Annotated in this window: 50 protein-coding genes and 2 pseudogenes (1 of these 52 cut by a window edge); 21 read left to right on the top strand and 31 right to left on the bottom strand. The window is 66.5% G+C overall.

What is annotated here, in order from left to right:
• Positions 1 to 162, top strand: a pseudogene (locus tag EC839_RS14395) (IS3 family transposase); the annotation flags it as partial.
• Between the two features lie 29 nt (positions 163 to 191).
• Here the strand turns inward: EC839_RS14395 and EC839_RS14390 are convergent.
• A complete protein-coding gene (locus tag EC839_RS14390; RefSeq protein ID WP_132832716.1) occupies positions 192 to 863 on the bottom strand; it encodes a nucleoside/nucleotide kinase family protein in 672 nt (223 codons plus the stop codon).
• A gap of 273 nt (positions 864 to 1136) precedes the next feature.
• On the opposite strand from EC839_RS14390, the gene EC839_RS14385 reads away from it, so the two are divergent.
• Positions 1137 to 2597 carry a YdgA family protein gene (locus EC839_RS14385; protein ID WP_132832715.1) on the top strand — a complete coding sequence of 487 codons (1461 nt, stop codon included), beginning with the start codon at positions 1137 to 1139 and terminating at the stop codon, positions 2595 to 2597.
• A gap of 212 nt (positions 2598 to 2809) precedes the next feature.
• Here EC839_RS14385 and EC839_RS14380 read toward each other — a convergent pair whose 3' ends face one another.
• The 5 genes from EC839_RS14380 to EC839_RS14360 all read right to left on the bottom strand — a co-directional run bounded on the left by EC839_RS14380 (position 2810) and on the right by EC839_RS14360 (position 6060).
• Entirely contained in the window at positions 2810 to 4771 is a 1962-nt protein-coding gene (locus EC839_RS14380; RefSeq protein ID WP_132832714.1) for a DUF4105 domain-containing protein, read from the bottom strand.
• Positions 4768 to 5088 (bottom strand): DUF2388 domain-containing protein, encoded by a 321-nt coding sequence (locus tag EC839_RS14375; protein WP_007160025.1) that lies wholly within the window; start codon positions 5086 to 5088, stop codon positions 4768 to 4770. The genes EC839_RS14380 and EC839_RS14375 overlap by 4 nt, the downstream gene beginning before the upstream one ends.
• Positions 5089 to 5122: 34 nt before the next feature.
• On the bottom strand, positions 5123 to 5422 hold the full coding sequence (locus EC839_RS14370) for a DUF2388 domain-containing protein (protein ID WP_132832713.1): 300 nt from the start codon (positions 5420 to 5422) through the stop codon (positions 5123 to 5125).
• A 100-nt stretch (positions 5423 to 5522) separates the two neighbouring features.
• A complete protein-coding gene (locus EC839_RS14365) occupies positions 5523 to 5843 on the bottom strand; it encodes a DUF2388 domain-containing protein (RefSeq protein WP_132832712.1) in 321 nt (106 codons plus the stop codon).
• Between the two features lie 73 nt (positions 5844 to 5916).
• Positions 5917 to 6060, bottom strand: coding sequence for a DUF1127 domain-containing protein (locus tag EC839_RS14360; protein WP_132832711.1), 144 nt, complete (start codon positions 6058 to 6060; stop codon positions 5917 to 5919).
• A 327-nt stretch (positions 6061 to 6387) separates the two neighbouring features.
• Between EC839_RS14360 and argC the strand changes: the two genes are divergently transcribed.
• Complete coding sequence (argC, locus tag EC839_RS14355) at positions 6388 to 7341, top strand: N-acetyl-gamma-glutamyl-phosphate reductase (protein WP_132832710.1); 954 nt, start codon at positions 6388 to 6390, stop codon at positions 7339 to 7341.
• Between the two features lie 187 nt (positions 7342 to 7528).
• On the opposite strand, the gene yihA is transcribed toward argC, so the two are convergent.
• Positions 7529 to 8167: a ribosome biogenesis GTP-binding protein YihA/YsxC gene (yihA, locus tag EC839_RS14350; RefSeq protein ID WP_027598614.1), complete on the bottom strand. Its 639-nt coding sequence runs from the start codon at positions 8165 to 8167 to the stop codon at positions 7529 to 7531.
• Between the two features lie 201 nt (positions 8168 to 8368).
• Here yihA and EC839_RS14345 point away from each other — a divergent pair, with 201 nt between their 5' ends.
• The 3 genes from EC839_RS14345 to EC839_RS14335 all read left to right on the top strand — a co-directional run bounded on the left by EC839_RS14345 (position 8369) and on the right by EC839_RS14335 (position 11762).
• Positions 8369 to 8998 carry a thiol:disulfide interchange protein DsbA/DsbL gene (locus tag EC839_RS14345; protein WP_027598615.1) on the top strand — a complete coding sequence of 210 codons (630 nt, stop codon included), beginning with the start codon at positions 8369 to 8371 and terminating at the stop codon, positions 8996 to 8998.
• 177 nt (positions 8999 to 9175) lie between these two features.
• Positions 9176 to 10951, top strand: coding sequence for a GGDEF domain-containing protein (locus tag EC839_RS14340; RefSeq protein WP_132832709.1), 1776 nt, complete (start codon positions 9176 to 9178; stop codon positions 10949 to 10951).
• Positions 10952 to 10976: 25 nt separating this feature from the next.
• A complete protein-coding gene (locus EC839_RS14335) occupies positions 10977 to 11762 on the top strand; it encodes an N-acetylmuramoyl-L-alanine amidase (protein ID WP_132832708.1) in 786 nt (261 codons plus the stop codon).
• 15 nt (positions 11763 to 11777) lie between these two features.
• On the opposite strand, the gene EC839_RS14330 is transcribed toward EC839_RS14335, so the two are convergent.
• Positions 11778 to 12875, bottom strand: coding sequence for a GlxA family transcriptional regulator (locus EC839_RS14330; protein ID WP_037006569.1), 1098 nt, complete (start codon positions 12873 to 12875; stop codon positions 11778 to 11780).
• Between the two features lie 466 nt (positions 12876 to 13341).
• On the opposite strand from EC839_RS14330, the gene choX reads away from it, so the two are divergent.
• The 4 genes from choX to choV all read left to right on the top strand — a co-directional run bounded on the left by choX (position 13342) and on the right by choV (position 17685).
• Positions 13342 to 14283, top strand: coding sequence for a choline ABC transporter substrate-binding protein (gene choX / locus EC839_RS14325; protein WP_132832707.1), 942 nt, complete (start codon positions 13342 to 13344; stop codon positions 14281 to 14283).
• Positions 14284 to 14551: 268 nt separating this feature from the next.
• Complete coding sequence (locus tag EC839_RS14320; protein ID WP_132832706.1) at positions 14552 to 15490, top strand: choline ABC transporter substrate-binding protein; 939 nt, start codon at positions 14552 to 14554, stop codon at positions 15488 to 15490.
• A gap of 116 nt (positions 15491 to 15606) precedes the next feature.
• Entirely contained in the window at positions 15607 to 16449 is an 843-nt protein-coding gene (gene choW, locus EC839_RS14315; protein WP_007160036.1) for a choline ABC transporter permease subunit, read from the top strand.
• A gap of 3 nt (positions 16450 to 16452) precedes the next feature.
• Positions 16453 to 17685 (top strand): choline ABC transporter ATP-binding protein, encoded by a 1233-nt coding sequence (gene choV, locus EC839_RS14310; protein WP_132832705.1) that lies wholly within the window; start codon positions 16453 to 16455, stop codon positions 17683 to 17685.
• A gap of 276 nt (positions 17686 to 17961) precedes the next feature.
• Here the strand turns inward: choV and purU are convergent, their stop codons facing one another.
• The 6 genes from purU to glyA form a co-directional block, all read right to left on the bottom strand.
• Positions 17962 to 18819 carry a formyltetrahydrofolate deformylase gene (gene purU / locus EC839_RS14305; protein WP_042134842.1) on the bottom strand — a complete coding sequence of 286 codons (858 nt, stop codon included), beginning with the start codon at positions 18817 to 18819 and terminating at the stop codon, positions 17962 to 17964.
• A gap of 100 nt (positions 18820 to 18919) precedes the next feature.
• Positions 18920 to 19549, bottom strand: coding sequence for a sarcosine oxidase subunit gamma (locus EC839_RS14300; protein ID WP_132832704.1), 630 nt, complete (start codon positions 19547 to 19549; stop codon positions 18920 to 18922).
• Between the two features lie 15 nt (positions 19550 to 19564).
• On the bottom strand, positions 19565 to 22585 hold the full coding sequence (locus EC839_RS14295) for a sarcosine oxidase subunit alpha (RefSeq protein WP_132832703.1): 3021 nt from the start codon (positions 22583 to 22585) through the stop codon (positions 19565 to 19567).
• A complete protein-coding gene (locus tag EC839_RS14290; protein ID WP_017639232.1) occupies positions 22582 to 22881 on the bottom strand; it encodes a sarcosine oxidase subunit delta in 300 nt (99 codons plus the stop codon). Before EC839_RS14290 ends, EC839_RS14295 begins: the two co-directional genes overlap by 4 nt.
• A gap of 11 nt (positions 22882 to 22892) precedes the next feature.
• The gene (locus EC839_RS14285; RefSeq protein WP_017639231.1) at positions 22893 to 24143 is read right to left on the bottom strand and encodes a sarcosine oxidase subunit beta family protein; all 1251 of its coding nucleotides are present in this window, start codon (positions 24141 to 24143) and stop codon (positions 22893 to 22895) included.
• A gap of 77 nt (positions 24144 to 24220) precedes the next feature.
• Complete coding sequence (gene glyA, locus EC839_RS14280) at positions 24221 to 25474, bottom strand: serine hydroxymethyltransferase (RefSeq protein WP_132832702.1); 1254 nt, start codon at positions 25472 to 25474, stop codon at positions 24221 to 24223.
• A 212-nt stretch (positions 25475 to 25686) separates the two neighbouring features.
• Between glyA and EC839_RS24990 the strand changes: the two are divergent.
• From EC839_RS24990 to EC839_RS14270, 3 genes and pseudogenes are all read left to right on the top strand, one after another.
• Positions 25687 to 26457 (top strand): annotated as a pseudogene (locus EC839_RS24990) (PAS domain-containing protein); the annotation flags it as partial.
• A complete protein-coding gene (locus EC839_RS24985) occupies positions 26458 to 27045 on the top strand; it encodes a methyl-accepting chemotaxis protein (RefSeq protein WP_372237657.1) in 588 nt (195 codons plus the stop codon). It begins immediately after the preceding pseudogene.
• 81 nt (positions 27046 to 27126) lie between these two features.
• A complete protein-coding gene (locus EC839_RS14270) occupies positions 27127 to 27555 on the top strand; it encodes a universal stress protein (RefSeq protein WP_007160045.1) in 429 nt (142 codons plus the stop codon).
• Positions 27556 to 27613: 58 nt separating this feature from the next.
• Here EC839_RS14270 and EC839_RS14265 read toward each other — a convergent pair whose 3' ends face one another.
• A complete protein-coding gene (locus tag EC839_RS14265; protein ID WP_007160046.1) occupies positions 27614 to 28393 on the bottom strand; it encodes an exodeoxyribonuclease III in 780 nt (259 codons plus the stop codon).
• Positions 28394 to 28473: 80 nt separating this feature from the next.
• Here EC839_RS14265 and pyrE point away from each other — a divergent pair, with 80 nt between their 5' ends.
• From pyrE to EC839_RS14245, 4 genes are all read left to right on the top strand, one after another.
• The gene (gene pyrE, locus EC839_RS14260) at positions 28474 to 29115 is read left to right on the top strand and encodes an orotate phosphoribosyltransferase (protein WP_007160047.1); all 642 of its coding nucleotides are present in this window, start codon (positions 28474 to 28476) and stop codon (positions 29113 to 29115) included.
• Between the two features lie 17 nt (positions 29116 to 29132).
• Positions 29133 to 29729: a DUF4124 domain-containing protein gene (locus EC839_RS14255; protein ID WP_132832700.1), complete on the top strand. Its 597-nt coding sequence runs from the start codon at positions 29133 to 29135 to the stop codon at positions 29727 to 29729.
• A 132-nt stretch (positions 29730 to 29861) separates the two neighbouring features.
• Entirely contained in the window at positions 29862 to 30527 is a 666-nt protein-coding gene (locus EC839_RS14250) for a GntR family transcriptional regulator (RefSeq protein ID WP_132832699.1), read from the top strand.
• Between the two features lie 15 nt (positions 30528 to 30542).
• On the top strand, positions 30543 to 31394 hold the full coding sequence (locus tag EC839_RS14245) for a DUF1989 domain-containing protein (protein WP_027598633.1): 852 nt from the start codon (positions 30543 to 30545) through the stop codon (positions 31392 to 31394).
• 61 nt (positions 31395 to 31455) lie between these two features.
• Here the strand turns inward: EC839_RS14245 and argB are convergent, their stop codons facing one another.
• From argB to EC839_RS14220, 5 genes are all read right to left on the bottom strand, one after another.
• A complete protein-coding gene (argB, locus tag EC839_RS14240; protein ID WP_007160051.1) occupies positions 31456 to 32358 on the bottom strand; it encodes an acetylglutamate kinase in 903 nt (300 codons plus the stop codon).
• Between the two features lie 74 nt (positions 32359 to 32432).
• Positions 32433 to 33827, bottom strand: coding sequence for a phosphomannomutase/phosphoglucomutase (algC, locus tag EC839_RS24380; protein ID WP_197027426.1), 1395 nt, complete (start codon positions 33825 to 33827; stop codon positions 32433 to 32435).
• A 1212-nt stretch (positions 33828 to 35039) separates the two neighbouring features.
• A complete protein-coding gene (gene dut, locus EC839_RS14230) occupies positions 35040 to 35495 on the bottom strand; it encodes a dUTP diphosphatase (protein WP_007160053.1) in 456 nt (151 codons plus the stop codon).
• Positions 35488 to 36711: a bifunctional phosphopantothenoylcysteine decarboxylase/phosphopantothenate--cysteine ligase CoaBC gene (gene coaBC, locus EC839_RS14225; RefSeq protein ID WP_132832697.1), complete on the bottom strand. Its 1224-nt coding sequence runs from the start codon at positions 36709 to 36711 to the stop codon at positions 35488 to 35490. Before coaBC ends, dut begins: the two co-directional genes overlap by 8 nt.
• Before the next feature lie 357 nt (positions 36712 to 37068).
• The gene (locus EC839_RS14220) at positions 37069 to 37740 is read right to left on the bottom strand and encodes a uracil-DNA glycosylase family protein (RefSeq protein ID WP_132832696.1); all 672 of its coding nucleotides are present in this window, start codon (positions 37738 to 37740) and stop codon (positions 37069 to 37071) included.
• Between the two features lie 140 nt (positions 37741 to 37880).
• Between EC839_RS14220 and EC839_RS14215 the strand changes: the two genes are divergently transcribed.
• Positions 37881 to 38258 (top strand): glutathione S-transferase N-terminal domain-containing protein, encoded by a 378-nt coding sequence (locus EC839_RS14215; RefSeq protein ID WP_132832695.1) that lies wholly within the window; start codon positions 37881 to 37883, stop codon positions 38256 to 38258.
• A gap of 112 nt (positions 38259 to 38370) precedes the next feature.
• On the opposite strand, the gene EC839_RS14210 is transcribed toward EC839_RS14215, so the two are convergent.
• The 11 genes from EC839_RS14210 to EC839_RS14160 all read right to left on the bottom strand — a co-directional run bounded on the left by EC839_RS14210 (position 38371) and on the right by EC839_RS14160 (position 47671).
• The gene (locus tag EC839_RS14210; protein WP_132832694.1) at positions 38371 to 38919 is read right to left on the bottom strand and encodes a DUF3299 domain-containing protein; all 549 of its coding nucleotides are present in this window, start codon (positions 38917 to 38919) and stop codon (positions 38371 to 38373) included.
• Between the two features lie 167 nt (positions 38920 to 39086).
• Positions 39087 to 39335, bottom strand: coding sequence for a GlsB/YeaQ/YmgE family stress response membrane protein (locus EC839_RS14205; protein ID WP_132832693.1), 249 nt, complete (start codon positions 39333 to 39335; stop codon positions 39087 to 39089).
• A 128-nt stretch (positions 39336 to 39463) separates the two neighbouring features.
• The gene (locus tag EC839_RS14200; RefSeq protein ID WP_007160059.1) at positions 39464 to 40546 is read right to left on the bottom strand and encodes a 5-(carboxyamino)imidazole ribonucleotide synthase; all 1083 of its coding nucleotides are present in this window, start codon (positions 40544 to 40546) and stop codon (positions 39464 to 39466) included.
• Entirely contained in the window at positions 40543 to 41037 is a 495-nt protein-coding gene (gene purE, locus EC839_RS14195; protein WP_132832692.1) for a 5-(carboxyamino)imidazole ribonucleotide mutase, read from the bottom strand. Before purE ends, EC839_RS14200 begins: the two co-directional genes overlap by 4 nt.
• 404 nt (positions 41038 to 41441) lie before the next feature.
• Complete coding sequence (locus EC839_RS14190; protein WP_132832691.1) at positions 41442 to 42362, bottom strand: dihydrodipicolinate synthase family protein; 921 nt, start codon at positions 42360 to 42362, stop codon at positions 41442 to 41444.
• Positions 42359 to 43150, bottom strand: a complete 792-nt coding sequence (locus tag EC839_RS14185; RefSeq protein ID WP_027598660.1) for an AraC family transcriptional regulator — start codon at positions 43148 to 43150, stop codon at positions 42359 to 42361. Before EC839_RS14185 ends, EC839_RS14190 begins: the two co-directional genes overlap by 4 nt.
• A complete protein-coding gene (locus EC839_RS14180; protein ID WP_132832690.1) occupies positions 43147 to 44382 on the bottom strand; it encodes an FAD/NAD(P)-binding oxidoreductase in 1236 nt (411 codons plus the stop codon). Before EC839_RS14180 ends, EC839_RS14185 begins: the two co-directional genes overlap by 4 nt.
• Positions 44379 to 44615 (bottom strand): (2Fe-2S)-binding protein, encoded by a 237-nt coding sequence (locus EC839_RS14175; protein ID WP_132832689.1) that lies wholly within the window; start codon positions 44613 to 44615, stop codon positions 44379 to 44381. The genes EC839_RS14180 and EC839_RS14175 overlap by 4 nt, the downstream gene beginning before the upstream one ends.
• Positions 44609 to 45724, bottom strand: coding sequence for an FAD-binding oxidoreductase (locus tag EC839_RS14170; protein WP_132832688.1), 1116 nt, complete (start codon positions 45722 to 45724; stop codon positions 44609 to 44611). Before EC839_RS14170 ends, EC839_RS14175 begins: the two co-directional genes overlap by 7 nt.
• Positions 45721 to 46659, bottom strand: a complete 939-nt coding sequence (locus EC839_RS14165) for a 4-hydroxyproline epimerase (protein WP_132832687.1) — start codon at positions 46657 to 46659, stop codon at positions 45721 to 45723. The genes EC839_RS14170 and EC839_RS14165 overlap by 4 nt, the downstream gene beginning before the upstream one ends.
• 106 nt (positions 46660 to 46765) lie before the next feature.
• Positions 46766 to 47671 (bottom strand): LysR substrate-binding domain-containing protein, encoded by a 906-nt coding sequence (locus EC839_RS14160; protein ID WP_039975643.1) that lies wholly within the window; start codon positions 47669 to 47671, stop codon positions 46766 to 46768.
• A gap of 154 nt (positions 47672 to 47825) precedes the next feature.
• Here EC839_RS14160 and EC839_RS14155 point away from each other — a divergent pair, with 154 nt between their 5' ends.
• The 3 genes from EC839_RS14155 to EC839_RS14145 all read left to right on the top strand — a co-directional run.
• The gene (locus EC839_RS14155) at positions 47826 to 49259 is read left to right on the top strand and encodes an aspartate ammonia-lyase (RefSeq protein ID WP_132832686.1); all 1434 of its coding nucleotides are present in this window, start codon (positions 47826 to 47828) and stop codon (positions 49257 to 49259) included.
• A gap of 99 nt (positions 49260 to 49358) precedes the next feature.
• Positions 49359 to 50360: an AraC family transcriptional regulator gene (locus tag EC839_RS14150; protein WP_132832685.1), complete on the top strand. Its 1002-nt coding sequence runs from the start codon at positions 49359 to 49361 to the stop codon at positions 50358 to 50360.
• A gap of 45 nt (positions 50361 to 50405) precedes the next feature.
• On the top strand, positions 50406 to 50521 hold the 5' portion of the coding sequence (locus EC839_RS14145; protein WP_132832684.1) for a cupin domain-containing protein. The gene runs 244 nt beyond the window's last position; only the first 116 of its 360 coding nucleotides appear in the window; its start codon is at positions 50406 to 50408; the stop codon falls past the right edge of the window.

The raw sequence follows: 50521 nt of genomic DNA, 5'->3' as shown, positions 1-50521 counted from the left end.
CGGGAGCGCGTTGCCCATCAGTCGTATCGAACTCGTGATGAAGCACGGGCGGATTTATTCGACTACATCGAGCGGTTTCATAACCCACGAATGCGCCGTAGAGTCGCCCGGCAAGCTCTGAAGTTTTCAGCCCTTTTCAAACCGTCCGTGGAAATGGGGTAGAACCCGACCGAATGGCAGCGGGTACAGGCTTAGGCCTTGCCGGCAGCCGCCCCATCCCGCCATTCCACCACCAGATCCGCCCGCGCCCGGTCGCCGTCGATCAGTCGTGCATTAGGCTCATCGGTGCTTTCCACCCAGGCTTCGGCGTCCGCATGGCTGCGGCCAAAGTGCATGTGGCGGGCGACCAGCCGTTCGCGACGCTCTTCAGGATCGACACGCACATACCAGCACTCGTCGAACACCTCGGCGACATCGCTCCAGGGCGCCTGGGTCAAGAGCAGGTAGTTGCCCTCGCTGATCACCAGCTGGGTCTCGGCGTGGACCGGGATGGCATTGGCGATGGGTTCTTCGATCTCGCGATTGAACAGCGGCGCATAGACGGTCTCGCCGGCCACCGGCGCCTTCAGCCGCTGCAGCAGGGCGCGATAGCCACGGGCGTCGAAGGTGTCCGGCGCGCCCTTGCGCTGGGCGCGGCCCAGACGCGCCAGTTCGCGATTGGCGAGGTGATAACCGTCCATGGGCACCACCACGGCGCGCTCGCCGAGCGCCGCCGCCAAGAGCTCGGCCACCGTCGACTTGCCCGCGCCCGGCGTACCGGCGATGCCCAGCAGGCGGCGTCCCCCCTGGGCCAGCAGCGCCTCGGCGCGGGCGAGGAGTTCGGCGGGGAGTTGCAGGCCATCGACCGGACGCTGACTGCTCATGCCGGCACCCCCGGCAGCACAAGGATGGAAACGGCAGGCAGGCACGGGAGAGCGATCATGGCGGAGGTTCCGGCAGTGGGGATCGCGGCACGCTAGCACCCTGCGTAGCGGGTCGTCGACTCGGCGCCGGCATGGCCGGAAAGCCATCACAGTCTGCGGCCCGGCGAGCCGATCCCGGCCGCTCCCCCTCGGCATCCACCCGGCGCTCTCGTACACTCCGCTTCCTATCGGCCGCGCGCCGCCGTGCGCCTCATGCAAAGGGATTTGGTCACCATGAAGAAACCGCTACTTACCACCCTCGCCGGTGTGGCCCTGGTCGCCGTCGGCACCGCCGTGGGCGGCGCCTGGTACACCGGCACCCGGCTGGAAGGCGAATTGCGCCAAGCCGCCAGCCAAGCCCAGCTGGCCCTGCAGGCGCAACTGCCCGAGTACCCCTTGCAACTGCAGCTGGTCGAGTTGCAGCGCGGTGTCTTCAGCAGCACCGCCACCTTCAGCCTGAGCGTGCAGGCCGAGGATCGACCGCCGGTGGAGGTGCTGCGGGTGCTCGACGACATCCAGCACGGCCCCCTCCCCCTGAGCCGCCTCAAATCCCTGCAGCTGGCGCCGGTCATGGCGGTCAACCGCGTCACCCTGGCGCGCACGCCGCTCACCGCCGATCTCTTCACCCTGGCCAAGGGCGCCGAGCCCGTGCGGCTCGACGCCACCCTGGGCTACGACCGCACGGTGGACGGCGGTCTGACCCTGGCCGCCCTGCACCTGGACCAGCCCCAGGGCGCGGTGGCATTCTCCGGCCTGACCGCCACCTTCGCTACCGACATGGAGGCCAACCGGCTGCGCCTGGACAGCACGGTCGGCCAATTCAGCCTCAATGTGCGCACGCCGGATGGCTGGGCCAAGCTGGAGACCGAAGGCTTCGGCCTGACCGGCGACAACCGTCGCAATGCCGATGGCTTCTGGCTCGGCCCGGGGCAGTTGCGCCTCGGCCGCCTGCTGCTGGCCATGCCCGGCAAGCCGGCGGTCGAGCTGCGAGATCTGCAGCTCCAGGGCGACACCCGGCAACAGGGCCAGCAACTGGCGGGCACGCTCAACGCCAGCCTCGGCCGGCTCGACATCGCCGGCCAGACCCTGGGCAAGGCGACCCTGAGCAGCCACTACAGCAATCTCGACAGCCCGGCCCTGGCCCAGCTCAATGCCCTGCTGCAGCACCTGCAGCTGGATACCGAGCAGGGTCTGGATCCCACCACCCAGGCGACCCTGCAGCAGCACCTCGGCGATGTGCTCGCCGCGCGCCCCCAATTGGTGGTGGATGAGCTGCGCTTCGACACCCCTGGCGGCAGCAACCGCCTGCACCTGGACCTGACCCTGGCCAAGCCGGCGACCTACGATCTGCCGCCGGAGCAACTCGCGGCCCAGCTGTTGGCCGGTCTCGATGCGCGCCTGTCGGTGGCGCGGGGCAGCCTGGTGGATGGCGTGCTGTTCCAGGCGGGCGCCCAGCGCAGCCAGCCGGCCATGCAGCAACAGGCCCAGGCCACCGCTGAAGCCCTGGCCGGCATCGGTCTGAACAGCGGCCTGCTCAAGGCCGAAGGCGAGGATCTGGTGGCGACCCTGAATTACAGCGCCGGGCGGCTGCTGCTCAACGGCCAGGAAGTCCCGCCGGAACAGCTGCTGGCCCTGCTGGAACGCCCGCAACCCGCAGCTCCCGCCAAACCCCAGGGCAAGGCGCCTAAGCGCTAGCGGATGCCGGGGCTGTCGGGCTTCGACGATAAAACCGCCTCAACCCAACCTACGCAGGTCCGTAGGTTGGGTTGAGCGCAGCGAAGCCCAACAGCCTGGTACCGCTCCCCTCACCCCAGCCCTCTCCCCAGGGGAGAGGGGGCTATCTGGCCCCTGCTGTACCTTGCGTAGGCTGTGTTGAGCCCAGCGAAGCCCAACAACGCCCCAACGCCCTACTTCAACTCCAGCCCGCCGCTGGCCTTGTTCAGCTCGCGCAGGTGCTTGCCGAGCAGATCCAGGTTGGCTTCGGTCAGGTCCAGGCCATCGCGGGCCTCCGGCGAAAGCAGCTGGCGAACCTCGTTGTTGAGGGTGTCCCTGAGGCTGCGCAGGTGCGCCTGGCGCTTCTGGCTCTCGGCGGTCAGCTGTTCCCACTCGCTCGGTTGCGGCAGGCCGTAGCCGTCGGTGCCGAGCAACTCGGCCGGACGACTCAGGTAGCCGCTGTCCTTGAGGATCTGTTCCAGGGCGCCACCGGCCTTGCCGAAGCGCGCCTTGTCCACCGCGTCCTGGCCCAGGTAGCGATCCTTGAGCTCGGTCTGGGCCTGCAGCAGCGCCCGGCGATAGGCTGCCTGCTCCAGCAGCAGCAGGGCAGCGCTGGCGCGCAGATCGGCACGCTGGAATTGCTCGCGGCGCTGCTGCGGGGTCAGCGCCAGCCAGGCCTCGACATCCGCCTGGGGCAGCTTCAGGCGCTCCCGGGCCACCTTGAACATCGCCTGGAAACGCTCGCGGAAGCTGTCGAAGCGATAGCCCAGCCGCAGCGCTTCGCGCGGATCGTCGAGCACCGAGGTGTCCACCAGGTCCTTGAACCTCAGCGCATCCATCAGACCCGTCGGGGTGATGACATCGAGCTGGGCATCGGCCAGGCGCGGCACCCCGTCGTGCAGCAGCTTGAAGGTCTCCACCGCGCAGTTGTTGGTCACGAAGTAGTACTGGCCGTCATAGCTCCAGTGCACCTGGGCGGTCCGCTCGAGGAAGTCGGCGATCTCCGGGCGGGTCAGCTTGAGCGGCACGGATTGCAGACCGCGCAGCTCCACCTTGGTGTACTCGTCCACCACCTGGGCCAGCGGCAGCACGAACAGCCGCGAGGGATAGGAGCCGGTCAGGCCGCGCCAGCTGGAGAGCTGGACGTCGTTGACGAAGGCGCGGAACGACAGCACCAGGTGGTGTTGCAGATCCAGCCGGCAATCCGGGCCACGCGGCCGACCCGGGGCGCAGACCACCAGGCGCAGCATGCTGTGGCCCCAGCGGCTCATGACCTTCTCGTTGCCCTCGGCCAGCAGGTAATCCACCGCATAGACCCGCTCTGGATCGAGCCAGCCCAGGGGCGCCTCGCCGAAGTCGTTGCCGGCGTTGAGATAGGGATAGCGCCCCGGACAGGCATCGTGCTCGGGCGACCAGCCGAAGTGCTCGGCGAAGTAGCGCTGCAGCGCCGGCCGCCGGCAGGCGTAGCTGGGATCGAGCAGGAAGTACTCCATGTTCACCGCCACGAATTCCTTCGGGTTGGTGACTTCATAGAGATCGGGACTGCGGGCGATGAAGAGATTCTTCGACTCGCGATTACCGTGCTTGCGGGTCTTCACCTGCCAGCCGGCCAGGTCCAGCAGCCGCGGATCGTCGGACAGGGTATAGCTGCGCCCGGCCTGGCCCTGGCATTTCACCGGCAACTGGTCGGAGGTCAGCCCCAGGCCGCCGCAGGAGAGGATCAGCTGGCGCTGCTCGGGTGTCCAGACGCGCTCGCGGTCATAGAAGTGGGTCAGCTCGTGCAGCACCGTGGCCAGCAGTTCGCGGTGCTGGGTGCCATGGGGCCGGCCGGTCTGGATACGGGTGTCGCTGCCGTCGACCAGGCTGGGCAGCAGGCGACGATTGAGCAGCAGATTGCGCCGATCCGCCTCGCCATAGGCTTCTTCCAGCAGCTCGCTGCTCCAGCGCACCGGGATGCGCTCGTCCAGCGCCGCCTTGAATCTGGGTGGCAACAGGCCCTGGGCTTCATCCAGCAGCTGCTGGGTCGCCTGGATCTGCGCGGGCGTCAGGCCCTGGGTATCGAGTTCGAGGTGCAGGGCGGCCTGGGCCCCGCCGAGGGCCAGGCCGGCCGCGAGGCCAGCCAGCCACTGCCGCAGCCGGCCGGCGCGGTTCTTCACAGCGCCAGGATGGCCTGGGCCAGCTGCAGGTCGTTGGCCTGGCGCGCGGCCGGGAACTGGTCGCGCAGGCTGCGGAAGGCTTCTTCCAGCTGGACGCCACGGATGTCGCCGTCGGTGGCGACAAAGCTGGCGGCATCGCCACGCGCGGCCTGGATCATCTTGGCGTCGCGGATGGAGGTGGTGGTATCGGAGGTGAAGTCGATGCTGCGCTGCAGCGCCCGCACCACGATGTTACTGGTGGCCACCAGGGTCTGGGCCTGAGCCAGGCTCGAAACGCCCAGGGTCAGGGCAGCGGCGATAAGCAGGGAACGGCGCATGGATACTCCAGGGATGTCACGGAATTGAAACGGACTACTGACTCAGAATCGCCTGGGCGAGTTCCCGGTCGGAGGCGTGCAGCGCCGGATCGGCTGCGCGCAGGGCGCGGAGGGTTTCCTCCAGCTGAGCACCGCGCAGGGCGCCGTCGGTGGCGATGAAGGCCGCGGCATCGTCACGCGCCGCCAGGACCAGCTTGTTCTGGAAGGGGCCGGTGGTGAGCTGGCTGGTGCCGTAGATGGTCTTCACCAGACCCTCGGTGGTGGAGTCGAACGCCAGGACCGGCGTGGCGAGACAGAGGCCGAGCAACAGCGCGGCAGAACGACGGATATGCATGGATGACGACCCTCCGGTGGCAGATGGTCGCCAAGGCTAACGCAGCCCCCCGCTCCGGGCTAGCAGCCACGGGGTACGGGGGGTATCGCGGTGTTGCGCCTCAGATGGCGAGAATCGCCTGGGCCAGCTGGTCATCGCTGGCCTGACGCAGTGCGGGCGCCTGGCTGCGCAGGTGGTCCAGCGCCGCTTCCAGGCGTACGCCGCGGATGTCGCCGGCGCTGCCGACGTAGGTGGCCGCATCGTCACGGGCTTCCTGGACCAGCTTGTCGTTCTTGAAGGAGCCGGTAATGGACGAGGTGGTGTCCGAGGTCGCATCGATGGCGTTGACGATGATGTCGGTGGTGACATAGAAGCTCGACGCCGAGGCGGCGGTGGACAGGCAGAACAGCGCCGCGGCGGCGCCCAGGTGCAGGGTTTTCATGGGGGACTCCCGTCTGGATAGGCCTGAGTGAGACTACCGTCAGCCCGAGGAAGTCGCATCCCGGCGCAGATTTTCACTCCCGCCAGAAGGGTTTGCCGCCTTCGCGCCGCTGATCCGCGAGATTCAGCCCCAGATCGCCCAGCGCCCGGCCGTCCAGCTGCTGCAATTGCCGTCGGCCCAGGGCGCGCAGGCGCCAGCGGACGAGCAGCGCGAACAAGGCGCGGCATCCGCGCCGAGGGGAGATCAAGGGGGCAATGGCACTGTCTGGCGAGAGGCGATCCATGGCGTTATCCAGCGAAGCGGTGGAGGAACTCCAGATTCGCCGCTGACGCGGAACCAGACCACTTACAGCTGCAAAGCACTGTATCCGTACAAAAACCCAAATTTCGGATCTGTACCTGTCGGTCCTGCCCGAACCGCTCTGGTACGCCTCACTGCGCCGGTCGGGCGGGATACGGCTGTATCGCCTCCCTGCGGCGTATGCCTGATCTGTCCGAGTCGCTACAATCGACCCTTTCAGCGCCCATCCGCGAGAGGCACCGCCATGAGCTTCAAAGTTTTCGTCGACGGCCAGGAAGGCACCACCGGCCTGCGTCTGCTGGACTACCTGACCGGCCGTTCGGACATCGAACTGCTGCGCATCGACGAGAGCAAGCGCAAGGATCCGGCCGAGCGTGCGCGCTTCCTCAATGCCGCCGACGTGGCCTTCCTCTGCCTGCCCGATGCCGCCTCCCGCGAAGCGGTCAGCCTGGTGACCAATCCCAACACCTGCATCATCGACGCCAGCACCGCCTTCCGCACCGACAGCGGCTGGACCTACGGCCTGCCGGAATTGGCGCCCGGTCAGCGCGAGGCGCTGCGCGCCAGCAAGCGCATCGCCAACCCCGGCTGCCACGCCACCGCCTTCATCCTGCTGGCCCGGCCGCTGGTGGACGCGGGCCTGCTGGCCCCGGACACCCCGCTGTCGGCCTTTTCCCTGACCGGCTACAGCGGTGGCGGCAAGCAGATGATCGCCGCCTACGAAGCCGGCGGCGACGCGCGTCTGCTGAGTCCGCGCCCCTATGCCATGGGCCAGGGCCACAAGCACCTGCCGGAAATGCGCGTGCAGAGCGGTCTGACCGCTGCGCCGGTGTTCAGCCCCATCGTCGGCCCCTTCCTCAAGGGTCTGGCGGTAACCATCCCGCTGCACGCCAGCCAGCTGCGCCCGGGCACCACCGCTGCCGATCTGCAGGCGGCGCTGGCCCGTCACTATGACGGCGAAGCCTTCATTCGGGTGGCCCCGGTGGCCGCCGAGGAGGAGCTGGACAATGGCTTCTTCGACGTCCAGGCCAGCAACGACACCAACCGCGCCGATCTCTTCGTCTATGGCAATGCCGAGCGGATGACGCTGGTGGCGCGCCTGGACAATCTGGGCAAGGGCGCGGCGGGCGCTGCGGTCCAGTGCATGAACGTGCACCTGGGCGCCGACGAGGGTCTGGGGCTCACCAGCGGCCGCTAGTCAGGGCGCCGGCTTTCTGCTCGGACGGGGCGAACCTTTTTCCTGGCGCCCCGTCTGAACTGCTGAACGGTTTGGATAGCCGTTCTGCTCCTTTGCTGTTTAGTGTTGGCAGATGCTGGACCCCTGCGTGGCGGTCCAGTCTTGAACTCCGGACTTCTCCCCTCCCCCGATGGAAGTCCGGAGTTTTTTATGCCTCGGCGACGGGCTCGTCGAGGCCCAGCCAGCGGGCCAGCACGCGCTGGGCGTCTTCCACGCCCTGGCGCTTGGGCGCCGAGAACAGCTGGATGCTGGCGGTATCGCCCCAGCCCTGGCGTACGTCGCGCTGCACCTTGAGCAGGGCATTCTTCTGCGCCCCGAAGGCCAGCTTGTCGGCCTTGGTCAGCAGGATGTGCAGCGGCATGGAACTGGCCTGGGCCCAGTCCAGCATCAGGCGGTCGAATTCGGTCAGCGGATGGCGGATGTCCATCATCAGCACCACGCCGCTGAGCGAATTGCGGCTGCTCAGATAGGCCTCCAGGTGCTCCTGCCAGTGCTGCTTGAGCGGGATCGGCACCTTGGCGTAGCCATAGCCGGGCAGGTCCACCAGGCGCCGCTCGTCGTCGAGGCTGAAGAAGTTGAGCAGCTGGGTCCGCCCCGGCGTCTTCGAGGTACGCGCCAGATTGGCGTGGGTCAGAGTGTTGAGCGCACTGGACTTGCCGGCGTTGGAGCGACCGGCGAAGGCCACTTCCAGGCCGCTGTCGAGCGGGCACTGATCGACCTTGGCGGCGCTGATGAGAAAGGACGCCTGCTGGCACAGACCGACGATGGGATTCTTGAAGCTGGACATGGGGGTACTCGCGAGCGCGCGGCAAAGCCAGCAGTATATCGGATGCGCCGGGCGAGAGCCGTGCCCCCGGCAACCTGAACGAAGCCTGAACATGGCCGGCCTCGGGCGCGTCGGCGACTAGGCGCGGCGATGCACCCGGCTACAATGCCCGCAATCCGTCATGCCCGGTTGGTGGGCGTGCCTTCTTCCAGGAGTAGTCCCATGCGCAACCTGCTTTTCTCCGCCGTGTTCGCCGCCGCCAGTCTGTTCGGCGCGGCCGCCCATGCCGACGACATCCAGGCCGGCAAGCAGTACACCGAACTGAGCAGTCCGGTTCCGGTGTCCGAACCCGGCAAGATCGAAGTGGTTGAGCTGTTCTGGTACGGCTGCCCGCACTGCTATGCCTTCGAGCCCACCCTCAACGCCTGGTCCAAGAAGCTGCCCGACGACGTCGCCTTCAAGCGCGTGCCGGCCATGTTCGGCGGCATCTGGAACGTCCACGGTCAGCTGTTCGTGACCCTGGAAGCCATGGGCGTGGAAGCCAAGGTGCATGACGCCGTCTTCGCCGCCATCCACAAGGAGCACAAGAAGCTGGCCACCCCCGAAGAGATGGCCGACTTCCTCGCCACCCAGGGCGTGGATCGCGACAAGTTCCTCAGCACCTACAACTCCTTCGCCGTGAAGGGTCAGGTGGAAAAGGACAAGAAACTGGCCATGGCCTACCAGATCACCGGTGTGCCGACCATGGTGGTCAACGGCAAGTACCGCTTCGACCTGGGCTCCTCGGGTGGTCCGGACGAGACCCTGAAGGTCGCCGACTTCCTGATCCAGAAAGAACGCGCCGCCAAATAAGCGTTACCCGCCGCCGCGTCCCGCGGCGGCGGCTCCTCAGCTCGTCCCTCTCAAGCGGCCTCCGGTCGTCCTGCTCAAACTTTCCCTGAAACCGCCGATACCCTAGCGACTATCAAGTGGGCTGGCCGCCCCGTCGTGCCTGCCTGCTGGCCACCCTCAAGCCTTTGGAGCGGGCGGATGGAGCGCGCGGACGTCGAACGCTGGAAAAGCAAATACCTGGAGAGCCTCGAGAATCTCGAACGCCTGGAAAGCCGGTGGGAAAACCGCCTGGACCTGGTGCGTCGTGGCCTCGTGCGCAGCAGCCTGGCCGCCGAAGGCAACGACGCGGCGGTGGACGCCTGCCTGGTCGAATTGCGCGACATCCTCCGCCGTGACGACAGCGACGCCGATCTCGCCAAGCTGATTCCACGCCTGGAGCGCACCGTGCTCGACTCCGAGCAGCGCCGGGAATTGCGTGCGCGCCAGGTGGCCGAGGCCTTTGCCGAACTGTGCCGGTTGCTGCCGACCCTGGAGTTGCCGCGCGACCAGCGCAAGGCGCTCAAGGGTTTCGCCAAGCGCGCCCAGGCCGCGGCCGACCAACCGGGCGAACTGCCCGCGCTGCTCGGCGAATTCAGCCGTCTGCAGCAACAGGCGCTGAGTCAGCTGCACCCCGAACAGCCCGCCCGCGCCGGTTTCCTGCAGCGCCTGCTGGGCGGCCGGGGCGAGGCGGCGGAAGAGGCGCCGGCGACCACATCGAGTCCGCTAGCTACAGACGCCTCGCCGGCGCCAGCGGCGGAAGCGCTGGCAACGTCCGAACCGCCGCCGCTGCCGGTCGAAGGTATAGCCGCTGCGCCATCTGAATCCCCTGTAGAGCCCCTGGCAGTCCAGGCCGATCCGGCCTATGCCCTGCCCCCGGTGCCCGAACCCGGCTACAGCGCCATTGCCCCGCACCTGGAAGCCACCCTGCTGCGGCTGCTCGACGACCTGGCGCTGCCGGACAGCCACAAGCCCCAGGCCGAGCACCTGCGCCAGCGCATCCAGGGCAGTCTGAACTGGTACGAACTGGTGCCGGTGCTCGACGATCTGTCGGTGCTGGTGCTGGCGCTCAACCATTCCGGACAGAGCGAATTCCAGCTCTACCTGCGCCGCCTCAACGAGCGCCTCGCCGCCTTCCAGACCGGTCTGCAGGACGTCCACGCCGGGCGCCAGGACGGCCAGACCCAGGAGCGCGCCTTTGGCGACGCCCTGCGTGGCCAGGTCAATGAATTGCAGAACGAGGTACAGGAGGCGACCGACCTGGACAGCCTCAAGCTGTCACTCGACAGCCGCCTGGAAGGGCTGCTGACCAGCCTGGCTGACCAGCAGAGCCAGCGCGAGACCCGCGAGCAGGAAGCCAGCGAAAGACTCAGCGCCCTCACCGAGCGCGTCGCCGGCATGGAGCGCGAGGCCCAGCAGTATCGCGGCCATCTGGAAGAACAGCGGCAGAAGGCCCTCTGCGACCCCCTCACCGGGCTGCCCAACCGCGCCGCCTGGAGCGAGCGCCTGGACCTGGAGGTGGCCCGCTGGCAGCGCCACGGCGGCGACCTGCTGCTGGCGGTGCTCGACGTCGATCTGTTCAAGCGCATCAACGATGGCTACGGCCACCTGGCCGGTGACAAGGTACTCAAGATCATCGCCAGCGAATTGCAGCGCCGCCTGCGCAAGACCGACTTCATCGCCCGCTTCGGCGGCGAGGAATTTGTCATGCTACTGGGTGCCACGCCGCTCGCCGGCGGAGTCACCCTGATTGAGCAACTGCGTGCCGCGGTCGCCGCCTGCCCCTTCCATTTCAAGGGCGAACGGGTGGTGATCACCCTGTCCGCTGGTCTCGCGGCCTTTGCGCCGGGCGAGGATGCCGATACCGTATTCGAGCGTGCCGACCAGGCGCTCTACCGCGCCAAGCGCGCCGGACGCGATCGCCTGGACGTGGCCTGACCCCTTCCACGTTCGCGAGGTAATCGTGCGAAAGCCCTTCAAGCTCCTCCCCTGGCTGCTCTGCGGCCTGCTCCTGGCCGGCTGCTCCAGCGGCCCCCGCATCAATGACGACTACACCGCCCGCGATCAGGACAGCCGGGTGCAGTACATCGTGCTGCACTACACCGCGGCCGATTCCAAGCAGTCGCTCAAGCTGCTGACCCAGGCCGGCGTCAGCGCCCACTATCTGATCGATACCGACGGCACCGTCTATCGCCTGGTGGACGAGAATCGCCGCGCCTGGCATGCCGGCGTGAGCGAATGGGAAGGCCGCACCTGGCTCAACTCCACCTCCATCGGCATCGAGATGGTCAACCTGGGCTTTCGCGACACCCCGGCCGGACGCCAGTGGTATCCCTTCAGCGAAGCCCAGATCAAGGCGCTGATTCCGCTGCTCAAGGACATCGAACAACGTCACGGCCTGGATCGCCGCGCCATCGTTGGCCACAGCGACATCGCGCCGGGGCGCAAACAGGATCCGGGTCCGCTGTTTCCCTGGGCGCGCCTGGCCGCGGCGGGCCTGATCAACTGGCCGGATCCGGCGGTGGTTGCCCAGCGCCAGGCCAGCTTGGGCGGCGTGCTGCCGCCGCCGGCCTGGTTCCAGGATCAGCTGGCACGGATCGGTTATGCGGTGCCCCGCACCGGCGTGCTCGATGCGGCCACCCGCGACGTCATCGGCGCCTTCCAGATGAAGTACCGGCCGGGCCGTTTCGACGGCCAGCCGGATCTGCAGACGGCGGCGCTGCTGCTCAGCCTGCCCAGCGGGCGCTAGGCGGCCGCAGGCGGCTTACAACCGCACGCTGGCAAAGGTGGATTCGCCCTGGGCCTGGCTCAGGGCCGCTAGCGCGGACGAGGCCGGCATCAGCGACAATTCCTGGGACAGCGGCATCAGCGCGATGGGCTGCTGGATGGTCGGACCCTGGCGCTCGTCACGCGGCGGGATGCCGAAGTATTCGCGGTAGCACTTGGAAAAGTGCGGGGTAGAGACGAAGCCGCACACCGAGGCCACCTCGATGATCGACAGGGTGGTCTGCTTGAGCAGCTGCCGGGCGCGGATCAGCCGCAGCTTGAGGTAGTAGCGCGACGGCGAGCAGTGCAGGTACTTCTGGAACAGGCGCTCCAGCTGGCGCCGGGACACGTCCACATAGACCGCCAGTTCGTCGAGGTCGATGGGCTCTTCGAGGTTGGCTTCCATCAGCGCCACGATTTCCTGCAGCTTGGGCTGGTTGGTGCCCAGCATGTGCTTGAGGGGTACGCGCTGGTGATCCTGCTCGTTGCGGATGCGCTCGTAGATGAACATTTCCGAGATCGCCGCCGACAACTCGCGGCCATGCTCGCGACCGATCAGGTGCAGCATCATGTCCATCGGCGCGGTGCCGCCCGAGGCGGTGCAGCGATTGCGGTCGATGGTGAACAGGCGGGTGCTGAGCACCACGCGCGGATAGGCTTCCTGCAGGGCCGCCAGGGTTTCCCAGTGCACGCTGCAGTCGTAGCCGTCGAGCAGGCCGGCCCGGGCCAGGGCCCAGCTGCCGGTACAGACCGCGCCCAGCTTGCGGCCCTGGCGCGCCTGGCTCTGCAGCCAGGTGCAATGTTCGCGCGACACGCTGCGCTGGATGCCCACGCCGCCGCAGACGATCACCATGTCCATCACCGGGGCGGCGCTCACGGCGCTGTCCGGGGTGATCTGCAGGCCATCGCTCGCCCGCACCGGTCGGCCGTCCAGGCTCAGGGTGCACCAGCGATAGAGTTCCCGTCCCGACAGCTGGTTGGCCATGCGCAGCGGCTCCACCACCGACGCCAGGGAGATGAGTGTGAAGTTGTCCAGCAGCAGAAAGCCGATGGACTGGATCGCACGGGCCTGTGACGAGGTGGGAATGGGCGACATGGTTTGAATCTCCTTCACGCAGGCTGGGGCCCTTGGCTGGGCTCTAATGAGGTGCGGCGGACGACGTTGGGCGAAAGATGTGTCGCGGACGCATAAGTCATGTCGCAATTCCCATGCCGAAACTAGGTGAACCCCGGCACGACGGGACTGTCAGGGCCGAATAACCCATTCAGCAGCGGCCAATGGCGTTGATTAGATAGCGTTTTCAATTGCGACCCTTCTGATCCGAGACCGACCTCTGGCCAATGGCACTTCGCCAGGTGTATTCCATCGGTAACACCAGGACGTAACCGGCGCGCGCCAAAATGTGGCAGGGCGACTCAACGGGCACGGTTGTAGGTCAGGCCTTTCGACCGTCCGTCGCCCTTCTGGCTACTTGTGGCGAAAAGCCACCAAACCCCGGGCCAGACGGACCGGTACGTGCAGCAGCCAGGCGCCCTTCCCCTCGCGACCCCTGGAGTTCAGGATGAAAATCTCCCCAGCGCTGTGGTTGTCCGGTCTGTTGCTGAGCTCTACCGTGCAGGCTGCTGTCGAGCCTGAGAGTTGTCGGCAGGTGCGCCTGGCCGATGTCGGCTGGTCGGATCTCAATATCACCAACGCCACGACGCGCTATCTCCTCAGCGCCCTCGGCTACGAGACCGAGCTGCTGCGCCTGTCCCTGCCGCAGACCTATGACACCCTGGTCGCGGGCGAGGCCGATGTCTTTCTCGGCAACTGGATGCCGGCGCAGACCAAGCTCAGCCAGCCCCTGGTCGACGCGGGTGCGATCGACCGTCTGCACGCCAACCTGGAAGGCGCCCGCTACACCCTGGCGGTGCCCCAGTACGTCTATGACGCCGGGGTAAAGAACTTCGCCGACATCGCCCGCTTCGCCGAGCGCTTCGATCACACCCTCTACGGCATCGAGCCCGGCAACGATGGCAACGCGCTGGTGAAGAAGATGATCGCCAGCAATGCCTTCGGCCTGGGCGACTTCAAGCTCGACGAATCCAGCGAGCAGGGCATGCTGACCCAGGTGCGGATGAAGGAGCTGCTGGACCGGCAATGGATCGTCTTTCTCGGCTGGGAACCCCATCCGATGAACGTCCGGCACAAGCTGGCCTACCTCGACGGGGGCGACGAGTATTTTGGCCCGAACCAGGGCGGGGCAACGGTCTACACGGTGGTGCGCAAGGGCTATGCCCAGCTGTGTCCCAACGTGGCCCGCCTGCTGGGCAACCTGGTGTTTTCCCTGGACATGGAAAATCAGCTGATGGACCAGGTGCTCAACGAAAAGGACAACCCGCGCCGCGCCGTGCGCAACTGGCTCAAGCGCAATCCCGAACACCTGGATGTCTGGCTCAAGGGTGTCACCACCCGCAGCGGTGCGCCGGGCAACGCCTCGGTGAAAGCCACTCTGGCCAACTGAACACGGGGGCCCAAGGGCTTGCCAGCACCCCTGGCCCGCGTCTTGCCCCAGGGGGCCGTATGATGGCTACAAGCCCAACTTCGGCAACCGCGCCCGGCCGCCAGGGTGCCCTGAGCCTCATGCTGGATGCGACATTTCCGCTTCTGGTTACGACGCCGCGTACACTGGTAGCGACGCAGGCGGTAGGCGAGCCTGGGGGGATGGGTTACAGATAAATACACGTGGGGCGCACCGAAAGGTACCCCGCCAAACGCAAGGAGATGTGTCCATGAAAGGTTGTTCCCGTTGGCTCTTGAGTGCCGCCCTGCTGGCGCCACTCGCTGTTCAGGCAGCCGAACCGGCTTCCTGTGCCAAGGTGCGCTTTGCCGATGTCGGCTGGACCGACATCACCGTGACCACGGCCGTGACCAGCGAGGTGCTGCATGCCCTCGGCTACCAGACCACGACCAACATGATCTCCGTACCGGTTACCTATAAGTCCTTGCAGAACAAGGACATCGACGTCTTCCTCGGCAACTGGATGCCGAGCATGGCGGCGGACATCAAACCCTATGCCGACAACGGCAGCGTCGAGACCGTGCGCGCCAACCTGGAAGGCGCCAAGTACACCCTGGCCGTGCCCCAGTACGTCTACGACGCCGGGGTGAAGAGTTTCGCCGACATCGCCAAGAACGCCGACAAGTTCGACGGCAAGATCTACGGCATCGAGCCGGGCAACGACGGCAATCGCCTGATCCAGGGCATGATCGACAAGAACGCCTTCGACCTGGGCAAATTCAAGCTGGTGGAATCCAGCGAAGCGGGGATGCTGTCGCAGATCCAGCGCGCCGAGCGCCGCCAGCAGTGGGTGGTATTCCTCGGCTGGGAACCCCATCCGATGAATACCCGCTTCAAGATGGCCTATCTCGAAGGCGGCGACGACGTCTTCGGTCCCAACTTCGGCGGCGCCACCATCTACACCAACGTCCGCAAGGGCTACGTCCAGGAATGCCCCAACGTGGGCAAGCTGCTGACCAACCTGTCCTTTACCCTGGACATGGAAAACCAGCTGATGGACAAGGTCCTCAACGAAAAACAATCCGCGAGCGCGGCCGCCAAGGTGTGGCTCAAGGCGCATCCGCAGGTGCTCGACCAGTGGCTGGCCGGCGTGACCACACGCGATGGCAAGCCCGCTGTGGAGGCGGCCAAGGCCGCCCTGGCACCCTGACAGAACAATAACATTCGACTGTCCCGCGCCAGTTCGGGCGGGTACTGCCACAGCCGAAGCACGAATCAGCGTTTCTCGTGCTTCGACCTGTCCACTCCTACCTGACGGGCACCGTTATGTTAATCACCGACCACAAGCTTCCTCTCGGCCAGCAGATCGCCGACTTCATCGACTGGCTGACGCTGCATGGCGCCAGCGTCTTCGACAAGATCTCCGATGTGCTGTCCGGCCTCATCCACGGCCTTACCGCCGGCCTGATGTGGTTCAACCCGCTGGCCTTCATTGCCCTGGTCGCGGTAGGGGTCTATCTGCTGCAACGCAGCATCGGCCTGGTGATCTTCGCCCTCGTCTCCCTGCTGCTGATCCTCAACCTGGGGTACTGGCAGGAAACCATGGAAACCCTGGCCCAGGTGGTCTTCGCCACCCTGGTGTGCATCGCCGTCGGCGTGCCGCTGGGCATCATCGCCGCGCACAAGCCCTGGTTCTACACCGGCCTGCGCCCGGTCCTGGACCTGATGCAGACGGTCCCCACCTTCGTCTATCTGATTCCGACCCTGACCCTGTTCGGCCTGGGCGTGGTGCCCGGACTGATTTCCACGGTGGTGTTCGCCGTGGCCGCACCGATCCGCCTGACCTGCCTGGGCATCCAGGATGTTCCTGCCGAGCTGATGGACGCCGGCAAGGCCTTCGGCTGCTCGCGCTGGCAGCTGCTGACCCGCATCGAACTGCCCCACGCCATGCCCAGCATCGGCGCCGGCATCACCCAGTGCATCATGCTGTCGCTGTCCATGGTGGTGATCGCTGCCCTGGTGGGCGCCGACGGCCTCGGCAAGCCGGTGGTGAACGCCCTCAACACCGCGGACATCGCCCTGGGCTTCGAAGCCGGCCTGTCCATCGTCCTGATCGCCATCCTGCTCGACCGGGTGTGCAAGCAACCCGCTCCTCGCGAGGTTAAATAAGTCATGACCGCCATACGTTTCGAACACGTCGACGTCATCTTCGGCAAGCAGAACAAGCGTGCCCTGGAGCTACTCGACCAGGGCAAGGGTCGCAGCGAGATCCTCCAGGAGACCGGCCAGGTGCTGGGCGTCGAGGACGCCTGCCTGGAGGTCCAGAAGGGCGAGATCTGCGTGCTGATGGGCCTGTCCGGCTCGGGCAAATCCAGCCTGCTGCGCTGCATCAACGGCCTCAACACCGTGAGCCGCGGCAAGCTGCTGATCGAGCACAAAGGCAGCGAAGTGGACATCGCCAACTGCTCGCCCGCGGTGCTCAAGGACATGCGCACTACGCGCATCGCCATGGTGTTCCAGAAATTCGCCCTGATGCCCTGGCTGACCGTGGCCGAGAACGTTGGCTTCGGCCTGGAGATGCAGGGCCGCTCGGCCGCCGAGCGCAAGAAGCTGGTCGACGAGAAGCTGGAGCTGGTAGGCCTGACCCAATGGCGTAACAAGAAGCCCGATTCCCTGTCTGGCGGCATGCAGCAGCGCGTCGGCCTGGCTCGTGCCCTGGCCATGGATGCCGACATCCTGCTGATGGACGAGCCCTTCTCCGCCCTTGACCCGCTGATTCGCCAGCAGCTGCAGGACGAACTGCTGCAACTACAGGCCAAGGTCAACAAGACCATCGTCTTCGTCAGCCATGACCTCGACGAAGCCCTCAAGATCGGTACCAACATCGCCATCATGAAGGATGGCCGCATCATCCAGCATGGCCGTCCCGAGGACATCGTGCTCAATCCGGCGGACGAATACGTGCGCACCTTCGTCGCCCACACCAATCCGCTCAACGTACTTAGCGGCTACAGCCTGATGCGCGGCCTGGACAAGTGCGGTCGCGAGGGCAACGAGATCTGCCTGGAACGCAGCCACGACATCTGGCTGGCCCTGGATGGCCAGACGGTCAAGGCGCTGCGCCGCGGTGGCGAGAGCCTGGCCCTGCAACGCTGGACCCCGGGCATGCCGGTCACCAGCCTGCAGCGCCAGCCGACCCTGGCACCGGCCGACATCCGCATGCGCGACGCCCTGGAGATCCGCTACCACACCGGGCACAAGCTGGTGCTGGAGACCGATGGCCGCGCCGTGGGCATCCTTGGTGACAAGGAGCTCTACCACGCCCTGCTGGGCAAGAATCTGGAAAAGGCCGGCGAAGACGTCGCTCCGCCCGCGGTCCGCTCGACCCTGTCCCAGGCGGGCTGACCCCCCGCTTCGCCACCCGCCTCTCCGCTGCAGAGGCGGGTGCGCATCTCCCTCCTGCTCCACTGCCGACAGACCCAGCAGGCTCGCCTGGCCGGCTTCCGCCTCCCATGATCCTGAGCTACGCCTTTGGCCCTGCCAAAAGACGTGCAGGCGCCTTCCCCGGCAGCGCCTGACGGTGCCGCCGAGCGACTGGGAGATGATCGAGGTGACACAAGACAGGCAGGCTGCGAGCGCCTCGGTGATCTCGCAGCCTGCTTGGAGAGGTAGCGGGAAGACCTAGAGCACCACCGTCCGCCCGGCGTTGAGGAAGACGCGACGCTCCAGGTGATAGCCCACCGCCCGGGCCAGGGTCAGGCACTCGATGTCGCGGCCACGGGCCACCAGGTCCTCGGCGTAGTGGGCGTGGTCCACGGACTCGACGCCCTGGGCGATGATAGGACCTTCGTCCAGGTCGTTGTTGATGTAGTGCGCGGTGGCGCCTACCAGCTTGACGCCCTTGGCATAGGCCTGGTGATAGGGACGCGCGCCCTTAAAACCCGGCAGCAGCGAATGGTGGATGTTGATTGCCCAGCCATCGAGGCGACGGCACAGCTCGGGCGACAGCACCTGCATGTAGCGCGCGAGGATGACCAGCTCCGCGCCGGTCTCCTGCAGCACCTGCCACACCCTGGCCTCCTGAGCCGGTTTGTCCTGGGGATCCAGCGGAAAATGGTGATAGGGAATGCCGTGCCAGGCCGCCAGGGGCTCCAGATCCGGGTGATTGGAGATCACCGCCACCACGTCCATGGGCAACTGGCCGATACGCTGACGATAGAGCAGGTCGTTGAGGCAGTGGTCGGCTTTGGAGACCATGATGGCGACCTTGGCGCGATAGCCGGGCGGGGTCAGCTCGAAGGTCATGTCGAAGGGCGTGAAGCGCAGGTCCAGGCCGACGCGGAACAGGCCCTCGTTGAAATCGCTGGGCACCTGGAATTCCACCCGGATGAAGAAGCGCTGGGCTTCGCGGTCATCGAAGCTGTGGTGCTGGGTGACATAGCAGCCCTGCTCGAACAGATAGCGCGTGACCACGTCCACGGTGCCGAGGCGACTCGGGCTCTGGGCGGTGAGAATCCAGGTATCGGGCGTGCGGCTCATGATGAAGTCCTTTGCATGGAGATGAAGCCAGAATCACAAAACCCGACCTGCGCATCACGCAGGTCGGGTTCGCTGGAACGGGGCTGAACGCGGAGCCGGATCAGGCCTCGATGCGCAGTCCGTACTCGGCGCTCGCGTCCTGCAGCCACAGCCAGACGTAGTCGGCGAAGCTGCGCCGCACCACCAGCTCCCAGGTGTCTTCCGCGGTATGGCGGATCATCAGCTGGGACTTGGCGAACACCGTCCCCACCGCCTTGCCCACCGGGAAGTTGCTCGGATGGACGTCGTAGGAGGTGGACTTCATCAGCACTTCACGCACCTTGGGGCCCTTGAGCTCGACCAGGGTCTGGCCACCGCCGACGTTGACGATGGCGACATGACGCTCGCCTAGCGCCTGGCGCAGGGCCTGCTCGGTGGCGAACTCGCTGCCACCGGGCACAACCAGCAGCCACTCGTCCGGGCCGAGCCACTGCAGCGAGCTCTCGCCCTTCTGGGTGATCGCCAGGGGACCGGGCACTTCCAGGCCGACCACGCTCTGCACCGCGCCGGTGAAGCCTTCGTCATGGGCGTCGCCACGGATGACCAGATGCCCCAGCAGGGCTCGCTCGCGCAGGGTTACCCCGGCGGTGGCCGGGCCGCGGCCGGCGAGCTTGCTTAGCTCGGCGTGGAACAGCGGGGATTCGGCGCGCGCCGTGGCGGAGTATTGGTCGTAGACATTGATGTTGTTCATGGGGCGCTATCCTCGTTAGGCGACGTTCTGCCGCTCACCCTTGGGGTCGTAGAACACCGGCGAGACGATCTCGGCAGCGATGTAGCGGCCATCGGCCAGCGGGGCGTAGACGGTCTGGCCCATGCGGCCCAGCCCACCCTTGACCATGGCCATGGCGAAGCCGTAGCCCAGGGTCGCGCTGTGGTAGCTGGAGGTCACGTGACCGACCATGTCCATGGGGATCGGCTGGTTGCGCTCGAACACCAGCTGCGCGCCTTCCGGCAGGACGTCGCGGGCATCCTGGGGCTTGAGGCCGACCAGCTGCTTGCGATTCTCGCGGACGCAATCCTGGCGATGCATGCCGCGCTTGCCGATAAAGGAGAAGCTCTTGTTCAGGCTCACCGCCCAGCCCATCCCCAGGTCCTGGGGCGTGACCGAACCATCGGTGTCCTGCCCGATGATGATGAAGCCCTTCTCCGCCCGCAGCACGTGCATGGTCTCGGTGCCGTAGGGGGTGAGGTCGAATTCCTTGCCCGCGGCGACCACCTGCTCCAGCACGCCCATGGCGTAGTTGGCCGGCACGTTGATCTCGTAGGAGAGTTCGCCGGTGAAGGAGATGCGGAACACCCGCGCCGGTACTCCGCCCACCTGGCCTTCCTTCCAGGCCATGAAGGGGAAGGCGGCGTTATCCAGATCGATGTCGGTCAGCTTGGCCAGCAGCTTGCGGCTGTTGGGACCGGACAGGGTCAGGGTCGCCCAGTGGTCGGTGACCGAGGTGAAGTACACCTCCAGCTCCGGCCATTCGGTCTGGTGGTAGAGCTCCAGCCATTCGAAGACGCGCGCGGCGCCGCCGGTGGTGGTGGTCATCAGGAAGTGGTTGTCGGCGAGACAGGCGGTGACACCGTCATCGAAGACCATGCCGTCTTCCTTGCACATCAGGCCGTAGCGCGCCTTGCCGATGTCGAGCTTGGTCCAGGCGTTGGTGTAGACGCGGTTGAGGAATTCCCGCGCGTCCTTGCCCTGGATGTCGATCTTGCCCAGCGTGGAGGCGTCGAGCAGGCCGACGCTGCGACGCACGGCCAGGCACTCGCGGTTGACCGCGGCATGCAGGTCCTCGCCCGCCTTGGGGAAGTACCAGGGACGCTTCCACTGGCCGACGTCCTCGAACAGGGCGCCCTGCTTGAGGTGCCAGGCATGCAGCGCGGTGTAGCGCTTGGGCTCGAACAGGTGGCCGCAGTGCCGTCCGGCGATGGCGCCGAAGGTGATGGGCGTGTAGTTCGGGCGGAACATGGTGGTGCCGACTTCCGGGATGGCCTTGCTCTGCACCCGGGCAGCGATGGCCAGACCGTTGATGTTGCCCAGCTTGCCCTGGTCGGTGCCGAAGCCCATGGCGGTGTAGCGCTTGACGTGCTCGATGGACTCGAAGCCCTCGCGGCAGGCCAGCTCGATACCGGCGGCGGTCACGTCGTTCTGCAGGTCGACGAACTGCTTGGGCGCGCGCGACGACGGCTTGTCGTGGGGCACCTGGAACAGCGCCAGACTCGGCTCTTCCTGGCGGAATTCGGCCTGGGGCAGTTCACCGCTGACCACCTTGGCACCGGCTTCGGCCGCGGCAGTGGCGCCGGCTTCGAAACCGTCGGCCAGGACGTCGCCCAAGGCGAAGACGCCATTCACGCCACCGGCGCAGAGGCGCTTTTGCGGCGCCGGGCCGGGCACGAAGGCCTGGATGTCTTCACGCCACTGCGGGCGACCGCCCAGGTGCGAGGCCAGGTGGACCACCGGGCTGTAGCCGCCGGAGGTGGCGATGAGGTCGCAGTCCAGCCACTCGCCACCACCCAGGGTGCGGAAGGCGGTCAGGTCGATAGTGGCGATCTTGGCCCCGGTCACCCGGGTGTTGCCGCGGGCTTCGCTCACGGCGGTACCGCCCATGACGCGCACGCCACGCTTGCGCACTTCCTCGACCCAGGCGCCGCGGGGGTTGGGCCGCGCATCGGCCACGGCCACCACTTGGCGACCGGCTTCGAGCCAGTCCAGGGCCACGCGGTAGGCGTAATCGTTGTTGGTGGACAGCACCAGGCGCTGACCAGGAGCCACGGCATAGCGACGGATGTAGGTGGACACGGCGCCCGCCACCATGTTGCCTGGCAGGTCGTTGTTGGCGTAGACCAGCGGCCGCTCATGGGCGCCGGTGGCCAGCACCACGCGGGTGGCGCGGACGCGGTGCAGGCGCTGACGCACCTGGCCATGGGGCGCGCGATCACCCAGGTGATCGGTCAGCCGCTCGTGGATGGTGAGGAAATTGTGGTCGTGGTAGCCGTTGACCGTGGCGCGCGGCAGCAGGACCACGTTGTCCAGACCCTGCAGCTCGGTCACGGCCTTGGCGGCCCAGTCGGCCGCCGGGGCGCCATCAAGCCGCTCGCGGCTGTCCAGCAGGCTGCCACCGAATTCTTCCTGCTCGTCGGCCAGGATCACCCGGGCGCCGCTGCGACCGGCGGCCAGAGCGGCGGCCAGACCGGCGGCGCCACCGCCCACCACCAGCACGTCACAGTGCTGGTTGAAGTTGTCGTAGGTGTCCGGATCGACCTGGGTCGGCGCACGGCCGAGGCCGGCGGCCTTGCGGATGTACTTCTCGTAGGTCATCCACAGGTTCTGCGGATACATGAAGGTCTTGTAGTAGAACCCGGGCGGCATCATCTTGCCGCCGACCTTGCCGAGGATGCCCATGAGGTCATTGTTGACGCTCGGCCAGCCGTTGGTGCTGGCCGAGACCAGGCCCTGGTACAGCGCCTGCTGGGTGGCCCGCACGTTGGGCACCTGGGTGGCCTCGGTGGCACCGATCTGCATGATGGCGTTGGGCTCTTCGGCACCGGCGGCGACGATGCCGCGCGGCCGGGAGTACTTGAAGCTGCGGCCGATCACGTCGACGCCGTTGGCCAGCAGGGCCGAGGCCAGGGTGTCACCCTTGAAGCCCTGGTAGGTCTGACCGTTGAAGGTGAAGGTGATGGCCTGGCTGCGGTCCAGGCGACCGCCCTGGGTGAGTCGATGGACCTGGCTCATGTGCGCTCTCCTCGCTCGGCGGTGAAGCGGGGTTGCTCGCCGATCGGATAGGTTTCGAGAATTTCGTAGGTCTCGGTGTTACGGGTCGCGTTGAAGTACTGGCGGCAACCCGAAGCGTGGACCCACAGCTCGTGACGCAGGCCGCGCGGGTTGTCGCGGAAGAACATGTAATCGCCCCACTCCGCGTCGCTGCAGGCCTCGGGATCCAGCGGGCGCGGGATGTGCGCCTCGCCGGCGGCGTGGAATTCTTCTTCGGAGCGCAGTTCCCCGCAGTGGGGGCAATGGATGTACAACATGCTCAGGCTCCTTAGTGCGCGACGGCCGCTGCGCCGTGTTCGTCGATCAGCGCGCCGGTGTGGAAACGGTCGATGGAGAAGGGCTTGGCCAGCGGATGCATCTCGCCGGAGGCGAGCGACGCCGCGAAGACGTTGCCCGAGCCCGGGGTGGCCTTGAAGCCGCCGGTACCCCAGCCGCAGTTGAAGAACAGGTTTTCCACCGGGGTCTTGGAAATGATCGGGCAGGCGTCGGGCGAGGTGTCGACGATGCCGCCCCACTGGCGGTTCATGCGCACCCGCGACAGGATCGGGAACATCTCGACGATGGCCTGCAGGGTGTGCTCGATCACCGGGTAGGAGCCGCGCTGGCCATAGCCGACCCAGCTGTCGATACCGGCGCCGATCACCAGGTCGCCCTTGTCGGACTGGCTGATGTAGCCGTGCACCGCGTTGGACATGATGACGCTGTCGATGATGGGCTTGATCGGCTCGGACACCAGCGCCTGCAGCGGGTGGGATTCCAGCGGCAGGCGGAAGCCGGCCAGCTTGGCCATGTGCCCGGAGTTGCCGGCGGTGACGACGCCGACGCGGCGGGCACCGATGAAGCCGCGGTTGGTTTCCACGCCGATCACCTTGCCGTCCTGCTTGCGGAAGCCGGTGACTTCGGTCTGCTGGATCAGGTCTACGCCCAGGGCGTCGGCGGCGCGGGCGAAGCCCCAGGCCACGGCATCGTGACGGGCTACGCCGCCCCGGCGCTGCACGGTGGCACCGAAGATCGGGTAGCGGGTGTTCTTGCTGCAGTCCAGGTAGGGAATCTCTTCGGCCACCTGACGGGTGTCGAGCAGTTCGCCGTCCACGCCGTTCAAGCGGTTGGCGCTGACCCGGCGCTCGGAATCGCGCATGTCCTGCAGGGTGTGGCAGAGGTTGTAGACGCCACGCTGGGAGAACATGACGTTGTAGTTGAGGTCCTGGGACAGGCCCTCCCACAGCTTCATGGCGTGCTCATAGAGGTGCGCCGACTCGTCCCACAGGTAGTTGGAGCGGACGATGGTGGTGTTGCGCGCGGTGTTGCCGCCGCCCAGCCAGCCTTTCTCGATCACGGCGACGTTCTTCACGCCGAATTGCTTGGCGAGGTAGTAGGCGGTGGCCAGGCCATGACCGCCACCGCCGACGATGACCACGTCGTACACCGGCTTGGGCGTCGGAGTGCGCCACATCCGCTGCCAGTTCTCGTGATGGCTCAGGGAGTGCTTGAAGAGGCCGAAGCCGGAATAGCGTTGCATCTGGAGACTCCTGCAGACGACGCCCCTTTCCGCGAGGGGGAAAGGGGTTGGATAAGGGTTGCGTCAGGCGCGTGCGACTAGCGGTAAACCGGGTAGTCGCGGCACAGCGCGGCCACCTGGCGCGCCACCTGGGCTTCCACATCGGCATCGCCGAGGTGGTCGAGGATGTCGCAGATCCAGCTGGCGACGCGTTCGCTTTCGCTGACGCCCAGGCCACGGGTGGTCAGCGCCGGGGTACCGATGCGCAGACCGGAGGTCACGAAGGGCGACTGGGGGTCATTGGGCACGGCGTTCTTGTTCACGGTGATGCAGGCGCGACCCAGGGCGGCGTCCGCGTCCTTGCCGGTGATGCCCTGCTTGATCAGGCTGACCAGGAACAGATGGTTGTCGGTGCCACCGGAAACCACGTCGAAGCCGCGGGCCTTGAATACGCCGGCCATGGCCTGGGCGTTCTTGATCACCTGCTGCTGATAGGTCTTGAAGCCAGGCTCCAGGGCCTCCTTGAAGCACACCGCCTTGCCGGCGATGACGTGCATCAGCGGGCCGCCCTGGGCACCCGGGAATACCGCGGCGTTGAGCTTCTTCTCGATGTCGGCGTTGGCCTTGCACAGGATCAGGCCGCCACGGGGGCCGCGCAGGGTCTTGTGGGTGGTGGTGGTCACCACGTCGGCGAAGGGCACCGGGTTCGGGTAGACGCCGGCGGCGACCAGACCGGCTACGTGGGCCATGTCGACGAACAGGTAGGCACCCACGCTGTCGGCGATGTCGCGGAAGCGCTGGAAGTCCAGGGTCTTGGAGTAGGCGGAGAAACCCGCCACGATCATCTTGGGCTTGTGCTCTTCGGCCAGACGCTGGATCTCGTCGTAGTCGATCAGCCCGGTGTCGGTGTCGATGCCGTACTGCACGGCGTTGTACAGCTTGCCGGAGGAGCTGACCTTGGCGCCGTGGGTCAGGTGACCGCCGTGGGCCAGGCTCATACCCAGGATGGTGTCGCCGGGCTGCAGCAGCGCCAGGTAGACAGCTGAGTTGGCCTGGGAGCCTGAGTGCGGCTGGACGTTGGCGTAGTCGGCACCGAACAGCTGCTTGGCGCGTTCGATGGCCAGCTGCTCGACCTTGTCGACGTGCTCGCAGCCACCGTAGTAGCGCTTGCCCGGATAGCCTTCGGCGTACTTGTTGGTCAGCACGCTGCCCTGGGCTTCCATGACACGCTGGCTGGTGTAGTTCTCGGACGCGATCAGCTCCAGATGATGCTCCTGGCGCCGCGCTTCCTCGCCCATGGCGGCGAACAACGCATCATCGTAGCCCTGGATTTGGTCCTGCTTACTGAACATCGCGGCGCTCCTAAAGTCTGTGGCGGTGAAAACCACCCCCTTGGCCGCGATGGTAGGCCCGCCCCCTGACCCCAAGATGCCTGTTTACGCCCCGGGCCGGCGCGTTTGCGACAGCCGTCTGGGCGTCGAGTTTCGCCGTTCGCCGGGTCCGATCAAGCCGGCTCGTTCCGCGCCGATAGGCTGACTACTTCACCCGGCCAGCGAGCTCTGCCATGTTCAATGCGCACTATAAGAAGACCATCGCTCGGCTAGAGGCCGAGTTGCACGCCAACCAGGGCCTGACCCGCGCCCTGGAACGCTCCATGGCGGTAATCGAGTTCGACCTCGACGGCGCGATCCTGCGCGCCAACGACAACTTCCTCAGGCTGACCGGCTACCGCGCCGACGCCCTGATCGGTCAGCATCATCGCCGCCTGTGCCCGAGCAGCGTGGTGCAGGGTCGCGACTATGGCGATTTCTGGGCGCGCCTCAAGCGCGGCGATTTCGTCTCCGGCACCTTCCAGCGCCTGGATGCCCAGGGCCGTACCCTCTGGCTGGAAGCCAGCTACAACCCGGTACCCGACAGCAGCGGCAAGATCGCCAAGGTGGTGAAGTACGCCCTCGACGTCACCGCCCAGATCGAGCGCGACAGCGAAGCCCAGAGCAAGCTCAAGGCGCTGGACCGCGCCCTGGCGCGTATCGAGTTCGACCTGGACGGGCGCATCCTGGACGCCAACGACAACTTCCTGGCCACCCTGGGCTACAGCCTCAAGGAGATCCAGGGCCAGCAGCATCGCCTGTTCTGTGAGCCGGCCTTGGTCAACAGCAGCGAATACGCCGACTTCTGGCGCCGCCTCAATGCCGGCGAATTCTTTCGGGGCCAATTCAAGCGGCTGGGCAAGCATGGCCGGGTGATCTGGCTGGAAGCGAGCTACAACCCGGTGTACGACGCCACCGGCCGGCTATACAAGGTGGTCAAGTACGCCAGCGACATCAGCGAGCGGGTGGAAAAGCACGAAAGTGACGGCCGCAGCGCCTCGCGGGCCTATCACATCTCCGCCGAGACCGAGAAGGTCGCCGAGCACGGCACCCGGATCATCCAGGCGGCCGCCGGCGAGATGCGCGAGATCGCCCACAACGTCAGCGCCTCCGCTGAGGTGATCGGCCAGCTGGGCCAGCGATCCGAGCAGATCACCGCCATCGTCAACACCATCCGCGGCATCGCCGACCAGACCAACCTGCTGGCGCTCAACGCCGCCATCGAGGCCGCGCGCGCCGGTGACCAGGGGCGTGGCTTCGCCGTGGTCGCCGACGAGGTCCGCCAGTTGGCGGGACGCACCAGCAGCGCCACGGCGGAGATCGCCGAGATGATCGGGCGGATCTTGAGCGAGACCCAGCAGGCGGTCGCCAGCATGGAAAGCACCCAGGGTCGAGCGGTCAAGGGCGTCGAACTGGCCGACCAGGCCGGTGCGGTGATCGTGCAAATCCGCGATGGCGCCAGCGACGCCGTGGAAGCCGTGAGCATGTTCGCCAGCAAGCTGGACGAATCCGAGGTGATTCCCAAGGGCGCGCGCAACTGGGTGGGGCATTGAGACCTCAGGCTTGATCGGGATCAAGCGTCCCTGACAGCCAGGGTCTAGCATGAAGGCATACCCCTCTCGTGGAGATGCCCCATGCACAATGTCCTGGTCGCCTACGACGGTTCCCCCAGCGCCGACAACGCCCTGCGCTACATCCTCGACCTGGTGAAGGCCGGGCTGTCGCTGGAGCTGCACCTGCTCAACGTCCAGAACGAGCCGGAGATCTACGGCGCGCCCTTCGACGACCGCATCCTGCGCGAATGGCGCGGCAGCCTGCAGGACAAGGCCGAAGACATCCTGGTGCGGGCGCGCCCGGCCCTGCTCGAAGCCGGTATCGAGGCCCAGACCCACGTGGGCTTCGGCGGCATCGCCGAGACCATTGGCGAGACGGCGCGGCGCCTGCAGGTGGACACCGTGGTCATGGGCACGCGGGGGCTGGGCTCGCTCAGCGGCCTGCTGCTCGGCTCGGTGGCCCATCGCGTGGTCCATCAGGTGCCCTTGCCGGTGATCCTGGTGAAATAGTCGCCCAACAAAAAACCAGCCCGCGGGCTGGTTTTTTCATTTCCGGGCACCGAGTGGATCAGATGCTCAGGGTCCAGTCGTAGTCGACGATCAGCGGCGCGTGCTCGGAGAAGCGCGGCTGCCGTGGCAGGCGCGCCGAGCGGACGAAGCGGCGCAGACCCGGGGTGAGGATGTTGTAGTCGAAGCGCCAGCCCAGGTTGAGGTGCTCGGCCTGGTCGCTGTCCGGCCACCAGCTGAACTGGTCGCCTTCGCGGCTCACTTCGCGCAGGGCATCCACATAGCCCATGTTGCCGATCACCTCGTCCATCCAGGCCCGCTCGGGGGCCAGGAAGCCGGGGATCTGCTGGCAGTCGCGCCAGTTCTTCACGTCCTGCTTCTGGTGCGCCACGTACAGCGAGCCGCAATAGATGTACTCGCGACGCTTGCGGCGCTGCTTGTTCAGGTAGTGGGTGAAGTCGTCCATGAACTTGAATTTCATGTTCAGGTCTTCGTCACCGCGCTTGCCCGAGGGCAGCAGCAGGCTGGCGATGCTGACCTTGTCGAAGTCCGCCTGCAGGTAGCGACCGAAGCGATCGCAGGACTCGAAGCCCAGACCGCTGATCACCGCCTTCGGCTGGACCCGCGTATAGAGCGCGACCCCGCCCTGGGACGGCACTTCGGCGTCGCAGGCATAGAGGATGTAACCCTCCAGCGCATAGGCCGGATCGTCCATGTCATAAGAAGAGGCGCGCGTATCCTGCAAGCAGATCACGTCGGCATTCTGCGCCTTAAGCCAGGGCAACAGGCCCCGCTCCACAGCGTCCTGAATACCATTGACGTTCAAGCTGATGATCCGCATAAATGGCCCCCAAAAAATCGTGGATGTATGATACCCGAGCTAAACCGGTTTAGCTAAATACAAGCCGCGCAAGGACTTATATGCAGGCGTATCAGCGTAATTTCATTCGTTTCGCCATCGAGCGCGGAGTTCTGCGCTTTGGTGAATTCACCCTGAAATCGGGTCGTATCAGTCCCTATTTCTTCAACGCCGGCCTGTTCCACAGCGGTGCGGCCCTGGCCCAGCTCGGCCGTTGCTATGCCGATGCGCTGGTGCAGGCCAACCTGCCCTTCGACGTGCTCTTCGGCCCGGCCTACAAGGGCATCCCCCTGGCCGCGGCCACGGCGGTGGCCCTGGTCGAGCACCACGGCCGCGACGTGCCCTGGTGTTTCAACCGCAAGGAAGCCAAGGACCACGGCGAAGGCGGCCTGCTGGTGGGCGCGCCCCTGACCGGCCGGGCGCTGATCATCGATGACGTCATCACCGCCGGCACCGCCATCCGCGAGGTCATGCAGATCATCGAAGGCCAGGGCGCCAGCGCGGCCGGGGTGCTCATCGCCCTGAACCGCCAGGAGCGCGGCCGCGGCGAGTTGTCGGCCATCCAGGAAGTCGAGCGCGACTACGGCATTCCGGTGCTCAGCATCGTCGCCCTGGATCAGGTGCTCGAATACCTGGCCGAGGACGCCGAGCTCAAGCGTCACCTCCCCGCCGTCCAGGACTATCGCGCTCAATACGGCATCTAGCCCCAGGAGAGACGGCCATGGTCGTACGTCGCGCCGCTGCCAGCCTGTTGCTCATCGCCCTACCGCTGGCCGGCCAGGCGGCCGAGCTGTACCGCTATCTGGACCGCAACGGCACCCTGGTCATCGACCGCCAGGGCGTGCCGCCGGAATACGCCGGCAAGGGCTACGACGTGCTCAACGAGCAGGGCCGGGTGATCCGCAAGGTCGCCCCGGCCCTACCTGCCGCCGAACTCGACCGCCAGGCGCGCGAGCGCCAGCAGGCCGTGGTCGATGGCCAGCTGCGCAAGCTCTACAGCAATGTCGAGGACGTCGACCGCGCCAAGGCGCGCAAGCTGGCCGAGCTCGACGGCCTGCTGCAGATCAAGAAGGCCAACCTTGAGGCCGCACGCCAGCTGCAAAGCCAGCTCATGGAGCAGGCGGCGGTGCAGCAGCGCAACGGCCAGGCGCTGCCGGCGGACCTCCAGGCACGGCTCGACGCCGCGGCCGCCGATCAGGTGCGCCTGCAGGCCGATTTGCAGCGCTACGCCGAATTGCGCACCAGTACCAGCGCGGCCTTCGACGCCGATCGTGCGCGCATGCAGCGACTGGAAGCCGCTCAGACCACGGATCGCTAGCCCTTCTGCAGTCCCCTCCGCCGATGGCCTGCTGGGCAACACAGCACAGACCCGCCTCTTCACGCCATATTCTGGCACGCACCGTGCAAACCAATTTCCAACGCATTGTTGAACAATTGGGCGTGAAGACCTATGAGCGGCAAAGACGCAGGCGCACTGTCCCTGGGGGCTCAACTGCTGCTGGAAATGCGCGAAGACATCATCGGCGGTCGCCTGCTACCCGGTACGGCGCTGGTCGAGGCTGAACTGGTCAAGGCCTACAACGCCTCGCGCAACACCATTCGCGAAGCCCTGCACCAGCTGGATCGCGAGGGCCTGGCCACCTACGTGCGGCACAAGGGGGTGATGGTGCGGCGCCTGGGCCTGGCCGAGGTGCGCGACCTCTTTACCGTGCGCCGCACCCTCGAACTGCAGGCCATCCTCACCAGCCGCCCGCTGCGCGAATACCAGTCCGATCGGATGCTGGACGCCCTGGAGGCCGCCGAACTGGCGCAGTCGCGCGAAGACTGGCGCGCCCTCGGCACCCACGGCCTGCATTTCCATCAGCACATCGTCGGCCTGCTGCGCAGTCCGCTGTTCGATGAATTCTTCGCCACCGTCGCCGCCCAGATACGCCTGCTGTTTTCCCTCGCGCCCGACGAGGAGCACTTCCAGCGGCCCTGGATCATCCGCGACCGCCAGATCCACGACCTGCTCGCCGCCGGACAGCGCCAGGCGGCGGCCGAGGCCATGGCCAGCTATCTCGACGATTCCGAAAACCGGCTGCTGGATTTGCTGAGCGCAGCCAGGCCGCTCTGACCGAGGAGACCTCCCATGTACAAGGACTACCCCGCCGCCTACCAGTCCACCCAGGGTTCCGCCCTGCAGGTCGACCAGGCCTTTTACGATCGCCTGCGCGAGGACAAGGACGCGCGTACCCTGATCGAGCAATTCGAGATCCCGATCCGCACCGGTCGCGCCTGGAAGGTCCCGGCGGGCCATCTGTTCCGCGTCACCACCCCGCACGGTCCCCAGGTGGGCGACTTCAACGTCTGGAACGCCGAGGACCCACGCGAGCGCATGTGGGCCGCGCGCACCCGGCAACTGCAGGGGGCCCACGTCAGCACCTACGACCGCCTCTGGTCGAACCTGCCCTTCCTGCGTCCGCTGTTGACCATCACCGACGACAGCCTGGCCGGCTACGGCATCGACGAACACGGCGGCCGCCTGCATGACCTGCTCGGCACCCGCTGCGATCCCTACGTCAACAAGATGCTCACCGGCGAGGACTTCCACCACCACTGCCACTCGAACCTGACCCGCGCGGTGCTGCCCCACGGCCTCACCGAATTCGATGTCCACGATGTGCTGAACATCTTCCAGTGCACCGGCCTCAACCATGACGACCTGTACTTCATGAAGGCCTGCCCGGCCAAGCCCGGCGACTACCTGGAGTTCTTCGCCGAGATCGACGTGCTCTGCGCCCTGTCCACCTGCCCGGGCGGCGATCTGTCCCTGGCGATGTGGGGCCCGGACGCCGAGGACCCGCTCAAGGTCTGTCGCCCGCTGGGAGTGGAGATCTACCGGGTCGAGGAGGCGTTGTTGCAGGGTTGGGAATCGCCCAAGCGGGCGGCCTACAACGGCCAGCACGGCCTGACGCTGCCCAAGGCCAGCTGGGAGCAGTGAGTCCGGGCCAGCAATGAAAACGGCGCCCTGGGGCGCCGTTTCTGGGTCCGACCGAGAGCGCTCAGCGCTTGCGGTTGGAGATCAGGGTACCGACGCCGACGTCGGTGAAGATTTCCAGCAGCACCGCGTTGGGCACCCGACCATCGATGATGTGGGCGCTCTGCACGCCGCCCTGCACCGCTTCCAGTGCGCAGCGGATCTTCGGCAGCATGCCGCCGTAGATGGTGCCGTCGGCGATCAGCGAATTGACCTGCTCGGTGGACAGCCCGGTGAGCACCTGGCCCTGCTTGTCCATCAGGCCGGCGATGTTGGTCAGCAGCATCAGCTTCTCGGCCTTGAGCGCCTCGGCCACCTTGCCCGCCACCAGGTCGGCGTTGATGTTGTAGGACTCGCCGTCCGGACCCACGCCGATGGGCGCGATGACCGGGATGAAGTCGCCGCGCACCAGCATGTTGATCAGGTCGGTGTTGACCCCGGTGACCTCGCCCACATGGCCGATGTCGATGATCTCCGGCTTGGTCATCTCCGGCGTCTGCCGGCTGACCTTGAGCTTGGTGGCGCGGATCAGGCCCGCGTCCTTGCCGGTCAGGCCGATGGCCTTGCCGCCATGGCGGTTGATCAGGTTGACGATGTCCTTGTTGACCTGGCCGCCCAGCACCATCTCCACCACGTCCATGGTCTGGGCGTCGGTGACGCGCATGCCATCGATGAAGTGGCTTTCGATGGACAGGCGCTTGAGCAGGTCGCCGATCTGCGGACCGCCGCCGTGCACCACCACCGGGTTGATGCCCACCGCCTTCATCAGCACGATGTCACGGGCGAAACCGGCCTTGAGCTCGTCGCTCTCCATGGCGTTGCCGCCGTACTTGATCACCAGCGTCTTGCCGACGAACCGGCGGATATAGGGCAGCGCCTCGGACAGCACCTCGGCGACGTGCGAGGCATCCTCGCGGCTCAGGGTCATGGCTCACCTCTCAAGGTCGACATAGAAAAGACAAAGGGCGCCTAGGCGCCCTCTGTGCTACCGCTGACCCGAGGTCAGAACGGCAGATTCAGATCCGGCTGTACCGCCAGCAGCTGCTTGCGGAACACCGTCTTGATGCGCTCCAGCTCTTCGAGGGTTTCCGCCTCGAAGCGCAGCACCAGCACCGGCGTGGTGTTGGACGCACGCACCAGGCCCCAACCGTTCTGGTAATCGACGCGGACGCCGTCCAGGGTGGTGATCTGGGCATCGCCCCACTGGGCGTCGCGCTGCAGGGTTTCGATGATGCCGAACTTGTTCTCTTCGGTCACCTGGATATTGATCTCCGGGGTGGAGATGTCTACCGGGAAGGTATCGAACACCTGTTGGGCGCTGTTCTTCTCCTGGCTGAGGATCTCCAGCAGCCGCACGGCGCTGTAGATGCCGTCGTCGAAACCGAACCAGCGCTCCTTGAAGAACACGTGGCCGCTCATCTCGCCAGCCAGCAGCGCGCCGGTTTCCTTCATCTTCTTCTTGATCAGCGAGTGGCCGGTCTTCCACATGATGGGACGACCACCGTAGCCGGCGATGAGGTTGTTCAGGCGACGGGTGCATTTGACGTCGAAGATGATGTCGGCGCCCGGATTGCGGGAGACCACGTCCTTGGCGAACAGCATCAGCAGCTGGTCGGGATAGATGATCTTGCCTTCGTTGGTCACCACGCCGACGCGGTCGCCGTCGCCGTCAAAGGCCAGGCCCAGGTCGGCACCGGTTTCCTTGACCTTGGCGATCAGGTCTTCCAGGTTCTCGGGCTTGCCCGGATCCGGGTGGTGGTTGGGGAAGTTGCCGTCCACCTCGCAGAACAGCGGGATGACCTCGCAGCCCAGGGACTCGATCAGCTGGGGCGCGTTGACCGCGGCAACGCCGTTGCCGGCGTCCACCACCACCTTGAGCTTCTTGGCCAGCACCACGTCGTTGCGGATGTAGTCGGCGTAGCTCTTGAGCACGTCGACCTGCTTGATCTGGCCCTGGCCGCTGGCCACGTCGCCGGTCTCGATGCGCTCGCGCAGACGCTGGATGGATTCGTTGGCCAGGGTCTCGCCGGCAATGACGATCTTGAAGCCGTTGTAGTCCGGCGGGTTGTGGCTGCCGGTCAGCATGACGCCGGACTTGCCTTCGAGCACGTTGGCGGCGTAGTAGAGCACCGGGGTCGGCACCATGCCGACATCGCTGACATTGGCGCCGCTGTCGGCCACGCCCTTGATCAGTTGGGCGACCAGCTCGGGGCCGGACAGACGGCCGTCACGGCCGACGGCCACGTTGGGCTCGCCACGCGCCAGGCTCTCCGAGCCGATGGCACGTCCAATCCAGTAGGCGGCTTCGGCGGTCAGGGAGTCACCCACCACGCCACGGATGTCGTAGGCGCGGAAAATGCTGGCATTGAGTTGGGGGGCTTGCGGGGTAGTGCTCATCGGGGGTTTCTCCAATCCCAGGAGATCCTGGTCTTCGTCGAGGATACTGATATCGAGGATGTCGGTGGTCTGGAACAGCGGCTCGCTCTGTTGAGGGCGCCCTCTGTCGGCAAACTCCGCCAGGGTCTTGGCCACCGCATCGCTGGGAGCGGTGGCATATAGGTCCGGCGACGACCCGGCCGATCGGCTGGCCAATCGGGCCGTCGACTTGGCCACGGGTTCCATTACCGCCAGGCGCAAAGTCGGGCTTTTGGCTGTTTGATTGGCTTCTAGTTCCTCGGCATAGGCCGTCAGACTGCGGACGTCATCACGGAGCCGGCGTGACAGCTCACGGGAAAACAGCCAAAAGCCCGTTAGCACACCGAACAACGCCAGCAGCAGGGCCACCAGGGGAATGCCCACGGGGGTGTCGGCTCCGGCCTCGGCGGCCGGTGCCAGCTCCAGCGTCCAGAGTGGACTGCCAGTGGCGAGCCGCCGCATCAGCGCCGGATCACCGGGGCTACCGCCGCTGGCCAGCACCTGCACACCGCCGCCTGGAAACTGCTGCAACAGGCGCCACTGGCCGACGTTCGCCGGCGGCGTCGCCCAGCCCTGCAAGACGGCCGGGAGTTCTTCCACCAGCACGGCGCTGCCGAGCAACTGATCACCCCGGCGGATGGGCTGGGCGCTGTAGACCAGCCAGCGGTCGCCCAGCCGATAGGCTTCCGGCGGGGTCCGCTGGCCGCTTTCCAGGCGCTTGAGCAGATCGAGGGCGGCATAGTTGAGGGGACCGGGGCGGCTGTCGTCGATCTGGCGCATACCGGCCGGTACCACCAGCACATCGACCACACCGAGGCGCTCGCGCAACTGGCTTTCCGCCGCCGCGCGCGCCGCGGGATCGTCGCCCTGCAGGGCCTGCAGCACCAGGGCATCCCCGGCAACCCCCTGCAGCCGACGGGTCAAGCCGACCAGCAGCTGATTGAGGGAGGCCGCCTGGGCCTGCAGCGTTTGGTCCGCCTGCTGCTCCTGGTTGCGCGCGCCCTGCGGCTGCAACACCAGGAACCACAACAGCAGCGCGGCCAGCAGCAAGCCGGCGAGCGCCAGCAGCAGCCCCGCGCCCATGCCAGGCAAGCCAGCGACCCGGGGGGCCGCCTTGCGCACATCCTTGTCGTTCTTGCCCCTTGTCATGCCGTTCTTCTCCTTTATGTGACGGCGTGCCTTGCGTGCCCGGCGTCAGCGGGTACCGGAGTGCCCGAAGCCGCCAGCGCCCCGCTCGGTCTCGGTAAAGCTCTCGACGATGTCGAAGTGCGCCTGTACCACAGGTACGAGCATCAGCTGGGCAATACGTTCGCCCACACTTACGGTGAAGGTGGTCTGGCCGCGATTCCAGCAGGAGACCATGAGCTCCCCCTGGTAGTCCGAGTCGATCAGACCGACCAGGTTGCCCAGCACGATACCGTGCTTATGACCCAGGCCCGAGCGCGGCAGGATCAACGCCGCCAACGACGGATCCGCGACATGGATGGCGAGCCCGGTGGGAATCAGCGCGGTCTGGCCCGGCTCCAGCACCAGATCCTCTTGCAGCATGGCGCGCAGGTCGAGGCCGGCCGATCCGGGCGTGGCGTAGGACGGCAGCGGGAAATCGCGCCCCAGGCGCGGGTCGAGGATCTTGGCTTGAAGGCTATGCATGGTTCTGGGTGGTGTCTTTCAGGTGGATGGAAATAAGAGCGATGAGCTGACGGGCGATCTTGCCCTTGCTGGTCTGCTCGAAGCGGATCTCGTGCAGGCCGCGGTCGATCACGGTGACCGCGTTGTCTTCGCTGTTGAAGCCAATGGCCGGGTTGGCCACGTCGTTGGCGACGATGAGGTCGAGATTCTTGTCGCGCAATTTGCGCTGGGCGTACTCCAGCAGATTCTGGGTTTCCGCGGCGAAGCCGACGCTGAAGGGGCGATCTGGGCGTCCCGCCAAGGTGGCGAGGATGTCAGGGTTACGCACCAGCTCCAGTATGAGACCGTCACCACGGGTGGGGTCCTTCTTCAGCTTGTGCGGCGCGATGACCTCGGGGCGATAGTCCGCCACCGCCGCCGAGGCGATGAGCACGTCACAGGGCATCAGTGCCTCGCAGGCGGCCAGCATGTCGCGAGCGCTGATCACGTCGATGCGCTCGACGCGATCTGGGGTCGGTAGATGCACCGGGCCGCTCACCAGGCTGACGCGCGCGCCCGCCTCTGCCGCCGCTTCCGCCAAGGCGAAGCCCATGCGGCCGGAGCTGTGGTTAGTGATGTAGCGCACCGGGTCGATGTTTTCCTGGGTCGGGCCGGCGGTGATGACCACATGGCGACCGGTCAGGTCCAGGCGCTGGAAGCAGTCGGCAGCGAGCTGGGCCAGATCAGTAGCCTCCAGCATCCGGCCGAGGCCGACGTCGCCACAAGCCTGGCTGCCGCTGGCCGGGCCGAACAGCTTGATGCCGCGACTGCGCAGGAGCTCGGCGTTGGCCTGAGTGGCCGGATCGCGCCACATGGCCTGGTTCATGGCCGGTGCCAGGGCGACCCGGGCATCGGTGGCCAGCACCAGGGTGGTAAGCAGATCATCCGCCACGCCTTGGGCCAGACGTGCCATCACATCGGCGGTGGCCGGCGCGACCAGCACCAGATCAGCCCAGCGGGCCAGCTCGATGTGACCCATGGCCGCTTCGGCGGCCGGGTCCAGGAGATCCAAATGCACCGGCAAGCCGGACAACGCCTGTAGGGTGAGCGGCGTGATGAATTCACGCCCGCCGCGGGTCAGCACCACCCGCACCTCGGCGCCCTGATCCTTGAGTCGGCGTACTAGCTCGGCGCTTTTGTAAGCGGCGATGCCACCTCCGACGCCCAGCACGATGCGTTTACGATGGAGCCGCTGCATATTGCCTGTTCCGTTTTCGAACCATCTAGGATAGGGATCGCGGGACCAATAGAGGTCTACGCGCGCCCGCAAATCATCCGGTTAAGATAGCACAGCGCCTGCACAGCGCAGGCGCCGCGCCAGTTTAGGTGCAGCCCACTATCGCTAATAGGTCAATGCTGCAGGCTCAATAAGGAAACGTATGAAGACGGCGTTCATCGGTATCAAATTGAAGACTACTGTCACGCGTACTAAGCGGTCTTTCATACTTACACGCGCCTCGCGATCCAAACTCGGCGAGTCGAGAAAGTAACTGCTTTAGCGAAAGCCCAGAAAGCCCACTTCACGAGTTCTCCTGCTATTCCAGGATTGTCACTGTTAGAGCGTTAGTATTTTAAGCCGCTGCTCTAATAGCCCAGGAAATCGCGTATACCACGTCTGATTCAACGGCGACGGATGCGGCAGCGGATAGAGGGTCAGTGTCTTACGCGTCGCCTCCTCTGTTTCCAAGGTGACCTCGATGCTGCTTTCGAAGCGGTGTTCGCTCTTCCAGAAGGCTTCCAGGCGGGCGCGCTCTTCCTTGGATTGGCCGATGCCGAACCAGAGAAAAGCTTCGCGCCCAAGGGTGATGAGCTGGGTGCCGTGCCAGTGTTCCACCAGCAGACGGCGCATCAGGGGGTGGAAGGCCTTTTTCACCCGCTCCGACCAGGCTTTGTTGCCGAGCGGTTTGTAGGGGACGGTGTTAGCCCAGAAGAACTGCTGGCTCAGGCTGCGTGTGGCTTCGAAGTCGGCTGGGGGCTGGCCGTGCAGGTGCTTGTAGAGGACCTTGCGGGCGATCTGGCCGCCGCTGCCGATGAAGGGCTCGCCGTACTTCACCTCGTCCCGCCCCGGATCGCGACCGAAGAAGCCCAGCGGCGCATCGGGATCGCCCAGACCGATGATGGGGTCCAGCGGGTCCTTGGCGAACTGTTCATAGACCGTAAGATCGACACCCGGAAGATCGGCAGCGAGCTGGCGAAAGGCTTCGCGCTCTGCGGAAGACAGCGGCATGCAACAGGTCTCCATCGAGGAATTAATCCCTCTAGTAGAGCTCTGCCCTGCAGGTGACGTTCCGTAACGACTGGCGGAGGGGCAGCCCTGGGGCGATAGGGTAAACTGCCCGGCTCGAACGACCCTCAAGGTGAATCCCGTTGATCAATCTGCTACGCAACGGCCTCGGCCAGGTGATCGTCGGCCTGGATCTGGTGACCCGGCCGCGCAAGCTCAAGCGCACCGAGCAGGCCCAGGCTGCCATCGAGGCGGAGCTGGCGAATCTGTCGCTCTATCAGTTCCAGGCCTGCCCCTTCTGCGTGAAGACGCGGCGGGCGCTGCATCGGCTGAACCTGCCGGTCCGCCTCAAGGACATCAAGAAGGAACCGCACCTGCGCGCTGAGCTGGAACAGGGCGGTGGCCGGGTGAAGGTGCCCTGCCTGCGGATCGACGAGGGCAGTCAGAGCGTATGGATGTATGAGTCGGACGACATCATCGCCTATCTGGAGCAACGCTACGGCGAACGCCAGCCGGCCTAGGGTTTAACGTAGGAGTGGTGGTGGACGAGGCTGCGCCGTTGTCCAGGCTACGACGCTGCCTCTGGTTATCGAACTGCAACGGTGGAGCTGTCTTCGCCCAACCTACGAGACGTCAGAGGTCGCTTTCTTCGACTTTGCGGACCTTGCTGGCATCCAGAGTGTAGGAGGCTTCGGCCAGGGCATTGTCGACCGACTCGGTGTGCAGGGTGCCGATGACCCAGTAGGGCTCGTAGATGTCGGGGAGCGGCACGCCCTTGGGGTAGCGCACCAGTACGATCTGGTTGGGCGGGGGCGGCGGCACGTGGATGCAGGCGCCTGGGTAGGGCACCAGGAAGAACTCACGGAAATTGCCCTTGGCATCGGTCTCGAGCGGCACTGGAAAGCCGCCCAGGCGCACGTTCTTGCCATTCAGGGCGGCCACAGTGCGGGCGGAGTGCATCACCTCGGGTAGGCTGCTGTCCTTCTGCTTGAGCCCGCCCGGTGAGCCGAAACCGCCCGGAGCCTCGGGGGTGTTGTGGCTGATTTCGGGCATAGTTTCCAAGGCATGACGATCCTCGGCAGTGAGCAGGTCGAGCCAATTAGTTTCCGGCGGCTCACCCTTGGCGGCGTGGGTCAGCAGGGGCAGGCTGGCAAGCAGCAGTGTAATGAGCAATCTGGACATGGTCGGCAGGTCGGACGCAAAAGTCCGAGTGTGCGGTGCGCCAGGCCAGGGGTCCAGTCTCAAGGCCGCAAAGCAGAGCGTCTCCCATAAAAAAGCCCCTGGGTCGACGGGCGACGCCAGGGGCTGAAAACTTGTGCTACTCGGCTTTGCCGAGGCGAAGCAGCGTCTTAGCGACGCTTGGTCACCATGCCGTAGATGAACAGCACGATGATGGCGCCGACCACGGCACCGATGAAGCCTGCACCTTCACCGGCACGGTAGATGCCCAGTGCCTGGCCAAGGTAGGTAGCGACCACGGAGCCGATGATGCCCAGAATGATGGTCATGATCCAGCCCATGCTGTCGTCGCCCGGCTTGAGGAAGCGGGCAACCAGGCCGACGATGAGACCGATGATGATGGTTGCGATGATGCCCATGTGAAGAATCCCCTGTTTGAGTGCTGGTAAGTACGGCGCCGGTCAGCAGGCGCCTTGTACACTCCGACCACCGGTAATCCGCCGAGGTTCAGGGAAAAACGGCTTCCGCGAACGGAAGCCGGGTGGCATCAGTCCTGGATCAGGGCTTCCAGGGCGGCGATGCGGGTCTGCAGGGTCGCGGCATCGGCACTGCGCAGGGTGGCGTGACCGACCTTGCGCCCGGCCTTGAAGGCCTTGCCGTAGTGGTGCAGGTGGCAGTCTTCCAAGGCGGTGACGGCGGCCACCGGCGGTACCGAGCCGATGAAATTGACCATGGCGCTCTCGCCGACCTTGGCGGTGGAGCCCAGCGGCAGGCCAGCCACGGCGCGCAGGTGGTTCTCGAACTGGCTGCACTCGGCGCCTTCGATGGTCCAGTGCCCGGAGTTGTGCACGCGCGGGGCGATCTCGTTGGCTTTCAGGCCACCCTCGACCTCGAAGAATTCGAAGGCCAACACGCCGACGTAGTCGAGCTGCTCCAGCACGCGGCGAGCATAGTCTTCGGCCAGCGCCTGCAGCGGATGGTCGGAGCTAGCCACCGACAGGCGCAGGATGCCGCTCTCGTGGGTGTTGTGCACCAGCGGGTAGCAGGCCACCTCGCCATCACGACCGCGCACCGTCACCAGGGAGACCTCGCCGGTGAAGGGCACGAAGCCTTCCAGCAGCAGGGGCACGCTGCCCAGCTCGGCGAAGGCGTCGGTGACGTCTTCCGGCTGACGCAGGACCTTCTGGCCCTTGCCGTCATAACCCAGGGTGCGGGTCTTGAGTACTGCCGGCAGGCCGATGCGGGCCACGGCGGCGTCCAGGTCGGCCTGGGAGAGGACGTCGGCGAAGGCCGGCGTGGGAATCCCCAGGTCGCGGAACATGGACTTCTCGAACAGGCGATCACGGGCGATGCGCAGGGCTTCGGCGGACGGATAGACCGGCACGAACTGGGAGAGGAAGGCCACGGTCTCGGCCGGGACGCTCTCGAACTCGAAGGTCACCAGATCGACCTCGTCGGCCAGCTGGCGCAGGTGATCCTGGTCGCCGTAGTCGGCGCGCAGGTGTTCGCCCAGGGCAGCGGCGCAGGCATCCGGCGCCGGATCGAGGAAGGCGAAGTTCATGCCCAGCGGGGTGCCGGCCAGAGCGAGCATGCGGCCCAGCTGGCCGCCACCGATGACGCCGATCTTCATGCCTGCTCCCTCGGATCGGGATTGTCCAGCACGGTGCGGGTCTGCTCGTCGCGGAAGGCGTTCAGCCGCTCGTGGTACTCCGGGTACTTGCCGCCGAGGATGCTGGCGGAGAGCAGCGCCGCGTTGATGGCGCCGGCCTTGCCGATGGCCAGGGTGGCGACCGGTACACCGGCCGGCATCTGCACGATGGACAGCAGGGAGTCGACGCCCGAGAGCATGGAGGACTGCACCGGCACGCCCAGCACCGGCAGGTGGGTCTTGGCGGCGCACATGCCCGGCAGGTGGGCGGCGCCACCGGCACCGGCGATGATCACCTCGATACCGCGTCCGGCAGCCTCTTCGGCGTACTGGAACAGCAGATCGGGGGTGCGGTGGGCGGAGACCACTTTCACTTCGTGGGGAATGCCCAGCTTGTCCAGCATGTCGGCGGTGTGGCTCAGGGTGGACCAGTCGGACTTGGAGCCCATGATCACGCCTACGATTGCGCTCATCGTCGTGCCTCTGAAATGAAGAAGCCACGCGGCGGACGTGGCTTGGGAAATGAGCGGCACAGTATAGACGAAAGCGGGCCGGAGCGTGCTCCTGCGCCGGGTATCGCCCGTCGGTTGGAGGACAGGACGTGGCGCTCGTGGGATAGGTGGTGGTAGGGAATGAGAGGTGCAGGCTAGATGCCTGGGAATCCAGGTTGGGTTGCCCTGAGGAGCGCCCTCGCTCCAGCCCTCTCCCGCAGGCGGGAGAGGGCTGGAGCGGTGAGGAATGAGGGCGTTGGTGTCTAGGGCGGCTGCCGTTGTGAACTCGACTGCAGAGCTGTCTTATCGCGGTCGTAGGCCGCTCCTACGGGCACATCGGCGCCGGTAGGAGGGGCCGCGTCGACAGACCGCCAGAAAGCCCTGCCTCAGATCCCCACGTCCGGCAGTTGCGGGCGGGTGTCCAGGGCCTTGGCCATCAGGCGTTCGACAAAGGCGCGGTCCGCGTCGGGCAGAGCCAGGCGCGGCGGACGGGTCAGGGCGCTGCCGCGGCCGGCGAGTTCTTCGCAGAGCTTGATGCACTGCACCAGGTCCGGGCGGGCGTCTAGGTGCAGCAGCGGCATGAACCACTCATAGAGCGGCATGGCTTCGGCGAAGCGGCCAGCCTTCGCCAGGCGGAAGATGGTTTCGCCTTCGGTGGGGAAGATGTTGGACATGCCCGAGACCCAGCCCTCGGCGCCCACGGCGATGCTTTCCAGCACCACGTCGTCGAGACCGGCGAAGAGCACGAAGCGGTCGCCTACTTCGTTGCGTACGTCGATGAAGCGACGGGTGTCGCCGGAGGAATCCTTGAAGCAGACGATGTTGTCGACGTCGGCCAGGGAGATGAGGATGTCCGGGGTGACATCGTTCTTATAGATCGGCGGGTTGTTGTAGACCATCAGCGGCAGGTCGAGGGCGCTGGCCACGCTGCGGAAGTGGGCGGCGGTCTCGTGGGGCTTGGCCGAGTAGACCAGGGCCGGCATGAGCATGATGCCGTCGGCGCCGGCGCGACCCACCGCCTGGGCGGTGCGGGTGGCATTGAGGCTGGTGAATTCGGCCACACCGCAGATCACCGGCACGCGACCGCCGGCGGCGTCCTTGGCGACCTCCACTAGGGCGATCTTTTCGTCCAAGGTCAGGGAGGTGTTCTCGCCCACAGTGCCGCACATCACCAGGCCAGAGACGCCATCGCGCACCAGGTTGCTGATCACGCCGTGGGTCTTCTCCAGGTTGACCGAGAAGTCGTCGTTGAATTGGGTGGTGACGGCGGGAAAGACGCCGCTCCAGTTGACGCGGGGAGTGCTCATGCGGGGGTTTCCTCCAGACGGGAACGGGGCTTGAGAGAGTCGCGGTATTGCCGGGGCGACAGGCCGGTGAGACGGCGGAACTGGCGGCTGAAGGCGCTGTGGTCGGTATAGCCACAGGCCAGGGCCACTTCGGTGACGGGCAGGTCGCGGGCCAGCAGACGCGAGGCGGCATCAAGCCGGGCCTTGTGCAGCAACTGCTGGGGCGTGAGGCGCAGGATGCGCTTGCACTGGCGTTCGAGCTGGGAGACCGACAGGCCCACCCGCTGGCTCAGCTCGCCTACCGAGAGCGGCTGGGCATAGTGCTCGCGCAGGTAACGATCGACCTCGGCCACCTTGGCATGGGCCGGATGATCGGCGGCCGGCGCCTGCAGATCGTGGGAGATACCGGCCATGCCCATCAGTCGGCCCTGAGCATCGTGCAGCGGCAGCTTACGGGTCAGGCACCAGCCCGGGGTACGGCCGGCGTAGAGGTGCAATTCCAGTTGATCGTCCAGCGCCAGGCCTTCGCGCAGCACGCGGCGATCCTGTTCGGCGTAGGCGCCGCCCAGGGGTGCGGGAAAGACTTCCTCAGCGGTCCGGCCAAGCAACTCGCTGACGTCCTCGAAGCCACAGCGCTGGGCCAGGGTCAGGTTCACCAGCACATAACGCGCCTCCAGATCCTTGACGAAGAACACCACGCCGGGGATGGCGTCGAGCAGCGGCGCCACCAGGCTCAGGCTGGCGAGCAGCGCGGGCAGATCGGCGGGCCGGGCGCGGCTTAGGGCGTCCAGGTGGGCAGCGGCGTTCATCTCTCGTCCTCGGTCAGGGCCAGCAGGCTGTCGATACGGGTGGGTTGCAGGGGAAAACGCGGAGCCGGAGGTGTCCAGCCCAGCAAGACGCGGGTGGCCTGGCCGCAGATGCGGCCCTGGCAGGCGCCCATGCCACAGCGACTGCGCAGCTTGGCCTGGGTCCAGTCGGCATGGCCGACCAGGGCGCCGAGGGCGACGTCTTCGCAGCGGCAGACCAGGGTATCCGGCTGGGCCAACCGGGCAATGGCCGGATTCAGAGCGAAGGTGCGCGCCAGCTGGGTGGCGAAGCGGCGCCAGGCACGGGCCTCGGCCTGCACGCGGGTAACGGCATCGCGCTGGTCGCTGGCGACCAGGCCGGCGATACGGCCGGTGGTCTGGGCCAGTTCGTTGCCGCCGATGCCGGTGCATTCACCAGCAGCCAGGATGTGCGGCTGACTGGTGCGCTGGTGTCCGTCCACCGCCACGGCGCCGTCCAGGGTCGCGCAGCCCAGACTTTGGGCCAGTTCGACATTAGGCACGAGACCATAGCCACAGGCCAGGCGGTCGCAGGCGACCTCCCAGCGACGATCGCCCTGGCGCAGACGCACGGCTTCGAGACGCTCGGTACCAAGCGCCGCCTCGACCCAGGTGCCGGGGGTATAGCGCGGGGTGGCCAGCGTCAGCGCCTGGCGTAGTTTGTTCGGCCAGCGCCAGAGCTGCAGACCGAACTCGAGTACGGCACGGCGCCCGGCCTGTTCGGCGACCAGGGCAACACGGGCACCCGCCTGGCGCGCGGTGGCGGCGCTGGCCAGCAGCAGCGGACCGGTACCGGCGACGACGAGGCGCTCATCAGCGACCTCCACGCCGCCCTTGATCAGCGCCTGCAGGCCGCCGGCGCCGGTCACCCCGGGCAGGGTCCAGCCAGGGAATGGCAGCAGCAGTTCGCGGGCACCGGTGCAGAGGATCAGGGTGTCGAAATCCAGGGTACGACTGCTCCGGGCGTCTTCCAGCAGCAACCGGTGCGATCCCAGGACCGCGGCGACGCGCGTCTGGGTGAGCAGGGTGACATCGGCCGGCAGGCTGCCGACTTCGGCGGCGACCTGGCCCGCCCGAGCGCGCCAGATCTGGCCGCCAGGCAAGGGATTGTCGTCCAGCAGCATCAGGTTCAAGCCCCGACCACTGGCGGCACGCGCCGCGGCGAGACCGGCCGGGCCGGCGCCGATGATAAGCAGATCGCAATGCTCGGTACTCATGACAGGCGCTCCACCTGCATGCCGTCCTGGCAGGGCGTCTGGCAGGCCAGGCGGCGCACGCCATCGACCTTTACCCGGCATTCCTGGCAAACGCCCATGCTGCAAAAGGGCGCTCGGGCTTCACCGGTTACCGAACGGCGCGCGGCAGGGTTGCCGCTCTTGGCCAGGGCCGCGGTGAGCAGACTGCCAGGACGGATCTCCAGGCGCACTCCATCGATGAACAAGGTCAGCATGCCAGGCTCCTCGGGGCAGTCGCGAAACGGGCCGGCGCGAAGGGTTCCACGTGGAACGTGGAACCCTCGCCGAACAGTCCGCTGGCAATGGCTTCGGCGGTGGCTGGCGCGGTGGTCACGCCCAGGCCTTCGTGGCCGACCGCCAACCACAGACCGGGCTGATTGGGATGGGCGCCGATCAGCGGCAAGCCATCGGGGCTGGCGGCGCGCTGGCCGGTCCAGCCGCGGATCAGCGAGGTGTGCGCGAGGCCGGGCAGAAAGTCCAGGGCGCGGCGCAGCAGCTGGCCAACTACCGCAGGTTCCACAGCCATATCGGGGCGCTCGAATTGCCGCGACGAGCCGATCAGCAACTGGCCGGTGGGCCGCGGCTGGACGTTGAAGGCCACCGAGGCGCCGCTGCTGGCGTGAGCGCTGGCGCCGTAGCCGATCTCCACCAGCTGGTGGCGGACCTGCTCGGGATAGCGGTCCGTGATCAGCAGATGGCCCTTCTTGGGCACCAGCGGCAGGTCCGGGCATAGACCGGCGGCCTGTAGGCCGGCAGCGAGCACCACGGCGTCGGCGGTCAGCCAGCGCCCGTCGTCCAGGCGTACCCGCGAGCCCTCGACGGCGCTCACTCGGGTACGCTGGAATTCGATCAGCGGCGAGCGTTGCAGCAGCCAGGCGGCCACCACCGGGGCATAGAGCAGACCGTCGCCGGGCACCTCCAGGCTGCCGGCCAGGGCGGTCAATGCCGGTTCCGCAACGGCGGTCGCCGCAGCGCTCAGCGGCTGGTTGGCAACCCCCTGGGCGTCCAGGCGCTGGCGTTTCTGTTCGATGAGATCGAGTTCGGCAGCATCGCGGGCCAGCCAGAGGGTGCCGCAGTTGCGGTAGTCGGCGGCGCCTGGCAGCTGGGGCACCAGCCCGCGCCAGAGCGCTAAGGAGCGCGCGCTCAGGGTCAGTTCGGCGGGGTCGTCGTCCATCACCACCAGGTGGCCCATGCCGGCGGCCGAGGCGCCGGGCAAGCCGGCGTCCAGCACCCGTACGCGACAGCCGCGCGCGGCCAGCGCCGCGGCGCAACTGGCACCGACGATGCCGCCGCCAACGACGAGGACGTCCGCCACCTTCTTCACCCCGGAATACCCCAGGCGAAGGGATCGTCCTCGGCCAGCAGCAGGGTCGCTTCGGCCATGACATGGGCGCGGCCGCGGATCACCGGCAGGATGCGGCCTTCGTCGCCCGGCTGATAATGGGCTTCGAAGCGGCTGCCGATGACACTGGCCTGCTGCCAGACGGCGCCGGGCGCCAGGTCGCCGTCGGCCGCGAGGCATGCCAGCTTGGCGCTGGTGCCAGTGCCGCAGGGCGAGCGGTCATAAGCGCGGCCCGGGCAGAGCACATAGCTGCGACTGTCGGCGCCATCCGGATCCTCGGCGAAGAGTTCGATGTGATCGATGTGCCCGCCCTGCTCGCCGGTGATGCCGGCGGCCTCCAGAGCGCCACGCAGGGCCAGGCTGAAGGTGAGCAGGCCGTCGAGGTTGTCGGCGGCGATGCGCTGGCCGTGATCGGCACAGAGAAAGAACCAGTTGCCACCCCAGGCGACGTCGCCGGTGACCGGGCCATGGCCAGGAATCTCTACCTGAACCGCGTGGCGATAGCGATAGGCCGGGACGTTGCGCACGCTGACGCTGCCGTCGTCGTGCAGGGTAGCGGTGACGTCTCCCACCGGGGTCTCGATCAGATGATCGCCGGGGCCGATGCGACCGAGATGGGCCAGGGAGACCACCAGGCCGATGGTGCCGTGGCCGCACATGCCCAGATAACCGACTTCGTTGAAGAACACCACGCCAGCGCTGGCCTCCGGCGATACCGGCTCGCAGAGCAGCGCCCCAACCAGCACCTCGTTGCCGCGCGGTTCGCGCATGCAGGCCTGGCGGAAGGCGTCGTGTTCGCCGGCCAGACGGCTGCGGCGCTCGGCCATGCTGCCGTGGCCGAGCTCGGGGAAACCGTCCAGCACCAGGCGGGTGGGCTCACCGCCAGTGTGGGAGTCGATGACGCGGATGCGCTGCATGGCTGACCTCCGTGAGAGAGGCTCCAGTGTCGCGCAGACAGGTGCAAAAGGCTTGCAGGACGTCGGCTAGCTAAAAGCCGATATCAGCACAATCAAAGCTAGATTTTCAGCTTGAGGGCCCCTGCTTTTCGAGATGCCGCCAGACCTGCTGTACCAGCCGCTTGCGCAACAGGGCACAGCGGTAGAGGCGGATCTCCAAGCCGACCTGCCAGGCGGCGTCACCACAGACGGCAAGTTCGCCCCGGGCCAGTTCCGCGGCCACCGACAGCTGCGGCACCCAGGCCACGCCCAGGCCCTGCAGCGCCATGGTCTTGAGGCTGTCGGCCATGGCGGTTTCATAGAGGGTCACGGCGCGCAACTTGCGCTGGCGCAGCAGCAGATTGACCGAGCGGCCAAGGAAGGCGCCGGCGCTGTAGGCCAGCAGCGGCACGCTGCTTTGCCCGTCGAGCTGAAACAGGGGGCGGCCTTCACTATCGGTGGCGCAGACCGGCAGCATGGCGGTATGCGCCAGGTGCAGCGAAGGGAACAGCTCCGGGTCCATCTGCAGGGCGGCATCGGGATCGTGGAACGCCAGCATCAGGTCGCAGGCCCCATCGCGCAGGGCATGGATGGCATCACCGACGTTGGTGGCCACCAGGCGGCTGGCCAGCGCCAGTCCTTGGCCGCGCAGGCCGGCGATCCACTGCGGAAAGAAGCCCAGGGCCAGGGAGTGAGCGGCGGCGAATTGCAGCACCTCGCCCTGCCCGCCTTCGAGATGATGCAGGTGGCGCACCGTCTCGCCCAGCTGCTCCACCACGCTGCGCGCCGTGACCAAGAACAGTTGCCCGGCCTCAGTGAGGCTGACCGGCGTGTGGGATCTGTCCACCAGCGTCAGGCCGACGCTTTCCTCCAGGGCGCGGATGCGCCGGCTGAAGGCGGGTTGGGTGACGAAACGCTTTTCGGCGGCTTGGGAAAAACTGTAGGTGGCCGCCAGGGCCACGAAGTCTTCCAGCCATTTGAATTCGATGTTCATGGCACCCATACGTCATCTGATCTCGCGAGGTCACAACCAGAATTATGCCGATCCGGCATGAGGCTTGGCGGATCGGCATTGGCCGAGATCGGCTGGCAGGCCTAGATTCTAGGGCATCGCGGCGCATGCCGCTCGATCGAAGCCCAACGCTATCATGTCCGACTCTGCATCATCCGTTCGCCTCGAAAAAGATCTCCTCGGTACCCTAGAAGTCCCTGCCGATGCCTACTACGGCATCCAGACCCTGCGCGCCGTGCAGAACTTCCGCCTCTCCGGTGTGCCCCTCGGTCACTACCCCAAGCTGGTGGTGGCCCTGGCCATGGTCAAGCAGGCGGCGGCCGACGCCAACCACCGACTGGGCCATCTGCCTGCGGAAAAGCACCAGGCGATCAATGACGCCTGCTCGCGCATCATTCGCGGCGAATTCCACGACCAGTTCGTGGTGGACATGATCCAGGGCGGGGCCGGCACCTCGACCAACATGAACGCCAACGAGGTGATCGCCAACGTGGCCCTGGAGCTGCTCGGCCATGCCAAGGGCGAGTATCGCTACCTGCACCCGAACAACGACGTCAACATGGCGCAGTCGACCAACGACGCCTATCCCACCGCCATCCGCCTGGGCCTGCTGCTCGGCCATGACGCCCTGCTCGCCAGCCTGGACAGCCTGATCACCGCCTTCGCCGCCAAGGGCGTGGAGTTCGCCGAGGTGCTGAAGATGGGTCGTACCCAGCTGCAGGATGCAGTGCCCATGACCCTCGGCCAGGAATTCCATGCCTTCGCCACCACCCTGGGCGAAGACCTGGCGCGCCTCAAGAGCCTGGCGCCGGAGCTGCTCACCGAGGTCAACCTGGGCGGTACCGCCATCGGTACTGGCATCAATGCCGACCCTGGCTACCAGCTCTTGGCCGTGCAGCGTCTGGCGGAAATCAGCGGCCAGCCGCTGACCCCGGCCGCCGACCTGATCGAGGCCACCTCGGACATGGGCGCCTTCGTGCTGTTTTCCGGCATGCTCAAGCGCACCGCGGTGAAGCTGTCGAAGATCTGCAACGACCTGCGCCTGCTCTCCAGCGGTCCGCGCACCGGCATCAACGAGATCAACCTGCCGCCGCGCCAGCCAGGCAGCTCCATCATGCCGGGCAAGGTCAATCCGGTGATCCCCGAGGCGGTCAACCAGGTGGCCTTCGAGATCATCGGCAACGACCTGGCACTGACCCTGGCGGCCGAAGGTGGCCAGCTCCAGCTCAACGTCATGGAGCCCTTGATCGCCTACAAGATTTTCGACTCCATCCGCCTGCTGCAACGCGCCATGGACATGCTGCGCGAGCACTGCATCACCGGCATCACCGCCAACGTCGAGCACTGCCGCCGCCAGGTGGAGCACTCCATCGGCCTGGTCACCGCGCTCAACCCCTACCTGGGCTACGAGACCTCCACCCGCATCGCCAGGACGGCGCTGGAAACCGGTCGCGGCGTGCTGGAGCTGGTGCGCGAGGAGAACCTGCTGGACGAGGCGACCCTGGACGACATCCTGCGCCCGGAAAACATGATCGCCCCGCGGCTCGTACCGCTGAAAGCCAAGGTCTGAGTCCCGTACGCCAGACCTGAGCGGTAACCGACGGCAACTCCCCGCGGGCGCGGTATCCTTCTTGCTTGGAAGGCTGCCACCGCCCCGGGGAGTTTTCGCATGCGTCAGTCCGGTCTGATCAATCTCAACCTGGTGTCCCTGGTTCTCCAGCAACTGGCGGCCGACACGCCCGCCCGGGCGGCGCCCCTACTGGCCGGCAGCGGCCTGCGGCTGGACGATCTCGAACAGCCCCATCGGCTCATCACCCTGGCCCAGGAGCAGCGGGTCATCGCCAATGCCCTGCCCGTCGCGCCACCCGAACTAGGGCTGCTGCTGGGCTGGCGGCTGCGTGTCTCCGGCTATGGCCTGCTCGGCTATGCCCTGCTCAGCGCCCCGACCCTGGGCGCGGCGCTGGAGGCGGCCCTGGCCCACCAAAGCCTGCTGGGCGCCTATTTCACCCTGCGCCTTGAGCGCCACGGAGAATTGGCCTGGCTCAGGGCCGATGACCATCCCTTCGCGCCCGAGCTGGAGCGCTGCAACGCCGAGTGCTGCGTGGCCTCGCTCTTGGCGATCTGCTGCGACCTCCTGGGTACGTCCCTGCCCTTGGTACAGGTGGTCTTCCGGCATCCCGAACCTTCCTATCGCGAACGCTATGGCGACTGCTTCGGCACGGCCCCACTGGCCTTCGCCGCCGGCTTCAACGGCCTGGCCTTTCCTGCCGCCTGGCTGGACCGCGGGTTGCCACTGGCCGACCCGGTGACCCACCGCGACGCCCTGGAGCAGTGCGGTCGCCTCGCCCCCGAGCAGGATCGTCAGCGCGCCCTGCTCGCCCGCATCCGCACCCTGCTGGGTGCCGACCTGGCGGCCCCGCCCTCCTTCGCAGCCTTGGCCGGCCACCTCGGCATGGCGCCGCGCAGCCTGCGTCGCCACCTGCAGGCCGGCGGCAGCGGCTATCAGCAACTGCTGGACGAGCTACGCTTCGCGCGAGCGCGAGATCTGCTGGCCCAGGAGCGGCTGCCCATCTATCGCATCGCCGAGGCGATGGGTTTCAGCGAGACGGCCAGCTTCCGCCATGCCTTTCGCCGCTGGAGCGGACAGTCGCCGCGGGGTTATCGGCTCTAGCGGCTGGCGTATGCTGGCGGTTCCTGCATAACGAGAAGCTCTGCCATGCCAGCCCTGCACCTGCTCGCGGACCGCGGCCAACCCACCGACCAATACCGCCTGCCGGCGGAAAAACGCCTGGAGGGCGATCCGCTGCAGAGCCTCTGGCTCGACTACGAGGA

The organism is Pseudomonas sp. JUb52 (genome assembly GCF_004341115.1).
GTDB classification, from domain to species: Bacteria; Pseudomonadota; Gammaproteobacteria; order Pseudomonadales; family Pseudomonadaceae; genus Chryseomonas; species Chryseomonas oryzihabitans.
Note: the sequence above shows the minus strand (reverse complement) of the source record. Positions and strands in the feature narration are given on the sequence as shown.

Bases quoted from the DNA above. Each gene is read 5' to 3' on its own strand.
- EC839_RS14270 (WP_007160045.1), top strand. From the start codon at position 27,127: ATGCACAATGTCCTGGTCGCCTACGACGGTTCCCCCAGCGCCGACAAC.
- EC839_RS14220 (WP_132832696.1), bottom strand. From the start codon at position 37,740: ATGCCGCTGTCTTCCGCAGAGCGCGAAGCCTTTCGCCAGCTCGCTGCC.
- EC839_RS14390 (WP_132832716.1), bottom strand. From the start codon at position 863: ATGAGCAGTCAGCGTCCGGTCGATGGCCTGCAACTCCCCGCCGAACTC.
- EC839_RS14210 (WP_132832694.1), bottom strand. From the start codon at position 38,919: ATGTCCAGATTGCTCATTACACTGCTGCTTGCCAGCCTGCCCCTGCTG.
- purU (WP_042134842.1), bottom strand. From the start codon at position 18,819: ATGAGCCGCACGCCCGATACCTGGATTCTCACCGCCCAGAGCCCGAGT.
- EC839_RS14160 (WP_039975643.1), bottom strand. From the start codon at position 47,671: ATGAACATCGAATTCAAATGGCTGGAAGACTTCGTGGCCCTGGCGGCC.
- EC839_RS14175 (WP_132832689.1), bottom strand. From the start codon at position 44,615: ATGCTGACCTTGTTCATCGATGGAGTGCGCCTGGAGATCCGTCCTGGC.
- choX (WP_132832707.1), top strand. From the start codon at position 13,342: ATGAAAATCTCCCCAGCGCTGTGGTTGTCCGGTCTGTTGCTGAGCTCT.
- EC839_RS14285 (WP_017639231.1), bottom strand. From the start codon at position 24,143: ATGCAACGCTATTCCGGCTTCGGCCTCTTCAAGCACTCCCTGAGCCAT.
- EC839_RS14190 (WP_132832691.1), bottom strand. From the start codon at position 42,362: ATGAGCACTCCCCGCGTCAACTGGAGCGGCGTCTTTCCCGCCGTCACC.
- EC839_RS14205 (WP_132832693.1), bottom strand. From the start codon at position 39,335: ATGGGCATCATCGCAACCATCATCATCGGTCTCATCGTCGGCCTGGTT.
- pyrE (WP_007160047.1), top strand. From the start codon at position 28,474: ATGCAGGCGTATCAGCGTAATTTCATTCGTTTCGCCATCGAGCGCGGA.
- choW (WP_007160036.1), top strand. From the start codon at position 15,607: ATGTTAATCACCGACCACAAGCTTCCTCTCGGCCAGCAGATCGCCGAC.
- EC839_RS14345 (WP_027598615.1), top strand. From the start codon at position 8,369: ATGCGCAACCTGCTTTTCTCCGCCGTGTTCGCCGCCGCCAGTCTGTTC.
- choV (WP_132832705.1), top strand. From the start codon at position 16,453: ATGACCGCCATACGTTTCGAACACGTCGACGTCATCTTCGGCAAGCAG.
- yihA (WP_027598614.1), bottom strand. From the start codon at position 8,167: ATGTCCAGCTTCAAGAATCCCATCGTCGGTCTGTGCCAGCAGGCGTCC.
- EC839_RS14180 (WP_132832690.1), bottom strand. From the start codon at position 44,382: ATGAGTACCGAGCATTGCGATCTGCTTATCATCGGCGCCGGCCCGGCC.
- argB (WP_007160051.1), bottom strand. From the start codon at position 32,358: ATGACCCTGAGCCGCGAGGATGCCTCGCACGTCGCCGAGGTGCTGTCC.
- EC839_RS14255 (WP_132832700.1), top strand. From the start codon at position 29,133: ATGGTCGTACGTCGCGCCGCTGCCAGCCTGTTGCTCATCGCCCTACCG.
- EC839_RS14185 (WP_027598660.1), bottom strand. From the start codon at position 43,150: ATGAACGCCGCTGCCCACCTGGACGCCCTAAGCCGCGCCCGGCCCGCC.
- EC839_RS14370 (WP_132832713.1), bottom strand. From the start codon at position 5,422: ATGCATATCCGTCGTTCTGCCGCGCTGTTGCTCGGCCTCTGTCTCGCC.
- coaBC (WP_132832697.1), bottom strand. From the start codon at position 36,711: ATGCAGCGGCTCCATCGTAAACGCATCGTGCTGGGCGTCGGAGGTGGC.
- EC839_RS14340 (WP_132832709.1), top strand. From the start codon at position 9,176: ATGGAGCGCGCGGACGTCGAACGCTGGAAAAGCAAATACCTGGAGAGC.
- EC839_RS14300 (WP_132832704.1), bottom strand. From the start codon at position 19,549: ATGAACAACATCAATGTCTACGACCAATACTCCGCCACGGCGCGCGCC.
- EC839_RS14165 (WP_132832687.1), bottom strand. From the start codon at position 46,659: ATGCAGCGCATCCGCGTCATCGACTCCCACACTGGCGGTGAGCCCACC.
- EC839_RS14385 (WP_132832715.1), top strand. From the start codon at position 1,137: ATGAAGAAACCGCTACTTACCACCCTCGCCGGTGTGGCCCTGGTCGCC.
- EC839_RS14200 (WP_007160059.1), bottom strand. From the start codon at position 40,546: ATGAAGATCGGCGTCATCGGTGGCGGCCAGCTGGGCCGCATGCTCGCT.
- algC (WP_197027426.1), bottom strand. From the start codon at position 33,827: ATGAGCACTACCCCGCAAGCCCCCCAACTCAATGCCAGCATTTTCCGC.
- EC839_RS14265 (WP_007160046.1), bottom strand. From the start codon at position 28,393: ATGCGGATCATCAGCTTGAACGTCAATGGTATTCAGGACGCTGTGGAG.
- dut (WP_007160053.1), bottom strand. From the start codon at position 35,495: ATGCATAGCCTTCAAGCCAAGATCCTCGACCCGCGCCTGGGGCGCGAT.
- argC (WP_132832710.1), top strand. From the start codon at position 6,388: ATGAGCTTCAAAGTTTTCGTCGACGGCCAGGAAGGCACCACCGGCCTG.
- EC839_RS14250 (WP_132832699.1), top strand. From the start codon at position 29,862: ATGAGCGGCAAAGACGCAGGCGCACTGTCCCTGGGGGCTCAACTGCTG.
- EC839_RS14150 (WP_132832685.1), top strand. From the start codon at position 49,359: ATGCGTCAGTCCGGTCTGATCAATCTCAACCTGGTGTCCCTGGTTCTC.
- EC839_RS14295 (WP_132832703.1), bottom strand. From the start codon at position 22,585: ATGAGCCAGGTCCATCGACTCACCCAGGGCGGTCGCCTGGACCGCAGC.
- purE (WP_132832692.1), bottom strand. From the start codon at position 41,037: ATGAGCGCAATCGTAGGCGTGATCATGGGCTCCAAGTCCGACTGGTCC.
- EC839_RS14365 (WP_132832712.1), bottom strand. From the start codon at position 5,843: ATGAAAACCCTGCACCTGGGCGCCGCCGCGGCGCTGTTCTGCCTGTCC.
- EC839_RS14330 (WP_037006569.1), bottom strand. From the start codon at position 12,875: ATGTCGCCCATTCCCACCTCGTCACAGGCCCGTGCGATCCAGTCCATC.
- EC839_RS14155 (WP_132832686.1), top strand. From the start codon at position 47,826: ATGTCCGACTCTGCATCATCCGTTCGCCTCGAAAAAGATCTCCTCGGT.
- EC839_RS14320 (WP_132832706.1), top strand. From the start codon at position 14,552: ATGAAAGGTTGTTCCCGTTGGCTCTTGAGTGCCGCCCTGCTGGCGCCA.
- EC839_RS14245 (WP_027598633.1), top strand. From the start codon at position 30,543: ATGTACAAGGACTACCCCGCCGCCTACCAGTCCACCCAGGGTTCCGCC.
- glyA (WP_132832702.1), bottom strand. From the start codon at position 25,474: ATGTTCAGTAAGCAGGACCAAATCCAGGGCTACGATGATGCGTTGTTC.
- EC839_RS14375 (WP_007160025.1), bottom strand. From the start codon at position 5,088: ATGCGCCGTTCCCTGCTTATCGCCGCTGCCCTGACCCTGGGCGTTTCG.
- EC839_RS14290 (WP_017639232.1), bottom strand. From the start codon at position 22,881: ATGTTGTACATCCATTGCCCCCACTGCGGGGAACTGCGCTCCGAAGAA.